This window comes from Acinetobacter sp. TUM15071, assembly GCF_008980925.1.
GTDB lineage: Bacteria > Pseudomonadota > Gammaproteobacteria > Pseudomonadales > Moraxellaceae > Acinetobacter > Acinetobacter dispersus.
This window is the reverse complement of sequence record NZ_BKGB01000009.1, coordinates 1-57,671: the sequence shown is the minus strand read 5'-3', so window position 1 is coordinate 57,671 and position 57,671 is coordinate 1. Positions and strand designations below refer to the sequence as shown.

Below are 57,671 nucleotides of genomic sequence, written 5' to 3'. Positions count from 1 at the left end.
CGGATCTTCTAAAATGCTTAAAAACCCAGCATATCCTGCTGGGTTTTTACTGTTTGATAAGGGGTTGTTAACGTTTCAACAATGTATTGCGTTATAAGCTAAAATGACATAAACAAGGAATGAAACGTAGGCAATGGCGCTCCCTTGTCAAGTTTCATAAGGCCGTTTATGGAGGTTTTAGCCATAACCCTCCGGGACAGGGGGATTTTTTGATGCTACTGCGTTAGGTCTTGCTTACTTAGAACAACTAAGTTTCTCAAAACCTGCCTTGTACCTTCTAAAAAATACCCTCTGTCGCAAGCACTTGTGAAATGTCAACAGCCCCTCAAATAAGTTTTTATTTTTACGCTTTAAAAATAAATTAAAAAAATAAAAAATGGTATGTTGCTTGCTTATCACTTGTTTTGATTTTTGAGTATAGATCAATGATGCAATTTAAAAGCCTGATGGGTATTGTCAGTGTTTGCACGGCTTTAGTTTTAAGTGGCTGTAATGGAGATAGTTCTTCAAATAGTAATAACCAAGCACAGGAAAAACCCAAATTACAACCGATTGTGATCCAAGGTGCATTGCCTGTTGAATCAGAGCGAATGGCATCAAAATTAGACAATGTTAGTGAAGAAGTGATTGGCAAGTGGAAGTTTTGGAAAGGTACCTATAAAGGTTATCCAGTGGTAATTTCCAAGACGCGTATGGGCATGAGTAATTCTGCTGCTGCCACTGCACTAGCCATTCAACATTATAAACCGATTGCGATTATCAATCAGGGAACCTCAGGTGGACATGATCCAGATCTAAAGGTGTTTGATATTGTGTTAGGCAAATACACCACCAATATTGGTGCATTTAAAACGCCAAATAAACCGATTGGTGGTGGTTCAAATGCACTTGAGTGGAATGAAGCGTTTGATGTATTACCTGATGATGAGTCTGATCCAGAACCGATTGCAATTCGTAAATTTGAAGGTGATAAGGAACTTTTAGTTGCGGCTTACAAAGCTAAAGCGCATTACAGCAAAGGACAAGTGGTCGAAGGTACTATCGGCTCAGCAGACACGTGGAATAATGAACTCGATCGTATCAAGCAGTTCCATACCGTTTACGGCACTTCGGTAGAAGAAATGGAAGCGGCATCTGTTGCACAAATTGCACATCAATTCGAAGTGCCATTCCTCGGAATTCGTATTTTATCAAATAATATTACCAATAATGGTGCCTATGATCCTGCAACAGGTGAAGCGTGTCAGGACTATGCACTTGAAGTTGCAGAACAATATATGAAGGCAAAAGCCGAAGTTAAATAATCTGTTTTTTATGCAGAAGAAATCATTTAAATGGTTTCTTCTTTTTTATTCTTATAACGATTTTTCCAACTTCTGATGACGACCCAACGCCAGAGTAGATGTGTGCTTAGATAGAAAATAACAGCAAATAAAATCGCTTCAATAACGAGTCCAGAAACCAATATCTTGGCTAAACTAAAATCAATATGACCATGCCCAAAGTTCTTAATCCAGTTTAAAATTTGATGTAGAACGCCAAGTAGCATTTCTTTATTAATCATATTGACGTGATAAATTTTTGTCCCAAACCAAAAGCCTAAATACAGAATTGGTACCACGGTAAACGGATTGGTCAACCATGCCATACAAAGGCCAATCGGTAAATTTACTTCAAAAAATAATACGGTCAGAATAATAAACAGACTATGAAAGGGGACGGGTAAAATCCCCCAAAAGGTGCCTATAAACATGGCTTTTGCAATCGAGCGACGATTCACATACCAAAGCAATGGATTTAAGGCGCGATCACCAAAAATTTTCATCAGCTTTAGGCTCGCGACTTTCTCTGATGAAGGCAGCCACTTGTGAAAGAATTGCTTAGGCATAAACGCGGAAATAGACCCAATAGGACAGATAAATAGGAAATTGTATAGAAAATAACACGATTTACTTAGTGAAAACTTAAAATAGCGTCAGACATTATTGCACTAAAAATAAGCCCAAGACGAATAGGTTACATTTATTGTATTTTAAATAGACGTCTTTTATGCGGTGACTGCTGAGTAGAGTAGGCTTGAATTTAATAAAATAAATATAAAACAGTTGCTTAAGCTACATTTAGTCATAACTGTTTACAGTTAATTTTTTGCTATGGCTTGTGAATTGGATTAATCTGAAATTATCTTCTAGTGAGGTCATTCAATGATTTCATGGTTCTTTATTGGTTTAGTCATTACCATTCTATTGACTCCAGGCCCAACCAATACCTTATTGGCATCTTCTGGTATTCAGGTTGGATTGCGCAAGTCTTTACTATTGATTCCTGCTGAGGCAGTTGGCTATATCATTGCGATTACTGCGTGGGGAATGCTAATTGGTAAAGTCTCAGCGACTTTGCCAGCTTTACCAATTTTTCTGAAATTATTAAGTGCGGGTTATATCGTCTTTCTTGCGATTAAATTATGGCGCACTGCGAACCAAGAAGTGGCTTTAAATCAACCGACCATTCGACCTAGAGAGTTGTTATGTGCGACCTTGCTTAATCCTAAAGCATTGTTATTTGCTTCAGCGATATTTCCTGTTGCAGCATGGAAAAGCCAAGAGATTTATATTGCACATATGAGCAGTTTTGTCGGCTTGATTTTGCCAATTGCATTATTCTGGATTTCAGTTGGTGCAATGTTAGCAACAAATAAAGTTGCATGGTTGTCTCAATCAAAATTACAGCGCACTGCATCTGTAGTGCTTATGGCTTTTGCCATTCCAATTAGCTATTCAGCATTGATCAATTTATAACTTTGACAGCGTTATCCACATAACAGGATAGTGCTGTTGTTTTCATTGATATCATTTTACGTTAAAGTACTCGCCAATTATTAACTTCGTCTATGGATAAAAAGTCATGGCAATAAAATCTGATCGTTGGATTCGTGAAATGAGCGAAAAACACGGCATGATTGAACCTTATGCAGAGAATCAAGTTCGTTTTGATGAAAACGGAGAAAAGTTGATTTCTTATGGGGTATCGAGCTATGGCTACGATGTCCGTTGTGCGCGCGAATTTAAGGTGTTTACCAACGTTCATTCAGCGATTGTTGACCCGAAGAATTTCGATGATAAAAGCTTTATCGATATCGAATCTGATGTGTGTATCATTCCACCCAACTCATTTGCGTTAGCGCGTACCATCGAATACTTCCGCATTCCACGTAATGTTTTAACCGTTTGCTTGGGTAAATCAACATATGCGCGTTGCGGCATCATTGTAAACGTTACGCCATTAGAGCCTGAGTGGGAAGGTCACGTGACACTTGAGTTCTCAAATACAACTAACCTACCAGCACGTATTTATGCAGGTGAAGGTGTTGCACAAATGTTGTTCTTTGAAAGCGATGAAGTATGTGAAACATCATATAAAGACCGCGGTGGTAAATACCAAGGTCAAACGGGTGTGACTTTACCGAAGACCTAATTATTAGGGCTGATTAAAAAGCTCATTCTATGAAAATAGGGTGAGCTTTTTTTATGTGATTTGTTTAAACAAATTTTATATTTATGGCCTAAATTGTTTAGTTAAATTAAACTTGTATTTAATGTTATTTAAAATATAATTAAAAAACGATTTGTTTTTATACCAACTCACAGTGTGTAAATAGATTAGAACCTCGTCTGTGGTTGATATAAGACATTATAAAAATAAACAAATATGGATGTTTTAAACACGGAGGTCGGTCATGCGACAGTTTAAATCTCGTCATTTAGCAATATTTTTGTTAGGCAGTTCATGCTTAAATTTTGCATATGCCACTACCAGTACATTAAAAAGTATGACGGATAGTGAGTTATCTGCAACGACAGGGCAGGCATTAATGAGTCTGTCTTATATTTCACCCACGGACTTGGCTAATAAAGAGGCACAGCGCCCAGGCGGGGATAATAGCATCGGTTTTTATAAGCTGGGTTTAGAGGCCGAAATGGAACTCAATGTGAATATTAAAAAGCTTCAATTGGGTTGTGGTGGTGCCAATGGAGCGGGTAGCTGTGATATTGACATTGATTATCTGAGTTTAAGTGGCTTGGGAAATTCAGCGACATCCAATACAGATAGTGCGACTGACCGCGCAGCTCGAGCTGGCTCTTCTGCGGTCTTAACCAATCCATTTATCGAGTTTGCTATCAAAGATCCAGATAAGGCATCTACACGTCAAGTTGTTGGGCTTAACCTCAGTGCAGAAAAAGCATTGGGCCTCATAACGTTTGGTTTAGAAAATGGTCCTAACAAGAGCGGGATTAATTCACTGAGCGGGTATATGGAAATTGCTGCAACTACAGGTGTTGCCAATGTCAATGGTTTTGGTTCAAGTCTAGTGTCAGGAGAGGCTAGCCGAGGTACCTTGAATCAGTCAGATGGCTATAGTCCAATAACAGGTAAGATATGTTCCACGCCTCTTCTTTGTATACCAACGATTGACTTTGAAACCACCTCGTATGCGCTTAATCTTCGGGATAAAGCCACAGGAAGTAATATTTTAAAAGGTGATTTGGCTTTAGGACAACAAGCGATTACAGGGAAACGTATTAATACTGCCAATCTAACTGCTACAGCAAAAGTGCGTGATATCGATTTGAGTGGCAATATTGAGGCAAGAGTAGAAGGAGTCTATGATTTAAATAAACAGGTGACGGGTACGATTCAGAATTTGCTGGTCGATGTAGCGATTAGTGAGAATCTCGGCTATTTTCATAAAGCAAATCTAAATGGTACTGCAGCTTCATTGTCACTACAGTCTCAAAATATTCAATGGAGCAATAACAAGTCTGTTTCTCAGAATGGTTGGTGGTTAGAGTTTAGTAATCCAGTTGACATTGGTTTTATTGAACCTACTCTGAATGTAGATATTCCTAAAGCCACGCTAAATGAAGCGTTTGCACAAGTTTCTCAGTATTTGACAGATCATCCGATTGATTGTGGTGCATTAGGTGCATTAAATTGTCTTTTAGGTGATACTGTTCCTGTGGGTACAGTTAATTTAATCAATGCACCTCGACCCCAGATGGGCTTAACCGATTTGCAGTTGGCAACCCAAAACTTTACTCCAAACTGCTATGGTACATTGAAGTTTTGCTAAGTTTTTTGATGAATCTAAAAAGCAGCTTAAGCTGCTTTTTATTTTTTAATAATTAAGTATGGATTAAAAATGACCTTGAAATATAATTTGTTAGATTATTCGGTAATGAGTATATAAAACTTTAACCGTTATTTTTTATTTTCAGCTCTACTCCGTATCATTAATCATTTTGAAGTATCTTGCTGAGTATTTCCAAAAGCAGGCCACAAACATTTATGCATTATCTTCTCAATATAAAGTATTTCTGTAATCACCTTTATTGAGTTTGGATCTAAGTGTTCGTAGCTAGATACCGCAGCTATATTTTCTATAGCGTTACGTCAAAATTTTATTTTCCTGTACGGAAAGTGATCTATTTGATATTTATTACTATTATTTTTACTGTGACATTTTTTTACCTTTATGGGCTTTTTTTGTCATATATTGTATATTATTTAACACTTTTCAGGTTTATAGTGAGGGTAGTTGTAAGAATAATTATTAGCTTACTAATTTTTTGACGACCAATAAGTTTGATACAAAAAAATTATTTAGAGCTAATATTAAGAATCAAAAAAAGGATTTTATAATGAAAAATAAAGGTTTATCTACCATATTTTTAGGGATAATTGGAGTTTTTGTTAGTCCTGCATATGCCACAACCAGCACGTTGAAAAGTATGACGGATAGTGAGCTTTCTGCAACAACGGGACAGGCATTAATGAGTTTGTCTTATATTTCACCCACGGACTTGGCCAATAAAGAGGCACAGCGTCCAGGTGGTGATAAGACCATAGGTTTCTATAAGTTGGGTTTAGAAGCTGAAATGGAACTCAATGTGAATATTAAAAAGCTTCAATTGGGTTGTGGTGGTGTCAATGGAGCGGGTGGTTGTGATATTGACATAGATTATCTGAGTCTAAGCGGCTTGGGGAATTCGGCGACATCAAATACAGATAGTGCGACTGACCGTGCAGCTCGAGCTGGTTCTTCTGCAGTCTTGACTAATCCATTTATCGAGTTTGCAATCAAGGATCCAGATAAAGCTTCTACACGTCAAGTGGTTGGGCTTAACTTAAGTGCGGAAAAGGCATTTGGCTTAATTACCTTTGGTTTGGAAAATGGTCCTAACAAGAGTGGCATTAATTCACTGAGTGGTTATATGGAAATCGCAGCAACTACAGGTCTGGCCAATGTCAATGGTTTTGGTTCAAGTCTAGTATCAGGTGAAGCTTCTAGAGGAACATTAAATCAGTCAGATGGTTATAATCCAATTACAGGTAAGGTATGTAGTTTGCCTCTTCTTTGTGTACCTACGATTGATTTTACAACGAACTCTTATGCACTTAATCTTAGAGATAAAGCAACTGGTAGTAATATTTTAAAAGGTGACTTAACTTTAGGGCAACAAGCGATTACAGGGAAGCGTATTAATACAGCAAATTTGACTGCTACAGCTAAAGTACGTGACATTGATTTGAGTGGGAATATTGTCGCAAACGCAATAGGATTAAACTTGGATAGACAGGTCACAGGTACGATCCAAAACTTGTTGGTGGATGTAGCGATTAGTGAAAATTTAGGTTATTTCCATAAAGCGGATTTAAATGGTACAGCTGCGTCATTGTCCTTACAATCTCAAAATATTCAATGGAGCAATAACAAGTCTGTTTCTCAAAATGGTTGGTGGTTGGAGTTCACTAATCCAATCGATATTGGATTTATTGAACCTACTCTGAATGTCGATATTCCTAAAGCAACACTGAATGAAGCTTTTGCACAAGTCTCTAAGTATTTGAATGATAAACCAATTAACTGTGGTACATTTGGCGTATTAAACTGTCTTTTTGGCGATACGATTCCAACAGGTACGGTCAATTTAATCAATGCAACTCGGCCACAGATGGGCTTAACAGATTTGCAGTTGGCAACTCAAAACTTTACTCCAAACTGCTATGGTACATTGAAGTTTTGCTAAGTTTTTTGATGGATCTAAAAAGCAGCTTAAGCTGCTTTTTTATTTTTTGATAAGACAAGTAGTGTTCTGATTTGACCTTTATTGAATTGAAAATTAATTTATCTAGATAGGCCTTTTTTATCGGATTTTGCTTATTATTTAACAATATTTTGGTTTATATTGAGGCGGGTTAAATATCATAAAATAAAGCTATAGTATTTAAATAAGTGAAGCTTATGGGGATAAGCATCTTATTTAAATATTAAGGGTTTAAAAGGATTTTTATAATGAAAAATAAAGGCTTATCTGTAATGTTTTTAGGAGCGATCGGAATTTTTGTTAATCCTGCATATGCCACAACCAGCACATTGAGAAGTATGACCGATAGTGAGTTGTCTGCAACGACAGGACAGGCATTGATGAGTATGTCGTATATAGCTCCGAATGATCTTGCAAATAAAGAGTCACATCGTCCAGGAGGGGATAAGACTATAGGTTTCTATAAACTTGGTTTAGAAGCCGAGATGGAACTGAATGTGAATATTAAGAAATTACAATTGGGATGTGGTGGTGTCAATGGAACGGGTGGTTGTGATATTGATATTGATTATCTGAGTTTGAGTGGCTTGGGAAATTCGGCGACATCCAATACAGATAGCGCGACTGACCGTGCAGCTCGAGCTGGCTCTTCTGCAGTCTTAACCAATCCATTTATCGAGTTTGCAATTAAAGATCCTGACAAAGCATCAACACGGCAAGTAGTTGGGCTTAACTTAAGTGCCGAAAAAGCATTAGGTTTAATTACTTTTGGTTTGGAAAATGGTCCTAATAAAAGTGGGATTAACTCACTTAGTGGTTATATGGAAATCGCAGCAACCACAGGATTGGCAAATGTTAATGGTTTTGGTTCAAGTTTGGTGGCAGGTGAAGCCTCAAGAGGAACACTAAATCAGTCAGATGGCTATAATGCAATTTCAGGTGAGGTTTGTTCTGGTCTTGGTTCTTGTACACCTAGTAATATTACCAATATTGGTTTTAATACGCAGTCTTATGCGCTTAATCTTAGAGATAAAGCGACTGGTAGTAATATTTTAAAAGGTGATTTAACTTTAGACCAACAGCCAATTTCAGGGAAACGTATTACCAGTGCAAACTTAACTGCAACAGCAAAAGTTCGTGATATTGATTTGAGTGGAAACATTATTGCAAAAGCCGCAGGAATCTTAAATTTAGATAGACAGGTTACAGGTACAATTAGCAATTTAATGGTTGATGTGGCGATCAGTGAAAGTTTAGGTTATTTCCATAAAGCGGACCTTAATGGTACTGCGGCCTCATTATCATTACAGTCTCAAAATATCCAATGGACTAATAACAAATCTGTTTCTCAAAATGGCTGGTGGTTAGAGTTTTCAAATCCAATTGATATTGGTTTTATTCAACCTACTTTGAATGTGGATATTCCTAAAGCCACGTTGAATGAGGCATTCTCACAAGTATCAAATTATTTAACCAATATTCAGCCGATTAATTGTGGTTCCTGGGGGGTTTTGAATTGTCTTTTTGGCGATACCATTCCAACAGGTCCTGTAGATTTAAAAGATGCAACACGCCCACAGATGGGCTTAACAGATTTGGAACTAGCAACCCAAAGATTTACACCAAACTGTTATGGCACGCTTAAGTTCTGCTAATTTGTTGATTAATCTACAAAGCAGCTTAGGCTGCTTTTTTATTTTTTATAAGAAAAACTGTGGTCTGATCCATCATCTACCATTAAAGCTGTTTTACCGATATAGGCCATTTTTATCGGATTATGCTTACTAATTAACAAAAAATTAGTTTATATTGATCAGAGTTAAATGGCATCAGATGAAGCCATAGCGTTTTTATAAGTCAACTTATAGGGATAAGAGTCTTATTTAAGCTTTCAGGATTTAAAAGGATTTTGAGAATGAAAAGTAGAGGTTTACCTATATTCCTTTTGGGGACTATTGGCTTGTGCTTAAATGCAGCCTACGCCGCTTCTAGTACAATGCAAAGTATGACGGATAGTGAGTTGTCTGCAACAACTGGGCAGGCTTTAATGAGCTTGTCTTATGTTTCACCAACGGATTTAGCAAATAAAGAAGCACAACGTCCAGGTGGAGATAAAAACATAGGTTTCTATAAGTTAGGTTTAGAAGCCGAAATGGAACTCAATGTAAATATAAAAAAGCTCCAGTTAGGTTGTGGTGGTGTTAATGGGCCTGGTGGCTGTGATATTGATATTGATTACCTTAGTCTCAGCGGTTTAGGAAACTCTGCGACATCTAATTCAGATAGCGCAGCAGATCGTGCAGCTCGTGCAGGTTCATCAGCAGTATTAACCAATCCATTTATTGAATTTGCAATTAAAAATCCAGATAAAGCGTCTACACGACAAGTTGTCGGTCTTAATTTAAGTGCTGAAAAAGCATTGGGCTTAATTACGTTTGGTTTAGAGAATGGGCCTAACAAAAGTGGTATCAATTCACTCAGCGGTTATATGCAGATCGCACCGACTACGGGTATTGCCAATGTAAATGGTTTTGGTACCAGTCTGGTTTCAGGTGAGGCTGGTAAAGGTACATTAAAACAATCTGATGGATATGATCCGATTTCGGGTGAGGTATGCTGTACATTATTTGGTACAGGAAATATTCCATTTACAACAACAGCTTATAACTTAAATTTGCGAGATAAAGCGAGTGGAAGTAATACGTTAAAAGGTGATTTGATTTTAGGGCAACAAGAAATAACCGGAAAGCGGATTACCAATGCACCATTGACTGCGACGGCAAAGGTCAGAGATATAGCCTTGACTGGAACAATTGATGCAACTGCTCGAGCCTTAGGTTTTATTAATGTGCCATTAACAGGTAAAAATGTGACGGGTACAATCCAGAATTTAATGGTTGATGTGGCTATTAATGAGGATTTGGGTTATTTCCATAAAGCGAATCTTAATGGTACTGCGGCTTCATTATCATTACAGTCGCAAAATATTCAATGGACTAATAATACTTCTATTTCTCAGAATGGTTGGTGGCTGGAATTTACAAATCCAATTGACATTGGATTTATTGAGCCAGCGCTCTCGGTTGATATTCCTAAAGCAACATTGAATGAGGCATTCAGACAGGTAAGTGCATTTTTAAAAACGGATGAAGGGCGGATTTTTTGTGGAAACAATCTTGCGAGTGAATGCCTATTTGGCAGTGATATTCCTGTCGGTACCGTCAATTTAATAAATGCGACACGTCCGCAAATGGGCTTAACTGATTTAGAATTAGCGACCCAGAAATTTACGCCAAACTGTTATGGCACGCTAAAGTTTTGTTAAACTTTATGCTGATCATATAAAGCAGTTTAGGCTGCTTTATATTTATGCGCTTATCGGAAAAATGTAACATTTAGCCAGTTTGTTTTGCATTTGTGTAATTATTCGGCATAATAAATTCTGTGATGAGATAGACATGATTCGTCTATATTTTGAGTGATGCTAGGAAGCAGGGTTTAAAATCGCTCAGAGGGATGAAAGAAAAAATATAATGTAGGTGCGGAGCACTAGGTAATTAGGAAGGTCAAGATGGCTATACTCCAGATGGATTCATTTCAAAAGACTGTTTTAGCGAGCCTGATAGGACTATGTGTCAGTCAGTCAGCTTTTGCATTGCAAGAAATATCAGATGAGGGTTTAAGCCAAACTATCGGTGAGGGTATCGCATTACTTCCTCAGAATACCTATATGATTTTTCAGGGCGAAAAAGCGACCACGACAGGAGCCGATTTACTCAATCGACAATTAGATACTGGTTATATTAACTATGTACCAGTAGGTCCTCTATCACTTACCGCGACGGATACCAATAAGAGTGGCGGTGTGGATGCTACAGATCGTGCTGTAGGTAAAGCAGACATATTTCTATATGGATTAGCAGTTTCTGCATCAAATTCGGCACGTACAACAAATAATAATGAGCGCGTGGGCTTAAATACTGCTGGAAATGCGATTAATGCAATTAGTAGCTGGGGAACTGCAAGTAATCCGTGGCTGTTAAAAGTTCAATCTGAATCGAACATCCCGACTTTTACACCAGATGGAAGTACGCCAAATACAGATACAGGTGTAGTTACGTATATGGCTTTGGAATCACCATTGTATGAATATTATAATGACAATACGAGTGGTACTGGTGCTCCAACGGTAATCAAAACTGGTGCTGATGCCGCGGGTGCGAACGCATATAACTTAAAATTGGGTTTATGGGCTGATGCGTTTGTACGTAACCCAAATAAAGCTGACGGTGCAGCGGATCAATTTCAGTATGGGAATAGTGTTGGCCAAATTGGTACAAATATTGATGCTAATCGTGCCAATCGTTTACGTCTACAAGGGATCTGGAATGGTTTTAGTTTAAATGGCAGTAATTTAAAAATATTTCAGACATTAAATGGTGCTGGAAATACGGGGGGATTAAGCCCTTTTTATAACAATACATTGGGCTTATCAGGTGTTTTTCGCTTCAATAGCGGTGATGGTTCTAATTTAAAAGCGGGGATGACGATAAATACCCCAACATCAACAAAAACAGATAGTTTACCAACACTGAGTGCAGGTCAGACATGTACAGCTTGTGGTTCTGGATCTGATATTTGGACACCACGTTATAGCCCAGATCAAACGAGTAATCCTGGTGCGACTGGTGTTGTTCAATATCGTATTCGTAGTCAAACTACAAAAGTAACATCAACGGGAAATTGGACAGCGCCAACAGGTCTGAATGATCGTGTACTACGTTTAAGTACCAGAGAAACAGCAGATACGAATAATTTGGCAACACCTGCTATTCAAGGTGGCAACGCACCTACTTTCGATGCAAACGAAGGCATTTTTATCTATAACTTAAATACCAACCTTGTGTTGGGTAATTTATATCAACCTGTGATTTTGGGCTCCGATGGTAAAAACTTCAGTTTAGAGGTTGCTCGGATTCCAAATAAAGAAAGTATTTATAAGAAAATTTATACCGATTATTCAGGTTTGGACCAGAGCTATAAAGGGTCAACTTGTAATGTTTATCAATGCGGTAGCAATGTTAGCCTAGGTGGAAAAACCTACCAAGGTTCCAATGCTACCCACAGCAGCATTAGTATCGGATCGGTATATAGCGCTGATGGTGGCAAAACACTCCAAGCATTTAAAGGCAATAGTACGCAGGATGCTGTTGGTATTTCTTTTGGATCTTTGAGTACGGGTAGCGTATCAAAAGATCAATATTTTTATCAGTTACAAAATCAACAACGAACAAGTGTAAGTTGTTCGGGCCTATTTTGTAGTGGTTACCGCTGGCAATATCGGACTAGTAGTGGATCAACCACAGGAAGTAATGGGGACTATGGTTTACGCTTCGACTCTACTAGTGGTGTGAATTGGGTCAATATTGATAGTACATCTTTCTATGACCCTACTACGGCTAACACTGGTTATACGCGACAAGATAATGGAAATAACAATTTAAAATTTGTTGTTCCGAGTACTACGGGTGCATTACCGAATGCTCGCTTTGAAGATGGGAAGTGGTATACAACAACACCAAATGCAGATCTCAATACATATAAGTTAAATACAGCTTCACCAATAAATAATATGGGCTCAGCTGTGATTGATGGTGTCTTGATTCAGCATCTTAAAATTACGACGACTGGTCTATAACGGGAGTAATATGATGAAAAGAATCACAACGTTACTTCTTTTATTGATGACAACTTTGACTCATGCTGAGTTGCAAGTTTTGGATAATGACGCTCTTCAGGCTGTTGAAGGACAAGCAGGAGCTGATTTATCACTCAAATTATCACTTAACCAAGTTTATAATAGTACAACTGGAAAGTATGAATTTGATAATGGTTTAGGCGGTGTTTGCGCAAATTTAGCTTTTTGTCATCTTGGAATTTCTGTGAATAAGCGTTTTGTCAGAAATGGCAATCAACCCGTAAGTGATCCGACCCAAGCAAACCCTGCAAATAAACTTTGGCTAGTATTTAAAGGAATACAGGGGACTATCGACTTGCAAAAATTAGGGTTAGATGGTTTTGACTTAATTTACAATGATGATGGTGGCGCAGCAAAAACTAAACCAGCAATGCAATTAAGTTTTGATGCAACAAAGCCAATTTTAATCCGAAACTTTGGATTTAATGCACTTGCAATCGAACAAGATGATTTTACGAGTTATTATGATAGTACTGGAAAACTAGTTGAAGGGACTAATCCCGCAGCGGCACCAACAAGTGGGTATGGTTATTTAAAAGCAACAACCTATGCTGCTGATCATCCTTCAGTTTATGATCGTAATAAAGAAACAGGATTTATGGGACTGAAAATGAATGGCAATTTAGCAATACAAGGAAATGTCATGATGTTTTCTTGTGATGCTAGTCATCCTCGTTGCTAACCATGTCTAATTTCAAAGGATTGAAGTGATGAAAAATAAAAATTTAAATCATCAAAATATAAGATTTGCGCTCAATACTTTGGCTGCAAGTATTTTTTTTATTAGCCATTCTGCATATGCATTACAGGCATTAGATGATAGTGCTATGCGCAGTGTGAATGCACAGGATGGTGTTCATATTGAAACAGTCTATGACCAGATAAATGTAGATCAGTTCTATTGGCAGGACAATGCAGGTCGAGGAAGTGCTGACGCTACTGGTAATACTTTAAAAGCTGTTGCGAATAACTTTAGAATTCAAAAAAATGCTCTAGGTAACCAGCTTGGCACTAATTACAAGTTAAATACAGGTAGCAATGGTAATAAAACAGGCCTAGATATAGAGTTATCCTCAAATCCTTCATTAATTACGATTGATTCATTTCAAATTTGTGATACCAATCGGTGTAGTAGTGATATTGGTAACTTGGCGATCCAAACAACTTCTCCTTTGGATTTGAAATTCAAAACAGCTGATGGCTTATTTAGCAAAAACAGTCAAGCCTCTTTGGAATTGGGACTTAAAAATGCGACTGTTTACTTGGGGCAGACCTCAAATAGTCAGTTAAATCAATTGATTTTAAAGAACTTTAACTTCAATTTTTTGGGTAAAGGGGTAATGTTTGTTGATGCGGCTGAAGGGATGAAGCTACAGACCAATAATGCTTTACTTACTGGAAATGCTGCTAATGCATCATTAACTCAAACTCCTAATGGGGACTATGGTTATGTCGATTTTACGCGTGTTAAAGATACAGGCGCGGTGACAGCAGGTACATATTCCGAGGGTGGTGTTGCAAGCAATTCGGGTTTAAACCTTGAGTTTATGCTAAATAAAAATGTGAACCCAAGCTCTCCTTATACGCTTGATTCGACCAATACTCCATTGAATCAACAGGCAGCACCAAATAATAAGGCACAAGGTTTAATCCGGGTGGGTGCGAATGGGCGTATGGTTAACGGTTCTCTACAAGTACGTGGTCTGAACGCAAATGCGGCTATTGATCCAACTTATGGTACAAATTATGGCAATCCTAATGGCACCAATATTCTAGGCAAGACCAGTGATGGTAAAGCGATCATGGGGGAAACGGGTGTTGCGTTCCGCATGAAGGCCGAATTTACCAAAGACGGTGATTCCATGTTGGGAAGTGATGGTAAAGCAACGACTTTAGAAATTGGTGGTGCTGGATTAAATACCTATGGTTTTGAATTTGGTAATTTAACCGGATTACAGTTAGGTACCCGAGGTTCATTTGATACGGGTAACGTTTATATCAATTTAGTTGATGCAAAATCAGTATTTTTACCTGCGAATTATATTTTTCAAACCTCTAAGTTTGGTAATGGAAGTTTTCTAACCCGAGATGCTGATTATATTCAGAACATTCATACACAAACAGGCGCAAATAACCCATTTAGTCTATTAGTGGCAATTCGTGGTGCGGAGTTCCAAGCGATTTCTAGACGAGGTCGTTTTACCAACAGTGCAACCAATAATCCTCAAAGTGGCTATGCCGCGATTACGGACCATACAGATAATAATTGGGGGCTAGCACTGCCTTTTTATAATCTCAATGCCAATATGGCGATGTATGGTACAAGAGTAAATGCGAACGAAGTTTTCTATTTTGATAAAGCTGGTGTGAAGCATAGTGTTGCAAGTAGCGGAGATACTCCTCGATTAGGCTTCTCTTTAGGGATGAGTACCACAGGGGTAGATCGCGATGCGAGTTATAATGCTTTGGGAAACAAAACCACCTCAATTTTGGTGATAGATGGTGCGAAAAACTATTATATGGGTCTTCGTAACATTGATATGTTATTGAAGGGTACAGGTAGCCTTGGTCTTGAAAATGGTAGTTTGAATGCAACATTGAAAGATATGTTAATTGTCATGGCGGCGGAAGTTGCAGCAGGATATTTACCTGGGGCAAGTTATAGTGGTGGTACTGCACCAATTAATAATTTTGCTCTGAGTAGTGATGTCTTATTTGGTCTAAAACTTCGCGTTGGAGGAGATATGAATCTTTCTCTTATTCCAAATAATGAGTATAAAACTGACGGCACGGGCAATGCCTTGAATATTGTTGGTGATCTAAAACTCAATGCTGCAAGTAATAACACCATTCAAATCAGTGATCCTGTGGATGGTTCTACTCTAGGTCTAGATAATATCCAAGGCGATCTAGCGTTTAATAACGCAATCCAAATTAACCGACATAGTTCAGGTGAAGGTGTGGCAAGCTTTAATGCCGGAATAACATTTAACCCAAATCGTACCACTGACGGTGTATTTAGAACTAGAGATATTAATCTTTATCCACCATCAGGCAGTGCGCAGCGATTGGGTGAAATGGCAATTACTGGTGGACGTTTGACGAGTCAATTTTCTATTATGCCTAGAAACTAAATCGCTTTAAACTTATAGAGACAGTCATTTTCCATCTATCTATTAATTGTGAAAATGATTGTGCTTCCAGCGCGTTATGCTAAGCTCTAGTATATATTTTAAACATTTGTCTACGGATGAGGACAATGAATAAAAACAAGAAATTAGGATGTTTGTCATTATTGTTGTTAAGTCCATTAGCAATGGCAATGCAACCAATGGATGACCAAAGTCTTTCTGCAATGACTGGGCAGAATGGTTTAACAATTGGTGTTCAGGCAAATGTTCAATTTAATCAAATGGCAATCATTGATAATGATGGCTTGTCTTATAGTGGTTATACGGCTCCGTCTTATACCAATCGAGCAGGTCTAGTGATTGCTGGTGTGGCAGGGCAAGCGACTGCAGCACCAGTGAAAGTGTCTGGTTTGAATGGTAGTTCTGAAACCACTCTAGGATTTAGAGCTGCGATTGATACCGATGCTGGAACAGCTTCGAAAGGTGGGACTTTTGCTAATATCGCATTGAGTTTTAATAATAATGTTACGGGTCTTCGGATTTCTCCCTTCTCAATTTATACTGCTACGTCAAGTTCTCTTTCTAATCTAAATAGTAGTACTTACACACGAAATACTATTTTTAATTCAGGTACTTTGCTGAAAAATGATGTAAAAGAGCTATTGCGTGTAGGGGGAATAGATATTGTTTTTGGTTCCAATAAGCCAAGCATGAATATTCAGATGGGCGCGGCTCCACAGGGGCATATGGTGATGTTTGATGGAGCGATTGAGTCAATCTGTGGCTCAGGTACGGGTTGTAATATCATGTTGGTGTCAGATTATGCTGCTGCTGGAAATTCTACTACAGCACCTGTTGGCGCAAGTTTTGACTTTAAACTAACTGGAAATAATGGTAATCCTTTCGGGCTTAAAGGTTTTTATGCGGGCATTTATGGTCCAGCAGGCGCCACGGATAAAGGTGGAGTGATTTTTGGAAATACGGGCACCAGTAGTAAGTTTGATTTACAGCTAAATAATGTATTACTTGGTACCAGTGGGTCCCAGAAGGCAGGTACTTTTAATAATTTGCCAAATGCTTCAATCGGTAATATTGGTATGTCAGGTGCTTCTGTGACAAATTTACAGATGAAAGTGAGTGGGATGTAGTTTTGCATCTCCAATTAATAATGAATTTTAAAGCGGCCTAGGCCGCTTTTTTTATAACATGAGGGGGTAGCTGTAAATTTAGCTTTGTTTTAAGTATTGGATAATTTCATCTAATTGCTTGATCTTCTTCACTTGCCCCCACAAAGCTTGCGCTTCAGGGTACGCCTTGGTCATCATACCTAGCCATTGCTTATAGCGTCCTACCATGCCAATTTCAGTTTTATATTGGCCGCTTAAGAAGCGTAATTGTAATTCAACTAAATCTTGCCAAGATAGCATGGCCTGATCCATATTTTCTCGAATACATAGGGTTAAATCTGGTGTGGTCACAGCCCCTCGACCAATCATCAAATCTTGACAATGCGATTGCTCTAAGCAGGCTTTTGCACCGGCATTGTTCCAGATCTCACCGTTGGCAATCACATTAATTTTCAATGCTTCGGTAATCGGTTGGATTTTTTCCCAATAGGCAGGTGGGGTATAACCATCTGCTTTAGTACGTGCATGTACGGTGAGCCAGCTCGCACCTGCATCTTCAATCGCATGGGCATTATCTAAGGTATGGTTTTCATCAAGATAGCCCAAGCGCATTTTGGCTGAAACAGGAATGTGTGCAGGCACTGCATCACGAACGGCTTTCACCAACAGATGTACGGTTTCAGGTTCGTCCAGTAAAACAGAACCACCACGATGACGATTCACAGTTTTCGCTGGACAACCAAAATTTAGATCGATCGCAGGTGCACCCAGTTGCACGACTTTTGCTGCATTGGCTGCTAACATCTCTGGGTTATTGCCAAGGAATTGTACATGTACAGGCGTGCCTGCTGCGGTTTTGCCGTCATTTTTGAGTTCAGGACAAAAATTATCGTAGATATGATCTGGCAGAATGCTATCGGTAATACGGATAAACTCAGTCACGCACCAATCAAAACTGCCAACATGGGTGAGCACGTCACGCATGATCGGATCAGTCAGACCTTCCATTGGAGCGAGTACAAGTTTCACGATTTTTTACCTAGATAAGCGAAAACAGCGTTATACGCATTTTCAGATAGGCTGTCTAGTTTTTATTAAAATGCGAAAAATCTAGCGACCTAAAATCATTTCTAATACAAATTTGCTGCCCATAAAGCCAATGGCGAGTAGGACAAAACCAGTAATAGTAAAGCGAATCGCTTTACGGCCGCGCCAGCCAAATTTGTAATGCCCAATCAATAGTGCGCCATATAAGAACCATGAAATAATACTAAACGCGGTTTTATGTGCCAGATGCTGCGCAAAGAAGTTATCAATGGTAAAGAAACCAAATAACAATGCTGCGGTCAATAAACCGAAACCAGTAATAATCAGGTCAAATAACAGGGATTCCATGACTTGGAAAGGGGGTAATAAATTGACCCAGATCCGTCGTTTTTGCTTCTTTTTCAGTTCCCGATCTTGGAACCAAAGCAATACTGCATGAATGGTTGCCATTAACAAAACTGCATAGGCCGATAATGACAGAATAATATGTAAATCTAAGCCTAAGCTATGTTGTTCAATAATTTGATTCGGTTGGCTAAAGGCAAAGCCTAGAATTAAACCGAAGGCTGCAACAGGCGTCCCAATCAGATTCAACGGGAGGATGGGGCGGATCAGGCTCAGGATTAAACTGAGTGCCAGCATTAGCCCTGAAGTAAATGACATCAGATTAAAGACATCATAATTCACCCCAATCGGTGTCATCATGTCTTGGTAGAGCACAGTACTATGCAGTACTAACCCTAATCCAACCATAAGACCATAACACCAAAGATTTGGACTACGTTTTGACATCAATCGTATAAACAAATACCAAAAAGAACTGGTATAGGCGATGAGTGCCAAAATTGTGTAAACCAAGGGGAGACTGATCATGTCAAACCTTTTGTAGGAGGATGAATAATATTCACCATATAAGATATAAATTCACTTCGAACTACAGTATCCTATAGCATCTTACGCATAAATTTTCTATTTTAAGAAAGATTTTTTTGCAACTAGCCATTTTAAGCGGATTTCGCAATGTTTGATACCTTAACAGAACGACTCACACAGAGTTTAAGAAATGTTACTGGCTCAGGGCAGCTGACCGAAGACAATATTAAAGATACCCTACGTGAAGTACGTATGGCACTTCTTGAAGCCGATGTGGCGTTACCTGTAACTCGTGAATTTATCGCGAAGGTTAAGGACGAAGCGCTTGGACAGGAAGTGATGACTCAGCTTTCTCCTGGTCAGGCATTTGTAAAGATTGTCTATGATGAACTCACCAAGATGATGGGTGAGGCAAATGAGAGTTTAGATTTAAGCGCAAAACCGCCTGTAGTTGTCTTACTCGCTGGTTTACAAGGTGCGGGTAAAACCACAACTGCGGCAAAATTAGCGCGTTTCTTGAAAGAACGTCAAAAGAAAAAAGTCATGACCGTTTCTGCTGACGTTTATCGTCCAGCAGCAATCAAGCAGCTAGAAACCGTATCCAATGAAGTTGGTGTAGGTTTCATTCCATCTGAAGCATCTGAAAAGCCAATTGATATTGTTAATCGTGCGATTGAGCAAGCGAAAATTCAGTTTGCAGATGTCTTGATTGTCGATACTGCAGGTCGTCTACATGTCGATGAAGACATGATGGATGAGATTAAAGAATTACATGCTGCGGTGAAACCAACCGAGACTTTATTCGTTGTGGATGCGATGACAGGTCAGGATGCTGCCAATACAGCAAAAGCGTTTAATGATGCTTTGGCTTTGACAGGTGTGATTCTGACGAAGACTGATGGTGATGCACGCGGTGGTGCAGCACTTTCTGTTCGTGCCATCACAGGCAAGCCAATCAAATTCTTGGGGATTGGTGAAAAACTCGATGCACTTGAACCATTCCATCCAGATCGTGTTGCACAACGTATCTTGGGTATGGGTGACGTCCTTTCTTTGGTCGAAGAAGTTGAACGCAAGATCGACAAAGAAAAAGCCGAAAAAATGGCGAAAAAATTGCAGAAAGGCGGAACCTTCAACTTTGAAGATATGCTGATGCAGTTTGAGCAAATGAGCAAAATGGGCGGCATGATGGGCTTCTTAGATAAGTTGCCTGGTATGAGCAATGCGGGCATTCAGGACGCGATTGAAAAAGCCAATCCTGAAAAGCAAGTTAAGCGTATGGAAGCCATTATCCAGTCGATGACGATCAAAGAGCGTCGTAACCCTGACTTGATGAATCCAAGCCGTAAAAAGCGTATTGCTGCAGGTTGTGGTATGGATGTGGCTGAAGTCAATAAGCTGATCAAGCAACAGGCGCAAATGGCGAAGATGATGAAGAAATTTGCTAATCCATCGGGTATGAGCAAAATGCTGAAATCATTAGGCAATATGCAAAAACAATTTGGTGGTGGTGGCGGTAATATGGGACCTTTATTTGGTAATAATGACCAAAAAAAGTAAGCAATTACTGAACATTAAAAAAGGCGCCTCTGGTGCCTTTTTTAATGTTTTGATCTTGTGCTGTTGTATAAATTTAATACAAAACATCAACACTCAATAGGATTTAAAAATAAGAAAATTAAAACTAAACCTATGTTTTATATTGAAAAGTAGTGTTAACTATGTCACATAATTCAAAAAATAATGTATTTATTCTGCATTGCGAGAATGCTGATCCAGAACAGCATTGGTATCTCTGGCTAGAACAGCAGTTAAAAAGTGAAACAGTTGGGGTTGAACGTATTTTTCTAGCTGATGCAAATCATCCGGAAGCTGAGATTTGGCAGACATGTTTGGAAGCACAGTTAAAAGGCTTGAATGAGCACAGCATTGTAGTCGCACATGGTTTGTCCTGTGTGGCTGTGGCTCGGTTTTTAGCAAAGAAGTTGAAGCAAACGACATTGAAAGCAGGGATTTTTATTGCGGGTTTTAGTGATGCAATATCGAATCATCCTGAATTTAATGCCTTAATTGAGCATTCATATTTTGAAAGTGGCATCTTACGAGCTAACATCAAACGACGTCTGGTTTTCTTTTCTAGCAATAATCCAATCGTGCCTGTACCTTTAACTTTTAAATTTTCCAATTTACTCAATGCCCAGTTGATTGAGGTGGCTCAAGCCGGGCATTTCCGTCGTGAAGATGGTGTTAATGAGTTTCCGCAGTTATTACAGGCAATTCAAACTTTAGTAAAAGCGGAATTGAGTTGAACATAATGCCTTAAGCCTTTAAGTAATAAATCTGATTCGACTTGAGGCTGATAATGACTGAGGAATTTGGCAAATAAACTGGCATCACCACCAGTTAAAATCAGCTTTTTAGGCGATTGCTGCATAATTTGATCAATCGTACTGATCAGACCAAGCAAGATACCGTGATGTACTGCATCTACCGTATTATGGCCAGGTTTTAAATTGTCAAAGGCAGAATCTGGAATCTTGATGCCTTTGGTATTTTGAATCAGTGAGTCTCGTTGCAGATATAAATTTGGCAGAATATAACCACCCAAATGTTGCAATCCTTCGACTAAATCAATGGTTAGGGCAGTGCCACAGCCAATCACACAAAAGTTCTCATCTGACTTTGCCATAGCTAACACTTGTAGCCAACGGTCAATCCCGAGTTGACTTGGAACATCATAGCCACAGTGCAGACCAGCATATTCAGCATGGACTTTGGCAAAAATAATCGGAATATCCAGAATGTCGAGAATCATGTGAATACGTTGATTATTTTCTGAATCTAGAACGGAAGAGATTCCGACACGACTTAAATTCTGATGGCGAAAGTGTTGAATCAAACCGAGCAATAGGTCAGCAGGTGATTGCAGGTGTAATTCAGCAGCATGTTCGATTACTTGGTCATGTGCCGTGATCCAGTATTTTAAGCGGGTATTACCAATGTCCAGCCATAAACTTTTCATAGAATCATCATTTCCTCAAATCGAAGCGAGACGCAAACGGCCTTGATAGAATTGTTGAGTCTGATCGGTTTTGATCAGTACCGCACCATCATTGTTGATCCCTTGAAACAGCCCTTGAATTTTACCTTGTGTATATTCAAATTCAACGTTTTGATTGAGCCAAATCGCGTGATGGTTAAAGCGTTCTGCTAAATTATAGCTACCATGTTCAAACCATTGTGCTGCTTGTTGAATTGCCGTGTAGAGTTCAGCAATCAGGGCTAAACGATCAATTTGAGCTAAACCAAGCATCGCTAAAGAAGTAATCGGTTGATCTGCATTTTCCACAGGGGGCGTGTTTAAATTAATTCCTACACCGACAATCGCTTGGTTTGGTGAAAGTGGTTCAACCAAAATTCCCCCCCATTTGCCTTGTGGACTATATAAGTCATTTGGCCATTTGACTTGTAAGTTTAAACCACGCAAGCTCGGCACCTGTAGAATGTTCAGCGAAACCTCAAGCGCAAGACGACCATCCAGTGCTGTCTTGGTTTGAATCAGTGTGCTTAAATAAATATTTCCTTCAGGTGAGGCCCATTGTCGCTGGTGTTGACCACGACCCTGAGTCTGTTGTGCACTGCATACCAATCCTGTTGTAATGCCTTTTTGTGCAATTTCACGTATATCATCATTGGTCGAGGTTGTGGTTGTTTTGAGTAGCACCACTTCTGGAAATTGATTTTTTGCGTTCAATAATTGCTGAAGCTGGCGGGTTGCGAAATCATCCATCATTTTTACAAGTAGAGTGGTCATGTGTTTATGGAGTTAATCATATATTTGCTGATTGGCGCAATTGCTGGATTTGCTGCGGGGCTATTTGGTGTTGGCGGTGGCCTAATTATTGTGCCAATTTTATATATTGTCTTTACTCAAATGAATTATGACCCGAATGTCATTATGCATATTGCAGTTGGAACATCGTTAGCAACCATTATTGTGACTTCGATTAGTTCGGTGATGGCACATCATAAAAAAGGGGCGGTTCTTTGGTCGGTATTCCGTAATTTGGCACCAGGCTTAGTGCTCGGTTCATTCCTTGGTGCCGGTGTTGCTGATTTGATGTCAGGACAGCACTTACAGTTAGTGATTGGTGTCTTTGCTGTATGGATGGCTTACAAGATGTTTAGAGGTGCAAATGCGGTGGTTGATCCAAATCGTCATTTACCGTCAGCGCCTTTACAACTTGCCGCAGGTGGTGGCATTGGGGTGGCATCCGCGATTTTTGGGATTGGTGGCGGTAGCCTTACAGTACCTTATCTCAATCGACATGGTGTCGTGATGCAAAAAGCTGTTGCGACTTCAGCAGCCTGTGGTTTGCCAATTGCAGTGGCAGGTGCACTGGGCTTTATGTGGTTTGGGGCCAAAGAACAGATTGAAGTGCCGAATACCATTGGCTATGTGCATATCTATGCTTTCTTGGGGATCAGTGTGATGAGTTTTATCACCGCAAAATTTGGTGCCAAAGTTGCACATCGTTTATCGCCAGCCATGCTGAAAAAATGTTTTGCTGGTCTATTAGTGGTCGTCGGTAGCTACTTTATTTATAAAGGGCTGATTTAAGCATGTGTTAGTTGGTGAGCCCATAATGTACTTCAATGGTGGCAATCAAGGTTTCGACCAGAAGAAGTACATCATCTTGCTGACGTGCGTCGATAAAGAACATTGGGTAATTCAGTTCTTTGGCTTTCAGCCAGTCACGATAAATCGATAAAGTTCGTTCTGGCATACGGTCGATATGGGTAATTGCAATCACAATATTATTGCCAAACGGTTGGAAAGCCTGAATGTATTGCTCTAAATCTAGTAGCGGATTTTCAGCAGCATGGTCAATCATGACAATGGTGCCAATAGCGCCTTTACAGATCACGGCCCAAATAAAATCAAAGCGGTCTTGTCCAGGCGTGCCGTATAAACCGACTTTAACTCCATCATCCAAAGTCAATTCACCATAATCTATTCCAACGGTGGTAAGTAACTTTTCATGTGACTCGGTATCGGTATTGAGTGCTTCAGTACTCAGCACTTCAATTTCAGACAAGGCTTTGATCGCCGTGGATTTACCTGAACCCATGGTGCCACCGAAGACAATTTTATATTGATGTAAAATCATAGAAGCATCCTCGATTAAAAGCCTAAACGATGTCGTAAGCGACCAAATAGTTTTTTCATAAAATGCTGTTCTGTTTCACTTTGCTGAGTTTGCGGTCGATATTTTGCCTGTTGATCTTTAATCAGCGTTCCACACTGTGCTCCCAAGCATGCTGCAACAAAGTGTCTGACTTTCTGTTCGGGTAGATTCAATTGACTGGCAACAGTCGTGATTTGTGCGCCTTGGGCAAAGCACGCTGACATACGCAAGATATCTTGACGATCAATTTTATTTTTGGGCTGTGGCCACATTTCTAGATAAAAACTGGAAGCAGATGGTGGGCATAGCTCCTCAAAGTCCATTGATGTCCAAAGTAAATGCCATAACCATTGTTTTAAATCTTGTTGAGCCGCATCTGCAATCCAATGCTGATCATTTTGCGTGGCATAGGTGTAATTCAAGCTCGGATCAGTTTGAAAAGACTGAAATTCTGGATTTTGCCATAGCCATTGATTACGCGGATCGGCAATGGCGAGTAGTCCTTGGTTATCAAACAACTGAAGCTTGCCATTTTTAGGATTTTGGATTTCTTGCAACACGTCTTTAATTTGTTTGCGATGAAAGGTTGGCACATCTTCATTTTCAATATGTTCTGATGTTTGATTTAAGTGTTCATTCAGATGAAGGCTCAGCCAATGATGTAAAGAATGAAGATGATTAAGTGGCAGAAATAGGGTGTCATCTTCGATGGCACTATGTTTATCTTTATCATTGGCAATCTTGAGTACATTGATCTTATTATTTTGCAGTAGGCTTTTGATATTGGGTGAATCAAAAAACATATGATTGATCATGAGGATATCAAGCTGAGGCTCTGCAATATTGCTCCAATTGATTTGGACATGATGAGGCACAGCGGTTTGAACCTGCTGTTTTAACTCATTCAAGGTTCTGAGACTGAGTCCAAAAATGGCAATATTAATGGCTTGATGAACACCCATGTTATGACTCATCTATATGTGTACTGTGTAATTCGAAGGGAAGCTTGAAATGCGATATCTTTAATGAAAATATTATTTTTTGTGAATTGCATCAATAAAAATGCGATGAAAGAAAATTTTTCAGATATGCGGTTAAATAAGAATAAAAAGGTTAAATATTTGATATTAAATACAGAAAAACTGACTTTTTAGTACATATTGAGAATTATTATTTGGTTTTTTAGCACGATTGGCTTAAAAAGCAATAAAATTGTCAGACAATGATATAGAATTTATGCGGTGAGATCAGTTAAAACAAAAAAGCGCAAATAGCATTGGATCAATGCGTATAACAAAGATAGCGAGGGGCTCATGAATCTCGAAGAGGCTGATAGTCTTTCTGAACAGATTGCAAAATATATTAGTGAACAAATTATTAGTGGTGAGCTGGTTGAAGGCGAACGTATTCAAGAGCTACGCATTGCGAAAGAATTAGACGTCAGTCGTGGTTCGGTTCGTGAAGCATTGCTGTTACTTGAACGTACTTATTTAATTGAAATTTTCCCGCGTCGTGGTGCAATTGTTTCAGAAATGTCGGCTCAACAAGTCAAAGCATTATTCGATACCAATGTGATGGTGCTTGGACATATTGTGCAGCGCATTAGTGAAACTTGGCGAGTCAATGAAGCGGAGCAATTACAAGCTTTATTGGATCAATTGGTCGAGTTTGTCCGCGCGGGCGATATCGAAAAATTTTACGATGCGATCTTTAAATATCTGGCTGAACAGCATGATATGGTAGCGAATCCCTATCTGATGCAATTCTATAAAGAACTCCTACCATCATTACGCCGTAGCTATTTTTTGACCTTAAATACTTCACGTCGAGAGTTACAAGAATCGTTTACCCTGTTTAAGTTGGTGATTGATGCTATTTTGATCCGAAAATCACAACAAGCTGCTTTATTTATGGAAGATTTTTGTCGACACTTGCGCAACCTTGTGTTGGAATCTCTGACACGTATGAAACAGATTGAATTGGCTTGGGCTAGACGCTCACGCCGCTAGTTAGGGCAATATGCGTTTAAGCAGTTTAAAACTTTCAGGCTTTAAATCTTTCGCCGATAGTACAACATTACATTTTAAGGCCAATCGTACTGCGGTGGTTGGGCCGAACGGTTGTGGTAAATCAAATGTCATTGATGCGATTCGCTGGGTTATGGGCGAGTCCAACGCACGTCAATTGCGTGGCGGTAGCATGCAGGATGTCATCTTTACCGGGACAGCCAAGCGTAAACCTGTTGGTGTCGCCAGTGTAGAACTTCGTTTTGACAATACTTATGGAAAATTAGGCGGCGCTTATAATGCTTATAGCGAGCTGGCCGTCCGTCGCCAAGTCACCCGTGAAGGTAAATCTGAATACTTCCTGAATGGCACGCGTTGCCGTCGTCGTGATATCACCGATATTTTCTTGGGTACAGGTTTAGGGCCGCGTTCTTATGCGGTGATTGAGCAGGGCATGATTAACCGTTTGGTCGATGCCAAGCCTGAAGAAATGCGTGTGTTTATTGAAGAAGCGGCAGGGGTATCACGTTATCAGGCACGTCGTCGTGAAACCTTGCAGCACTTAGAGCATACTGAACAGAATCTGGCACGTTTAGACGATATTGCCGCTGAACTAAAATCCCAACTTAGAAGCTTAAAGCGTCAATCTGAAGCTGCGATTCAATACAAAACCTTGGAAGGTCAGATCCGTACTTTAAAAATCGAGATTCTTTCATTTCAAGCCAATCAAAGTCAAAAGTTACAACAAGAATATACTGTTGAAATGACGGCGCTGGGTGAAAACTTTAAGTTGGTCCGTTCAGAATCACAGACCATTGAACATGACCTTGAAGCCACCAGTGCTTTATTCCAACGCTTAATTCAGCAATCTTCGCCTTTGCAGCATGAATGGCAACAGGCCGAGAAAAAGCTGTCTGAATTAAAAATGACCTTGGAACAAAAACAGAGTTTATTCCAGCAAAACAGCAGTAGCTTGCTACAACTTGAGCAGCAGAAAGTACAAACCAAAGAGCGTTTGCAACTCTCTGAATTACAAGTTGAAACTCTAAGCACCCAATTTGATGAGCAAAATGAAAGTTTGCTTGCCTTAGAGCAGCATACACAAACGGCTGAGCAAAATTTTACAGATGTTCAAGTACAACACAAGCAAGCACAACAGCAATTTGAACAACTGAAAACCCAAGTCGATCAGCAACAACAAAAAAAGTTGCAGATGGCAGCGCAAATTGAACAGTTGGGTAAGAATGTTCTGCGCATTGAGCAGCAAAAGCAGACCTTGCAAACGCAAACAACTCAGATCCGTGCTCAGGTTCAGGATGATGAACAGGCGCAGTTAGAACAATTACAGCAGCAACTGCAACAGGAAATAATTGCGTTAGAAACCGCGATTGAGCAATTACAACAGGATGTTCAGACACAGCAAGATCAACAACAGTTGCAGAAGGCTGATGTGCAGAGTTTGAAAACTGAGATTCAGGTTTTATTGGCTGAGCAAAAGAACTTAAATCAGCTCGTCGCAAAGCAAAGCCCGAAGCATGATCAAAACGCAGTTCGATTGATGCAAAGCCTACGGTTGAGCACTCAAGCTAAAGCGCATGCAAACATTATTGAGAAGTTCTTGGCCAAGTGGCTGCAAGCGCATGTACTGGATGGTGAACAATCATTTCAGGAAGGTGTGGCGCGTCAGTTAAAAAATCCCTCTTGCGGAACTACAACTGTTCCTCATCCCTTTGATAAAGGACTTGCGAAGCAAGGCTTCTCATCCCCTCTTTCTCAAAGAGGGGTTAGGGGAGATTTAAAATATCTATCAGACTGGATCGAAGCCCCCCAATCTTCACTCTGGGCCAATGTAGCAGTAGCAGAGAATTTAGCGCTTGCATTGGAACATCAAGGGGATCTCCAGCAAGCACAATCTATTCTGACGCTTGATGGTTATCATGTGGGTGCCGATTGGGTGATTGCGCTGCACTATGATGAAGACAGTCAAACTGCGCAGGGCATGCTCAGTCATCAAGTGCGCTTAGAGGAAATTGAACAGCAACTGGCACAGAAACAACCACAGTTGCTTGATCTAGAAAGTCAATTTTCTCAACAATTACAGGCTTTGCAACAGCAGCAACATCGTTTGCAGCAACAACAGCAAAGTCTGAAGCAAAAGCAAAAAGAGTTACAACAGTTCGACGTGCAAATTGCCAAATTGCAAAGTACAGCGCAGGCTTTTGTATTGCAGCAACAGCAATTGGCCGATCAGTTGAAACAACTTGATGCGCAGCTTGAAGAAGATGCGATGCAGCGTGATGATCTGGAAATTGATCTGCATGCATTAGCAATCAAATTAGAAGCTGTATTGCCGAATTATAAAACTTTGCAATTTCAGGTGGAAAACTTGAATGAGCAGTTGGATGAGCAGCAACAACAGTTGACTCAACAGCAGCAGCAACGTGAAGCTTTACGTCGTCAAACCTCGCAAGCCAATCAGCAAATTGAGTTATTGGAAAAAGATATCTCGTTCCTGAAAACACAATATCGTCAAATCATTGAACAAATTGAGCAGGCCAAGAAGTTTGTTGACCCAATTCAGCTTGAACTACCCAATTTAGAGTCGCAATTCCACGAGCAATTTCAGCAAACCGAAAAGCTGCAAAAAACGTGGAATGAGTGGCAACTTGAATTGAATCAAGTGCAAGAGAAACAGCAGCAACTGACTGAACAACGCCATCTAGCTCAACAGAAAGACGAGCAGGTGCGTGAGCAGTTGGAACAAAAACGCTTGGCTTGGCAGGCGGCGAAATCAGATCGTGAACATTATCTGGAACAGCTGAAAGAACTCAATGCGGAGGCTTTATCTGATGTGTCGATTGAAATTAAAGATCATCAGCAGAAACTGGAAAAAGCACAGCAGCAATTTGAGAAAATTGGTGCGGTGAATTTGGCAGCGTCGCTAGAATATGAGGAAGTGTCGCAACGTTTTGATGAACTGAGTCACCAGATGCAGGATCTACAAAATACGGTTGATCAGCTCAAAGACGCGATGAAAAGCATTGATCAGGAAACCCGTAAACTGTTTATGACTACTTTTGATCAGGTCAATCAAGAGTTACAACTGCTATTTCCAAAGGTATTTGGTGGTGGTGAAGCGGCTTTAAGCCTTGAAGATGATTGGCAGTCTGGGGTCAAACTGATGGCGCGCCCACCTGGCAAGCGTAACAGTTCCTTGGCCTTGCTTTCAGGTGGTGAAAAGACCCTAACGGCTTTGGCTTTGGTGTTTGCAATCTTTAGATTGAACCCTGCACCGTTCTGCGTATTGGACGAAGTTGATGCGCCGCTTGATGATGCCAATGTACAACGGTATTGTAATTTGGTAAAAGAGCTTTCTGAACAAGTGCAATTCATTTACATTACACATAATAAATTGGCGATGACAATGGCAACTGATTTACTTGGAGTCACCATGCCAGAGCCAGGTACATCAAAATTAGTGACTGTCGATTTAGAACAGGCAAAAGAATACGGGTTAGTTGCGGAGTCTTAGTATGGAAATGAATACAATAATAGGCATTGTTGCCGCCGTTGCGATTATGCTCGTTGGTTTAATCATGATTTTAAGAAAACCAAAACCAGTTGAGCCGTCATTAGAAGCAGATTTATATATTAATCCTGAGAGTCAGCAGCCTGTGATTCCACGTCACGTACGTGACCAGCTTTTACAAAATGAAGTAGTGGCCACAACTGAGCGTGTTGAGCCAAGTTTAAATACTGAAGCAATTGTATCGGAGCCTGTGGCAGAGCAAACAGTTGAAGCGGCTGGTGTTGAAACAAAAACGACGGAAATCGAACAAACTGCTAAAGCAGATGAGGTGGTTGAAGCTGTAGCAGAGGTCGAAGCGGCTCAAAAAGATGAGATAGTCGCAGCTGAAGCAGAAACAACAGTGGCCTCTGAAAATGTAGAAGCTACAGAGAAAGCAGAGGAAAGCAAAGCGGAAACTGAGCTCAGCCTAAATCCAAATATTGAAACCGTCGCGATTGAAGAGTTTGATGGCGAAAGTAATATTCTGGATGTACATTTACATGAACAGCAACGCTATGATGATGAAAGTGCTTTAGCAACCGCAGAGCAAATCATTGCCCTGAATGTTTATCCGAATCCACGTCGTGCCTTATCAGGTGATAAAGCACTGAAAGTATTATTGAAATACGGTTTACGTTTCGGTGAAATGTCATGTTTCCATCGTTATGAAAATACCGATGAGCCAAGTGCCTTGATGTTCTCGGTATTGCGTATGACGGATAATGGTCCTGCAGGTTTTGATTTGGAAACTTTATCGGGAGAGCAGGTACAAGGTCTTGCATTCTTCTTGGCTTTACCAAACAGCAAAGCAGTTACGGGTTATGACATGATGACTAGTATTGCAGGCTTAATTGCGCGTGAAGTCGATGGTAAAGTCTATGATGAAAACAATTTAGAGTTTACGCCGCAGTTGAAGGAACATTGGCGTCATCATGTGATTGATTATCGTCCAAATCAAGCAACCGTCTAATGAATCTTTTATAATAAATTTAGTAAAAATTATAGGGCGGTTTTTCCGCCCTTTTATATGGTGAAATTTAAATGGAACACAACTCAGTCATTGAGCAAATGCGTCAGTTGATTCAACTGATTGCAAAACACAATCATGCTTACTATGTGATGGATCAACCCTCCATTTCTGATAGTGAATATGACCATTTATTTCATCAACTGAAAGTCTTAGAACAACAATATCCAGAATGTATTCAGGCGGATACCCCAACCAATAAAGTCGGTGGTCAAGCGCTGTCAAAATTTGAAAGTGTGACTCATGCGGTGCCGATGCTGTCATTAGGCAATGTCTTTAATCAGGAAGACCTGTTTGCCTTTGCGCGTCGTATTGATGAGCGTTTACCGAATCAAAAAGTCCAGTATGACGTTGAACTTAAACTTGATGGTTTAGCGATTTCACTGTGGTATGAAAATGGTGTCTTGGTTCGTGGTGTGACCCGTGGCGATGGCGAGACTGGTGAAGACATTACCCAGAATGTTAAAACCATTCGAAATTTGCCGAAAGTATTATCCAGTCAGTATCAAGCTATTCCAGAGTTTCTTGAGGTTCGTGGTGAAGTGTTGATGCCAAAGCAAGGCTTTGAAAAGCTCAATGCTGATCAAGAAGCCAAAGGAGATAAGACCTTTGCCAATCCACGTAATGCCGCAGCAGGAAGCCTGCGTCAGCTAGACCCAAATATCGCAGCTTCACGTCCATTGGCGTTCTATGCCTATGGGATTGCGCAATGTCAGCCCAATCATGGCCTTGAAACCATGCATGACAGCCTGCACTGGTTAACCCGATTTGGTTTTGAAATTGCAGAACGTCAATTTTTGTGTGCTTCGATTGAAGAAGTACAACAACGCTATGAACAGATTCAACAAGAGCGTCCAGACCTCAAAGTTGAAATTGACGGCATGGTCATCAAGGTGGATAGCCTTAAACAGCAACAACAATTGGGTTTCTTGAGTCGTGAACCCCGTTGGGCAACGGCTTATAAATTCCCTGCGCAGGCAGCACTGACCAAAGTTGAAAATATTGATTGGCAAGTAGGTCGTACTGGAACACTAACCCCTGTTGCACGTTTAGCACCCGTCTTTGTTGGTGGGGTAACGGTGTCTAATGTGACCTTGCATAATATTGGCGAAATCCATCGTTTAGATGTGCGTGTTGGCGATACTGTCAGTGTCTACCGTACTGGTGATGTGATTCCAAAAGTTGAGAAAGTTTGGGCTGAGTTCCGACCTGCCGATGCAGAGATGGTTCATCTTCCGACCAATTGTCCAGTCTGTGATTCACCTGTAGTGATGCCAGAAGGTGAGGCCTTGGCACGTTGTTCAGGTGGCCTGTATTGTGCAGCACAACGGATTGAAGCCATTCGTCACTTTGTTTCACGTAAAGCACTGGATATTGAGGGCTTGGGCGATCGTTGGGTCGAGTCACTGTTACACCTCGATCTACTCAAAGATGTGGCTGATATTTATCATTTGCATGAGCATCGCGACACCTTATTGACCATCGAAAAAATGGGTGAGAAATCCGTTCAGAACTTGATTGATGCGATTGAAGCGAGCAAGAAAACCACTTTGGCGCGTTTTATCTATGCCTTGGGAATTCGCGGTGTCGGTGAAACCACAGCACGTATGCTCGCCAATACTTTCCAGACGCTTGAAGCGTTGAAAGCTGCGGATATTGAAGCACTGAAGAAAACCCCTGATGTCGGTGATATTACCGCAGAATGGATTGCCGACTTTTTCCAAGCACCACATAACGTCGAAGTGTTAGATCGTTTAATGGCAGCAGGCATTCATTGGGATGCTCCGACTGCACCAACGCGTCAGCCTTTGAATGGTGAGAGTTGGGTGGTCACAGGTACATTAGAAAGCATGGGCCGTGATGAAGCAACGCAGAAACTTCAAGCCTTGGGTGCGCGTGTTAGTGGTAGTGTTTCCAGTAAAACCAAATGTGTAGTTGCTGGTGAGAAAGCGGGTAGTAAGCTGGATAAAGCACAGAAGTTAGACATTCGAGTCTTGAATGAGCAAGAGTTCTTAGAGTTTTTGCAGCAGTATGAAGCCTGATTCTTTATTTAAATGATAAAAAAGGCGGCATTTATGCCGCCTTTTTTCTGATATTAAATATATTTTTTCACAATACCATCATCCAGCAATTGCTGAAAATGTTCACAGACACTCTCACGCACATCGCGATATTCAATGCCGAGTTCTTTGACGCTACGTTGCGCATTAAAATAAATTGGATAGCCCATATTCAATTTTACAAACTCACGTGAATGACCGAGAACAGGTGCTACAAAAGCAAAAGCAGTCTTTGGCACAGTAAAGTGTGGGAATGGGAATTTATAACCAAACTTTTGTGTGAGTGCTTTGCCCATATCTAGCAAACTGAGTGTGCCACCACAAATGATATAACGGCCTTGTGCCTGTGGATTTAATGCTGCAGCGACATGCGCATCGGCAACATCACGTACATCGACAATACCATTCCACATCGGCGGCACACCAAACAAGGTGGTGCCATTACCAAACTGTTGTAATACTTCAATACTACCAGACTGACTCGCATCGGTGAGGGAAGGTCCCATCACTAAGGCGGGGTTAATACAGACTAAATCCCAGCGGTTCTGTTGTTCAGCCATTTCCCATGCTTTGCGCTCAGCAGCAACTTTTGAATAGGGGTAGGGTTGATGGGTTTCGCTGCTGGTATTGTTCCAGTGGCTTTCATCAAACTCATTGTTGGCGGTATTTTGAATCTCAACTGCATCGCCATAGGTTGAAGCAATGCTTGACGTTAGCACCACACGTTTGACCGATTCAGTGCGATTAACGCTATTTAATACGTTTTCTGTGCCTTTCACCGCAGGCTCAATAATGTCTTTGACTGCATCTTTATAATTGGTCACCACAAATGGAGATGCGGTATGAATCACGATTTCACAATCTTGCATTGCATCATCAAATGAACGCGGTTCAAGCAAATCTGCTTTAAAAAATTCAATCTTCCCAGAAGATTGATCTGCCAGATCGTACAAATGTTGAATCTTATTTTTCTTTGATGGGTCACGCACTGTGGCATGAACTGTATAGCCTTGATTCAACAGACGTTCAATAATCCAGCCTGCAATATAACCCGTCGCGCCAGTGACCAAAATTGGTTTGCTTTTATCCATTGTGGTTTCCACATTATGTTTTTGTGATTGCTGTTATTTACCGAATTTTGCTTAAACAAACAACAGCTGAGCAGTCATTTTTTATGATTTTTTGATCAAAACATCAGCGGAATAAGAAGCATTGCTAATGGTTACAAAAAATCAAACAAATGATTTTCAATAGGATTATCTCTTTTTAAAGTGATAAATGATATGCAAAGGCTTATTTTATTTAGATAAATTGAGCTAATTAGAACTGTAAATGCGTATGTTTCTCATTTTAATTTTATAAAAATCATAAGCTTACACACTTTTGTTTTTGCAATTCTATTGTAACTTGGCCATAATATTGTCATTCGATAGGAGTAAGTATTATGCGTGGCAATCCAGAAGTCATCGACTATTTAAATATGCTCATTGGCGGTGAATTGGCTGCTCGTGATCAATATTTAATTCATTCAAGAATGTATGAAGATTGGGGTTTGAGCAAAATCTACGAGCGTATTGATCATGAAATGCAAGAAGAAGCATCTCATGCGGATTCAATCATTCGTCGTGTGTTGTTCTTAGGTGCTCAACCAAATATGAACCGTGAAGACATCAACGTCGGTAACGATGTTGTCAGTTGCTTAAAAGCGGATTTAGCACTTGAATACCATGTGCGTGAAAAATTGGCTGTGGGTATTAAGCTGTGTGAAGAAAAAGGCGATTTTATTAGCCGTGATATGTTGCGTCAGCAGCTTTCTGATACAGAAGAAGATCATACTTATTGGTTAGAAAAGCAATTACGTTTAATTGAATTGATTGGTTTGCAGAATTATATTCAATCACAAATTTAATCGATCTGATTGAACTTGTGATGCATAAAAAGAGAACTTCAAATGAAGTTCTCTTTTTATTTTAGGGGGACAAATTGTTTACTTAACTGTTCGACTTAGATTTAGAATTTTTTACTATAGTTCACGAATAAACGGTCTTCACCAAAGTCATTGCCGTGTTTCACATCATAGTCAATGCGGATGTATTGCAGCGCAAAGCCTTTGAGATAAGGTTGTTGAAAAGCATAGTTCACAATAATATTGGACTCGGTTTCATGATTTTTCTCACCATTGGCAGCTTTAAAATCATGACCATAGACATATTTCACCATCGCATTCAGCCCAGGCACATAGTCCTTAAAATCATAGCCATACATCAGGTGATAAGACTTTTCATTCTTTTTAAAGAAGCCTGTGGCATTCCAGTTGATAAAATAGGTTTCAGGCAGGAAACCATCAGGTAATGGATAAGCAGACTCCCCGATAATCTGTTGATAGCCCAAACCAAAGGACTGATTCTTCACTTTCAGCATTTCCAAGATTCCAATATTTTGGGCATCAATATCAAAGTTACTGCCATCATTTTTGGCATTGAAATATTTAAACTTAGAATTCAGGGTGAAGATGGCTTGTTTCCACGTATGGTCTAACCCCAAGTAATGTTTATTATAGAGGTCTTCTAAATTGCCAAAGTAGTATTCGGCTTTTAACGATGGCGTGAGTTGATAGCGTAGATCCAGATAATTCAAACCATCAGAATATTCAGTTTTGCCATTGGCAGTAAAAGAAAATTTCTTAAAATCTTCTTCATTACGCGGTGACACTTTGGTGACTCGGCCTATTTCTGCATAGAGTTGATCAGAAAGTTGTGACTTTAAATTGGTCCCCCAATATGATGCCAACAACTGGCGACTGGCATCTACCGCCGTCACAGGAAGATCCAGCCAGAGTTCACCGACACTGAGCAGTGTTTTGTCATAGCCCAGTTTGAGGGTCGCACCATATTTTAAATAATCAGAGGCTTGTGATTGGGTTTGGGGATCAAAGGGCAACACCGTATCCGCCACATGCTTATCCTTGCTTAAACGTACCGCATATTGCACCGAAGCATCTGCCCCGATGGTGATTGGTTTATCCGCGATTTGTAGGGGGGTATCCTGCATATTTGACTTGTAAAATAAAGACGCCGCTTGTGACCAACTGCCTGTATCTTTCAGGCTCGGATTGTCATAGTCACGATTAATATAGGCATTTTTAAGCGTGAATTTCCATTGATCTTGAGTTGGCTGAGCTGTCTCCGCAGCCAAAGCAACCGAGCTAGACCAACTGCCCATTGCCAGTAAGGTTGCAACCGTTAAACGCGTAGGGGAAAAGCGCTGTAATAATTTCATAATCCATATCCGAAGTTAGTGCGCCAGTCCTCGGCGCACATGGTTTTATTGCTGAGTCAGTGAAGATTGTGGGTTAAAGCTCTTCGCAGGTTGAGCCGCAACCGAGACTTTTAAATTCACCAAGAAGATGGCGAGAGCCGCAATAATGCCGGGAATCGCGATGGCGAGAAAATTCATTTGATGAGGCAATTCAAAGGTCAGCAGAGCACCAGTGAGCACAGGGCCGATGATGGCACCGATTCGGCCAATACCCGAAGCCCATCCCATCCCAGTTGAACGTACTGCGGTTGGGTAGAATTGCGCCACAAAGGTATAGAGCAGAATCTGTGAGCCAATGGTGGCTGCGCCTGCGATTGCAATCAGGCTGTATAAAATAAATTGTGGGCTATTAAAACCCAGTAAGATTAGGGCAGCAGCACCAATCACAAACATGCTGGTAATGACGGGTTTTAAGTGGAATTTATCCGCTAATGCACCACCGCCAATCGCGCCAACCATACCTCCAATATTCAGTGCAAACAGGAACAGCATACTGGCACCTAAAGAATAACCCGCCTGTAGCATCAGTTTTGGTAACCAACTACCTAGTGCATAAACCATCAATAAGCACATAAAGAAGGCTACCCAAAACATAAAGGTGCTGAAACTACGACCTTGTTGGAAGAGGGCGCGAACGGGCGCATCAGTCGTGGTACTTTCATTTAGAACCAATTCTGAATGATTGCTTAATTCAGTTTCAGGTGCGATTTTACTGACAATCATTTTGGCTTGATCGTGATGATTCGATTTCACTAAGAAAGCCAATGATTCAGGCAGAAATTTCCAGATCACAGGCAGTAGTAACAGCGGAATACCTGCAATTAAAAACATGATTTGCCAGCCCATATCTTTGACTAACCATGCACCCAGTAAGGCAGAGCTCATCCCGCCAATGGCATAGCCACTAAACATCAGTGCGACTAAGGTACTGCGGATTTTTTTCGGTGCATATTCGGTCATCAGTGCGACAACGTTTGGCATCACACCACCAATGCCAAGCCCTGCGATAAAACGTAAAATGGCAAATTCAGTGGGGCTTTTTGCAAAAGCACCTAAGAAGGTAAAGCCACTGAATAAAGTGACACAGATCAGAATGGTTTTTTTACGCCCCAGTTTGTCTGAGAGCGTGCCAAAAATCATGGCACCAAACATCATCCCGAACAAAGCTGCACTGGCAAGCAATCCAGCTTGCACGGCAGTCAGTGACCATTGCTGCATCAGCAAAGGTAAGGCGACCCCATAAATAACCAGATCGTAACCGTCAAAAATAATAATAATGAGACACCAGATTAATACTTTCCAGTGAAATGCCGTAAAACGGGCTTTATCAATAATGTCATTAATATTGACCTTATGTGTATCCATTGCTTCACCTCCAATTTGTGAAGTACCGAGTTATTTTTTATTAAGCTATTTTGTTATTGGGTGAGAGTCAAAAACCTAATTGATATATCTTTATGTCTTTAAGGTATTGTGATTTTATTTACTTAATACATTGAAATTTATGTGTTTATTATTTTTGATTTAATTTCTTTTTAAATATGGTTGAAATATTAAATGGTGAGAATTTTAGCTATTTTATGGTGTTTAAATCTTATTTTTTATAATTGAAAAATCACTAAATAAACTTATGGTGTGATTAAAATAAGTCAGATTATTTTATTTTACCTATTGGTTAAAATAATGAGGAGCATTTAATTAAGTTGAATGAGGGTGAGATTTTAAAGTGAGGTTTAAAAAATTGCCTTACTGAATTTTGATTGCTCAGCGTTAGTGGGCAAAGTTGTCTGTTATTCGAAAGTAAGGCGGAGAGTCGAGGGAGTTGTTCTCTTTTTTCTTAAGCGGATTGTGTTGTAACACGTTGAGTGAGAATGAAATGAGCAATTACCCCAATGCAAATACCCCAAAACACAGAGCTTAATCCTAAAAAATGCATGCCTGAAGCTGTGGCCAGAAAGGTAATCAGTGCGGCATCGCGCTGTTGGTCATTTTTCATAGCAACGGCAATATTGGTGGAAATTGCACCCAGCAAAGCCAAGCCTGCTAACGCAGCAACCAATTCTTTCGGCAGTAAACTAAACAGCATCACAATACTGCCCGCAAACAGTCCGCCCAGAATATAAAAAATTCCATTGGCAATCCCTGCGATATAGCGTTTTTCTTTCAGTTCATGTGCATCTTTGCCCATACATAACGCTGCTGTAATGGATGCGAGGACGATAGTAATACCGCCAACACAAGCCACGGCTAAAGAGGCAATACTGGTTGCACTGATAATAGGTTTGGCTGGTGTGTCATAACCACTCAGTTTCATAATTGCCATACCAGGTAAAAATTGACCAGTTAGACTCACGAGAATCAAGGGCAGTGCTAGATTCAAGGTCGAGTTCCATGTCCATTCAGGGCTGATCCATTGTGGAATAGCAAGGTTAAAACTGATATCAACAGGATTCATTTTACCCAGAATCAAGCTTAATAAAATTCCAGCAGCCAATACCCAAATCATGGTGTAGCGCGGCATCAGCCGTTTAGCGACCAGAAACACAATTAACATGCTAAACACAATCAGTGGCATGCTATCTGTGGCTGTAAACAGATTAATGCCAAATTGGAACAAGATGCCTGCCATCATGCCTGCGGCAACATCTTGAGGAATCCATTTCAGTAGTTTGTCAAAACAGCCTGTAATCCCAATCAGAAAAATTACAATGGCAGAAGTGATATAGGCGGCAACCGCTTCATTCAGTGAGATGTTGGGGAAGAGTGTGACCAATAATGCCGTTCCGGGTGCAGACCACGCGGTAATCACGGGGGTTTTATATTTAATGGAGAGATAAATCCCAGCAACTGCCGCACCGATGGAAATGCCCCAAATCCATGACACCATCATCTCTGTCGAGACATGGGCACGTTGCGCTGCCTGAAAGAAAATAATCAGTGGCCCAGAATAGGAAATCAGCACTGCAAGAAAACCCGCAACCGTGGCTGAAATGGACCAATCTTGTTTTAATGTTTTGAATAGTGTCGACATTCGTTGATGGCCTCCATGCACATCCTGTACTTTATCTGAAATGCAAAAGATCAGGCTTAACCCTGATCTCCACCTCCCACTGGGATGACGCTGCCTGTGATATAGGAGGCATCATCGGATGCAATAAAGACAATCGCTTTGACTTGTTCCTCAATATTGCCATAGCGTCCCATAAAGGTACGGTCTATGGTTTGATCCACCACTTGTTGCATCCAGTCTTTTTCATTTTGACTGAGTGGGTTGTTATTGCGTGGTACTTTACGAGGTGGTGCTTCGGTTCCACCTGTGGCAATGGCATTGACCCGAATTCCATCTTTGGCATGTTCAAAGGCCAGCGACGCTGTCAGCGCATTGACTCCACCTTTGGCTGCCGAGTAGGGAATCCGGTTAATCCCGCGAGTCGCAATCGATGAAACATTGACGATAACACCTGCCTGTTGCTGAATCATTGCAGGCAAGATCGCTCGGCAGCACCATAAAGTCGGAAACAACGAGCGATTCACTTCCTTGATAATTTCCTCTTCAGAAAACTCCTGAAAAGGTTTCATCCAGATTGCACCACCAACATTGTTGATCAGCACATCGACCCGGCCAAAATGTTCAATGGCTCTGCTAACGACGCTTTGTGCACCTGCAAAGCTTTCCAGATCGGCTTGAATGGTCATGGCATCAGCCCCTAAGGCTTTGACTTCGGCTAGTACCTCTTGCACATAATCGGAAAGATCAGCCAGAACCAGTTGGGCACCTTCTGCCGCCAGTTGTAGTGCAACACCACGACCAATGCCCTGAGCACTGCCTGTGACAATTACCACTTTATGCTTAAATCTTTGAGTTTGAGACATGGCTTGGTTTTCCTGTAGCTATTAATTCGCAGAGAACTTTTCGAACAGGAAATTGGCTGGTTTGATCTGTTCAGCATCTAACCAGCCACGAACGGCTTCGACCATCGGTACAGGACCACACAGATAAACATCAACATCGCCACTGTTTAGCCATTCAGATTCGATATGTCCTGTGACATAACCTTTACGCGCATGTTGACTGTCAGGATGTGCAACGACTGTTCGATATTCAAACCAAGGGAATTTCGCCTGTAATTCGGCTAATTTTTCCAAAGCCACCAGATCAAAATCGTTGGTCACGCCAAAGACTAAGCGCACAGGCTGTTCTGAACCTTTTTCTTCCAGCACCTGTAGCATCGACATAAAAGGGGCAATGCCTGTACCACCTGCCAGCATCAACACAGGACGAGTGACATTACGTAGATAGAAACTGCCAAATGGCCCTGTAAAACTCATCTTGTCGCCTGCTTGCGCAGCCTTGCTTAAGAAATCGCTCATTTTTCCGTTTGGGACATTACGCACTACAAAGCCAGTTAAACGGTTGCCCGGCTTTGAGCTAAATGAATATGAACGGGTTTCACCTGTTTCAGGAATAGCGACATTCACATACTGTCCTGCAAGGAAGTGAATATCGGGCTGACCTTCATCCAGTTGAATATCGAAGCTAATGGTTGAGTCGGAAAGATTTTCTACCCGAGCCAATGTGCCTTGGAAAGAATGAATTTCGGTTTTACATACATCAGATGAGGCCTGAATTTGGAATACAGCATCTGAGTTTGGACGGCATTGGCATGCCAAAATATAACCTTGTTCTGCTTCTTCTGGGGTAAGGGCGTCTTCGATATAGCTTTCTTCTGGCATGTCATAACTGCCAGATTCGCAGAATGCACGGCAAGTACCACAGGCACCGTCACGGCAGTCTAAGGGGATATTAATTTTTTGACGATAGGCTGCATCAGACAGGGTTTCACCTTGAGCAACACTGATAAAACGTGTCACACCATCTTCAAATTGAAGTGCTACATTGTGGTTTGACATGAGACGTATCCTACAAAAATAATTTAAATTTGGGACCTCAGCCAACAGTCCGTTTGACTGAGGAGACTTATTCTTTTAGAGGTGATAGATATCAATCACTTGATTGATATAGTCATTTTTAAGCACCACATATTTGCTTAGGATTTTTAGTTCATCACCATAACAATCAATCACATAGCGTGACATGCCAAAGTAGCTATAGGTGGTTTTATAGCGGAAGCTCAAGGTGTTCCAGTTAAAGCGAACCGTGAGTTTATCTCCGTCGTGCTCTACAACTTCAACGTTGGCAATATTGTGGCAAGTACGGGTATCAGGCATGGTGGCAGAGGAGCGTTCAGTTTTGATACGGAATACGCGGTCTTCCAAACCTTGACGATCTGGATAATAAATCAGTGAGATTTCTGACTGCGGATCCTCAGTGAGTTGATCATTGTCATCCCACGCTGGCATCCAGAAACTGGCTTCTGGCGCATAGCAATTAATCCAGTCATCCCATTGTTCATCATCTAAAAAACGTGCTTCGCGGTAGAGAAACTGAGCAATATTTTCCAAGCTGGTTTTGTCTTGATTGCTCATGCGTTTTCTCCTTGAGCTGCGATTTCCTTCTCTGCGACAATGGCGTGTTTCATGGTATGCAACCAGTATTGATGTTGCGCCAGATAGAGACCTTCATCTTCGGTTTTAATGCCGCTGAGCATCGGTTTAAGGCCAATTTCATTGGCTGCATCATCGGGGCCATAAATCCAGTGTTTTGAACCACGACACATATCATTCCATTCCAGTGCGATGCCTGCATAACCAGCCTGACAGGCACGGAATTCTTCTAGATCATCGGGTGTGGCCATACCAGAGGCATTAAAGAAATCTTCGTATTGACGAATACGACGCGCACGTGCCTCTGGGGCTTCACCTTTCGGCGCAATACAGTAAATCGTGACTTCAGTGCGATCGACTGAAATAGGACGTAATACACGAATTTGCGAACCGAATTGATCCATCAAATACACGTTTGGATAAAGACATAAGTTGCGTGAACGTTCGATCATCCATTTCGACATCGCTGCGCCGTATTTCTTGGTATATTCGTCTGCCTTCGGAAAGTTTGGACGATCTTCTGGATTGGCCCATTGCGTCCATAGCAACATATGACCATTTTCAAAACCATAAGAACCGCCGCCTTGTTTACCCCAAGACCCAGCACTCATGGCACGAATATTATCAGCAGCTTGAGTCTCTTTGCGGTGTTGTGTGGTTGCGGCATAGTTCCAGTGCACCGCTGAAACGTGATAACCATCGGCACCATTTTCAGCAGTCAGTTTCCAGTTCCCTTCATAGGTATAAGAGGAGGTACCGCGCAGAACTTCTAAACCATGTTCGGATTGATCGACAATCATGTCGATGATTTTGCTGGTTTCACCTAAGAATTCTTCAAGCGAAGGCACATCTGGATTGAGACTGCCAAACAAGAAACCTTTGTAGTTTTCAAAACGAGCGACTTTTTTCAGGTCATGTGAACCGTCTTGGTTAAAGCAATCTGAATAACCTGCTTCACTTGGGTCTTTAACTTTGAGGAGTTTGCCTGAGTTGTTAAAGGTCCAACCGTGGAAAGGGCAAGTGTAAGTGGCCTTATTACCGCGTTTATGACGGCAAAGTTGCGCACCACGATGCGAACAGGCATTGATCATGGCATTCAGTTCACCGTTACGGTTGCGGGCGATAATGACAGGTTGACGACCAATATGGGTGGTGTAGAAATCGTTGTTATTGGGGATTTGGCTTTCATGTGCAAGATAAACCCAATTGCCTTCAAAAATGTATTTCATTTCAAGGTCAAATAAGGCTTGATCGGTAAATACTGAGCGATGAAGTTTAAATTCACCCGTGTCGATATTATCGACCAGTAATTCATCAATGCGGTCAAGATGGCTGGTATTGATTACAGGAATACGTGGCATTTCCGTTCTCCGACTTTCCAAAAATGTGGAAGTCATCGAGTTGCGCTTAAAGCGTCTCGATATCCTAATAAGTTGAATGTGGCGAGTGTTGTGGCTTTAACCGATAAGGATGAATGTGGGCAGCTGGAATCTAGCGGAAGCGATTCATAACTTCATCGGTTTATCTCTTGTCTATACCTTAAAAGAATGAGTAAACTCTGTCTAAGACCGAATTTATATTTATATATATCTTAAAGGTATGGAAACCTCATGGAATTACGTCATTTACGGTATTTTGTTGCTGTTGTTGAAGAACAGAGCTTCACCAAGGCCGCAGAAAAACTATTTATTGCTCAACCCCCTTTGAGTCGGCAGATTCAAAATTTGGAAAGTGAGTTGGGTATTCAACTATTTGAACGGGGGAGCCGACCTCTACAAACCACACCTGCTGGGCATTTCTTTTATCAGCACGCGATTAAACTTTTGTCTAATGCTGAAGAAATTAAAAGTATGGCGAAGCGTATTGGACTGATTGAACGCAGTGTCACCATAGGTTTTGTTGGGTCGCTGCTTTATGGTCTATTGCCACGGATCATTTATTTATTTAGGCAGCAGCAGCCACATCTCAATATTCAACTGGTTGAAATGAGCACCACAGAACAACTGCAAGCCTTAAAAGAAGGACGCATTGATGTGGGCTTTGGACGTTTGCGGATTAGTGATCCTGCGGTCAGACGGATTTTATTGCGGAAGGAGCGATTGGTTGTAGCGGCGCATACCAGCCATCCCATTGCACAGCGAACGGAAGGGGTCTATCTGGCAGATCTGATTGACGAAAAGATGTTTATGTATCCCACTTCGCCGAAACCGAATTTTTCGACTCAACTGCTGAATATCTTTGCCGAGCATAGTCTCGTGCCGAAAAATATGCATCAAGTGCGTGAAATCCAGCTGGCTTTAGGACTGGTGGCCGCAGGTGAAGGTTTATGCGTGATTCCTGCCAGTGCCGATACCATTCGTTTTCCACATCTCAATTACATTCCAATTCTGGATAATGGTGCGGTTAGCCCAATTTTTCTGACGGCACGGGCAATGGATCGTAGTGAAGACTTGCAGCTATTATTTGATTGTGTTTATCAGGTCTATGATCTGGAAGGTATTCCGTATCAACGGACTGTGTTTACACTGGATCAGAATCCAATTGATGATTCCAATGGCATTGATTTTTAAACGCGTATAAAAATGCCTAGACTTCAAACAGCTAGGCATATTATTACTCGATAAGCTGACTCAGAATCTTGAATGTGATTATTTGCTTTGTAAGGTTTTTAAATCCTTCAATACCTGATCGGCATGAGTTTGAGTATTCACGCTGGTGTAGTGATACATCACCGCGCCTTGAGGATTAATCAAAAAACTCTCACGTTTGGCAATTTTAGTAATACCCAAGTTTCGTACGATGCCAAATTTAGTGGCTAGTTCACCCTGATCATCTGCAAGAATTGGGAAGGGCAGACCGAGCTTTTCTGAGAATTTCTGATGCGATGCGACATCATCTAGACTGACACCCAGAACCACAGCATTTGATTTGGTAAATTGTGGATACAGTGATTTAAATTGATTGGCTTCTTGGGTGCAACCTGCAGTGTTGTCTTTAGGGTAGAAATATAGCACCACCCATTTGCCTTTATATTGATTTAAGGTGTGCCATTTGCCAGTTTGATCTTGCAGTTTAAAGTCTGGTGCAGACTGTCCAACCCATTCTTTTTGTGCAGTATCTTGCTTAGAAAATAAGGTAGTTTGTGCGCTACTGAGCGTTGGTGCACTGAGTAAAAAAAGTGAACTACATAAAACGAGAACTTTGGACTTTATCGTATTCATCATGTTGATCTCAAAGTGTAATAGCATCTACTTTAGCAAATTTAGAGATTGGATGTAGTAGAAAATTCTTTACAGGTTTTGATTGACTCTAATGGAATGGTGAATTTAAAAGAAGTAGAAATAGATGAAAAGTTGGCACAGTTTTTTCATTAAATACGCAGCAACAAAAAAGGAGTAATTCTTTTAACTTAGTCAATTAGATTGAGTGGTGAAAAATAAATATGAATGATTATTTGAAAATGATGAGATTGTAATGAATAAAATAAACACTTTTTTATTAAGTGCCGATGATGCAGATAAAACTTTTTTATCTCTGCAAAATGATGAATTATATTTATATATTCCAGATGTTAAATATAAAGATATACAAGCGTTGAAAGATCGGTATCAATTTTTAATAGATGGATCTAAAAGTGAAAATGAAGTGTGGTTAAACTGGATCATTTATCACGACTTAGAGAAGAAAGAGCCCATAGGAACTCTTCAGGCAACAATTTTTAAGGATGAGCAAAAGGCTTACATTGGCTACGTTATTTATAGAAAATTTTGGAATCAAGGTTATGGAACTTTGGCCTTAAATTGGCTTGAAAATTGTCTAGAGGAAAATGAAGATGTTAAAATTTTAGAGGCTTATGTCGATTATCGGAATATCTTTTCGAAAAAAATTCTTGAGAAACTGGGGTTTGAAAAAATCCATGAAGAAAATAATGATTATGTATATCAAAAGCGAATTAAATAATCTTCCTCATAATTTATAAGTAGTAAATAAGTTATATTTTTATTGGTGGTTCATTTGCTAGATATATTTAAATTGAATAGCGATTTAGAAAAAGAAAAGGAAAATCAATGGATGTTGGTGCGGTTCTGATTAAATTAAAAGCAAATAGGCAGGCTGAGGTCGAGGCTTGGCAGCAAGAAATTCAACAACGCAAAGCAGAAGCCATTCAAACACTTCAAGCTGAAGGGGTAACAATTGAATCTTGGTTTCAACTTGAATTGAATGGCGATCATTATTTACTTGCCTATACGCGAGCTAAAGATATTGCACATGCACAACAGGTAGCAAGAAATAGTAGCTTTGAGATTGATCAAGTTCATCGACAGTTCAAGCAACATTGGGAGCAAGTGATTTCAGCGCAGCTTTTGGTAGATTTGGAAAATAATGAGCAGTGTTAATCAGGGTATACTGCATTGAAGTTTTTGGAAATGAGCAAGCACGTGACCTATAAGATTCTACTCATCACGGGATGGGGCGGTGGTTCCGAATTATTAAAACCCTTACATGAGGCTTTGGAACAAAAGGGACATAGCGTTGAGCGGCTTAATATTTTTAATGCTCTCGATAATGACATTTTGCAACAGCATGTCGATCTTGCAGCGAAGTTTGATGTGATTGTCGGATGGTCGCTTGGCGGACAACTGGCAACTTTATTGGTCAATCAAATCCAACAACAATATGCTGAGCAAAAAGTTTTAATCACTTTAGCGTCAAATCCATGTTTTGTGGCTCAAGCAGATTGGACGACTGCAATGCCTGTTGAAACCTTTATGCAATTTAAACAGTCATTTGAACAGGATGCCATTACCACGCTAAAACGGTTTGGCTTATTGGTCTGTCAAGGTGCAAGTTCGGCAAAGAAAGATTTCGTAGCTATGCAGAAATTGATTCGTCCACAACCGATTGCATTGCTTAGAGATGGGTTAGAATTGCTGGAGCAATTAAACTTGGTTGAGTTGTATAAAAATTATCAAGGTAGGCAGTTGCATGTCTTTGCCGAGTATGATGCTTTAGTTCCTTACCAAATTGTGCGAAAAACTGAAGATTTAGCTGCAAAGAGTTTGTCTGTGGTTTCTGTGGAAGGGGCTTCACACGGTTTTCCGTGCTTTATGGTTGAGCAGACTGTGCAAATAATTGAAGATTTTATTCAACAGACGGTTTAATCTTGCTTGAATTGAAAATTCTCGCAATATATTTTAGATTTTGACAAGTTTAAGATAAAGTTTATTTTATAGGCCTAACGGAATCGTGCCGAGTGCTCATCCATTTTTAGGATATGCCTTCGGCGACTTACTTTTCTTTCGGGAAAAGTAGGCAAAACCATTTGTCATCTGCAAAACCTGTTCACTTCTTCCACTTTTTCTTTTGATCTAGTGTACTAAGCCTTGTATCTTGTTTATATCACGCAGGTTGCAGATGACATTTCCGAGTATCTAAAAGCGTGATTAGGCTGATGGAAAATTTTGAAGAAATAGCAGCAAATGAGGTAGAGGATGACCGATTTATTTGATTTAGAACATATATGGCATCCCTATACTTCGATGTTAAATCCACTGCCAACTTTTAAAGTCAAACGTGCTTACGGTGCGACGATTGAACTAGAAGATGGTCGAACTTTGGTTGATGGCATGTCGTCATGGTGGTGTGCGATTCATGGTTATAACCATCCTGAACTCAACCAAGCAGTTACAGATCAATTGCAGAACATGGCGCATATCATGTTTGGCGGTCTGACCCATGAACCTGCAATTGAGTTAGGCAAATTATTATTAAAAATTACGCCGCCGAGTTTAGATAAGATTTTCTACGCAGACTCAGGTTCGGTTGCCGTAGAAGTAGCGTTAAAAATGGCAGTTCAATATTGGGCTGCATTAAACAAACCAGAAAAAACCAATTTTATTACCACCCGTTCTGGCTATCATGGCGATACCTGGAATGCGATGTCTGTCTGTGACCCAGTCACAGGAATGCATCAGATTTTTGGTACAAGTTTACCGAATCGAATTTTTGTACCCGCGCCACAAAGTCGCTTCGATGGAGAATGGAATCCGCAAGATATTCAGGAACTCAAACAGCAGATTGAACAGCATCATCACAGCATTGCTGCACTGATTATTGAGCCGATTGTACAGGGTGCAGGCGGCATGCGTTTTTATCATCCTGAATATTTACGTCAAGCCAAAGCATTGTGTGAGCAATACAATTTATTGCTGATCTTTGATGAGATTGCCACGGGTTTTGGACGTACAGGCAAAATGTTTGCATGGGAACACGCGCAGGTCGAACCCGATATCATGTGTATTGGTAAGGGCTTAACGGGCGGTTATATGACACTGTCTGCGACCTTAACCACCAAGCAGGTGGCTGAAAGCATTAGTCGTGGTGAAGCGGGTGTATTTATGCATGGCCCGACCTTTATGGCGAATCCACTGGCGTGTGCAGTTGCATTAAGAAGTACTCAACTGCTGGTGGAACAGGATTGGCAAGCCAATATTCAACGGATTGAAAAAATTCTTACCGAACAGTTAAAGGATTTAGCCCAGCTCGATCATGTTGCTGATGTACGGGTTTTAGGGGCGATTGGTGTGGTTGAATTAACTACCAATGTTGATATGAAAACCTTACAGCAACAGTTTGTGGAACGGGGTATTTGGGTACGACCATTTGGAAAATTGGTCTATGTAATGCCGCCGTATGTGATTAGCGATGATGAACTCCATTATTTATTAGCACAGATGAGTGAGGTGGTAAAAAATATGCAAGGAGTAAATGCCAATGTCCTTGCTTGATCATTATGCCGAGCAGCTTGAGCAACTTAAGCAACAGGGCAATTTCCGCCAATTCACTTCAAATCAACAATCTGGACGATGGATCACGATTCAAGATCGAACCATGTTGAATCTCGCATCCAACGACTATTTAGGTTTGGCCGCTGATTTGCTTTTAAGAGAAGAATTTCTTGATACGCTGAAAATCGAACGAGCACTCTTTAGTTCATCTTCTTCACGCTTGCTCACGGGTAATTTTGCAGAATATGAACAATTTGAAAATAGCCTAAGCAAAGCCTTTGGTCGTGCTGCCTTACTCTTTAATAGTGGCTACCACATGAATATCGGTATTTTGCCTGCTTTATGTGATAGCAAAACCGTGATTCTGGCCGATAAATTGGTACATGCCAGTATGATTGATGGCATTCGACTTTCGACTGCTCAATATGTACGTTATCGCCATAATGATTTGCAACATCTGGAACAGTTATTGCAAAAGTATCATCAAGATGAGCAAATTGAACGCATTATTGTGGTGACTGAAAGTATTTTTAGTATGGATGGCGATGAGACAGATTTAGCTGCATTGGCGCAGTTAAAACAGCGTTATGTCAAAACCATGTTGTATGTCGATGAAGCACATGCGATTGGCGTCAGGGGTGAGCAAGGTCTGGGTTGTGCTGAACATTATGGCGTATTGGATCAGATTGACTTTTTGGTTGGAACCTTTGGCAAAGCAATTGCTTCGGTAGGCGGCTATATCATTTGTGATTCAATCATTCGTGATTATCTGATCAATAAAATGCGCCCATTGATTTTTAGTACAGCTTTACCTCCAATCTCGATAGCATGGTCAGATTTTATTTTTAATAAAGTGCTGAGCATGCGGCAACATCGTCAGCACTTGGCTGAGATCAGTCAGTATTTACAGCAAGCGGTGATTGCAAAAGGTTTCTCGAGCCCATCCAGCAGTCATATCATTCCAATTATCTTGGGTGAAAGCCAAGCTGCGATTGAAAAAGCACGCTATGTACAACAACAAGGTTTTTATGCCATGCCGGTACGCCCACCAACAGTGCCACAGAATAGTTCACGCCTACGAATTTCTTTAACCTCTTTGGTGCAAAAAAACGAATTGGAGCAATTGGTGGAGTGTTTGTGAGCATCAATAAAGCACTGGTTGCGCAACGTTTTGCCAAAGCAGGGCAAAGCTATGTCGAGCATGCTGTGGTACAGAAACAGATTAGTGCGCAATTATTTGAATATCTGAAAGCATATTATCCACACAACTTGGACTCAGTTCTTGAGATTGGTTGTGGTTCGGGTAATCTCACTCATTTGTTTCAGCCCTATTTTCAGGTTGAACAGCTGTTTTTAAACGATTTATATGACGATGTAGAGCAGCATTTTTCAAGCGTCGATAAGATCAATTGGTTGATCGGTGATATTGAGCAACTGGTGTTACCGCAATGTTTGGATGCAGTGATTTCCAGTTCTGCTTTGCAATGGATGATGGATCTGCCCGCGTTATTACAACGGATTCAAGTGGCGTTAAACCCTCATGGATATTTCGGCTTTTCTACCTTTGGTCCTGATAATCTCACTGAAATTAAGCAACTGACAGGACAGGGTTTAAATTATATCGATTGTGATGTGCTACAACAGCAGTTGCAACAGCAAGGCTTTGAAATTCTATTAATACAGCAAGATCATAAGCAGGTTTATTTTGATCATCCAAAATCGGTATTGCAGCATTTAAAAGCCACAGGCGTGACAGCAACAGCTCAATCGCATCGCTGGACTAAGCAATCTTTACAGCAATTTTATTCAGATTATCAACAGTTTTATGATGAGCCGGGTTTTCGTCTGACTTATCATCCGATTTATGTGATTGCGCGGAGAACAGCATGAGTGCAGCAATTTATTTTGTCAGCGGTATAGATACTGAAATTGGTAAAACTTATGCCACTGGTTATCTCGCCAAGCTTTGGACCGAACAGGGACAGCGTGTCATTACCCAAAAATTAGTACAAACGGGAAATGTAGATATCTCCGAAGATATCGAAAAACATCGTGAAATTATGGGCAGTGGTTGGTTTCAGGAAGACCATGAAAAGCTGACCATGCCTGAGATTTTTACCTATCCAGCGTCACCGCATTTAGCCACACGTTTGGATGGGCGTGATCTGGATTTTGCCAAGATCGAAGCTGCGACTAAAGAATTGGCTCAGCGTTTTGAGGTGGTGTTGTTAGAAGGTGCTGGTGGTTTAATGGTACCTTTAACCACAGAATTGTTGACGATTGATTATATCGTTCAGCATCAATTTCCTGTGATTTTAGTGACTTCTGGGCGTTTGGGTAGTATTAATCATACTTTATTGAGTTTAGAGGCTTTAAAGCAGCGTGGTTTGAGTTTACATGCTTTGGTGTATAACTTAAAGGATGAGTCGAAAGATCCACTTATTTCGAAAGATACCGCCGATTATTTAAAAGCTTATTTGGCGAAGCATTTTCCTGATGCGCAATGGATTGAATTGGAAAAGTTTAACTCATTCTAGGTATTTATTGTCTAGTAAATATCTGTGATCGTGGAGGGCGGCAAGGATGCCGCCAAGTTAGACTGCGGTAGCAAGGACGTACCGTCAGTCTAACAAAAGATTTTTGTTACTTTTCATCTTTGAAAAGTAAGAGGGTTTCCCTATGATTGGATGAGTGCTTGGAGAGACTCCGTCAAGATCGCTTTCAGATTTAATCTCTAAAGAGAAATCATAATGAATAAAAAGAAATTTATTTTTATAACACTTTGTCTATCAAGTCTAATCTCGACTACTCACGCTGCTGTACCTAGCGATAAGGCCATTATTAGTTGGATCACCAACTTACAAGATTCAAATGCCAATCCACCCCAAGCGATTCAGATTGATTCTACTGAAGCAGTAAAACTGATCTCAGGAGAAGAAGCTTATTTATCGGGCGTAAGTTTTGAAAATGCAGGACGTAATTTTTGGGCTGGCTATGTATTAACCCGTCCAAAATTAAAACAGGCTCGAATCTTAAAAGAGTTTGGTGGCCAATCGAATAGCTTTAAAGTGCATCCAACCGTTTATAAAGGTAAACCGATTCAACTGATCGAAATTGAAAGTGCAGGCTCAGGACAAGGTACTGTTGAATCGAGTAAAAGTTTGGTTTATTTAAATCAATGGACAAGCAAGCTGATTGCAGAGGTCGAAGAGTCTTCATATGACGGACGCTATGATGAAAAACTGGGCGCAGAAGATTGCCGTACAGGCCGAGATAATTCAGGCTATTTAAATGTGATGCCTTATTCACCTTATGTGATTCGAACCACCGTGACAGGGGATGCCTGTAATAATAAACCACAAGGCTATAAGGTGAGTAGTAAACTTATTCCTGTTGTCATCAATGAAATAAAATAAAAAAGGCTAACAAGCGAACTTGTTAGCGTAGGAGTAAAATTGTAGTTATCTGATTAATTTTTTGTTTTTATTATTTAGTTATTACTGACGATACCGATTTTGGTGACATTACTCTGTTGAGCGAGTGCCATCACCATCGCGATATTCTTGTATTCAGCCTGTGCATCAGGCTTAAACTTAATCTGATCCTGATCAGCTTTTTGAGCAACCGAATCAAACAGGGCTTTTAAGGCTGAACGATCAGCAACCGTTTGATCATTCCAAAAAATATGCCCTTGCGCATCAACCCGTAAATTAATGGTTTCGGGTGGCTTCTGATCTGTTGGCGGTGGTGGTGTGCCATTTGGCAAATTAATGTTAATGGCGTTGTTTGGAATTGGGATGGTGATAATGAACATAATCAGCAGCACCAACATGACATCAATCAGCGGTGTCATGTTGACGTCGAGCATCACATCTTCTTCATCATTTTTTGAACCCACATTCATACCCATGTGTGATTCTCCTATTATGGTGTAGAAGCAGGGGGAGTCGTAACAAAAGCGATTTTCCCAATCCCTGCTTGCTGTGTTGTGCTGATCACCTGATCTATCGCTTCATAATGTGTCTGTTGATCGCCACGAATATGAACCTCAGGCTGTGGACGTTTTTGCGCTTCAGCTTGTAAACGGGCAAGTAACGTTTCTTTATTTGCAACGTGCTGTTCATTCCAGAAAATATCCCCCGTTTTATTGACGGAAAGCTGGATATTTTGTGGTGTGGTGGCATAAGGTGTATTTTTTTCTTCAGGTAGTTTTACCGGAACAGTGTGTGTGACCACTGGAACTGTGATTAAAAAGATAATCAGCAGTACCAGCATGATGTCGACCAGCGGAGTCGTGTTAATCGTCCCGATGACATCATCGTCACTTTGATCTGAATTAATCATCATGCCCATAATGGTGTTCCTTATTTAGAATCACGGTTTGGATGATTACTGTTTAAGTCACCACTAAGTAATACGGCATGTAGGTCTGAGCCAAATGAGCGAACATTGTCCATCACCGCTTTATTACGACGGGTTAACCAGTTATAACCAAGTACGGCAGGAACAGCCACAGCAAGACCAATTGCGGTCATAATCAGTGCTTCACCGACAGGTCCAGCAACTTTATCAATTGATGCTTGGCCTGAAATACCGATTGCAGTAAGCGCGTGATAAATCCCCCAAACTGTTCCAAATAAGCCGACAAATGGTGCGGTTGAACCCACAGTGGCAAGGAAGGCTAGGCCATTGCTTAAGTGACTTTGTACTTTTTCGATTGCACGTTGAATTGAGATTGTTACCCATGTGTTGAAATCAATACGTTCTAATAAGGTGCCATCGTGATGTTTGGTTGAGCGAATGCCTTTTTCAGCAATATAACGGTAGCTACTATTGCTATTTAAACTTTCTGCAGCACTATTTAAAGACTCTGCTTCCCAAAAATGACGTTCAGCTTCTGTGCCATGGCGTTTAATTTTACTTTGTTGGAACACTTTCGACAGAATGATGTACCACGTTCCAATCGACATTAATACCAAGATAAATAGTGTTGATTTTGCGACTAAGTCACCTTCGCGCCATAGGGCTTCTAAACCATAAGGGTTATGTACTTTTTCAACAGTTGCAGGTAACGGAGGCGGGGTTGGTGCTGCTTGTGCTGCGGCATCAGTCGCTACTGTCGTTACGGCTGTGGTTTGCGTGGTTTCATCCGCCCACACGCTTGCAACTGGAAGTAAGGTCGTACCTGCGATGAGGCCAATTGCTGCGATTCGAGAAATACGTTTTGCTGTGTTTGTCATCTTTAAATTCTCCAAAAATTTGTTTGTTCAATGCATTTAATTAGGAAATCGTGAATGGATATTCGATTTCGTACCATTCTTGTTGTGGTACACCGTCTTTCATCGCTGCTTTAAAAGTACACAGGCTATACGCTTTAATAGCCGCCTTATCTAAGCTTTTACTGCCACTTGATTTCTTGACTTTTGAGTCAATGACTTTGCCTGAACCATCAACCAGTACACGAATACGCACCGTACCTTCTTCTTCATTCATCAAGGCTTCACGTGGATATTCAGGTTTTTGGCAGCCCGCTTCGCCTTCAGAAACGCCGCGTGAAATTCCTGCGGGTTTAGCTGGAGCCGCAGGTGCGGCAGGCGCTGTTGGAGCAGCAACAGGACTCGGACTTGCTGCAGTAGGCGTAGGTGTTGGTGTAGCAACAGCCGTTTTGGTAGGTTGAGCTGGGGCTGGTTTTTGCACAGGTGTGACTTTCTCCACCTGTTTAGGTGGGTCAGGCATCTTGGCCACTTTTTCGACCATTTTCGGTGGCTCGGGTGGCTTTTCTTTAGGTTTTGGTTCCTCTGGTTTTGGAGGCGGTGGTGGTTTGATGTCCTGAATAATCTGTAGTTCTACAGGCTTATCGACAGGCTTGCTAAAGTCGGTCGCTAAACTTGTCATCAGAATATAGGCGATAATGAGATGTAGAAATAACACCAGACCAATACCGACAAGGCGTTTGGCAGGTTGATTTTCATTCTCAGAAAAGGGGATGCCCATAATTACTCCTGAAATTGTAATCATGGATTCATCGTCGTTTGGAGGAAGGGATCAATTAAAAATTGATACTAACCGCTTTAATTTTTGATGAATCAGAGGATTACGGTAAACCACTACAACAGAAGGAACATCATGTCGTAGTGGCGAAACACATTAAAATTTATAAGTACCGCGGGCGAAGTAAGTTCGGCCTGTTACATCACCAAAACGTGGGTCATAGCCATACTGGAAATTCTCCAAGGTGTTAGATGCTGCTGGTTCTTCATCAAAGATATTTTTAATACCGAGCGTTAAATCCAGATTTTTGAAACCACGGTACGTGCCCGAAACGTTATAAAGGGTATAGTCACTGACACGATGATTCTTATAACCGTCATCAAGATTTTCTGAGTTTTGATCTTTATAGCCGCGTGTGAATTGCTGTTGGAAATTTAGTGACCAGTCTTCATAGCTCCAGTTAAGATTTGCGACATGTTTCCAACGAATGGTTGGTCCATCATCCTTGTAAACACCTAAACTACTGATCCACTCACCATCTTTTTCATTTTGATATTCGTATTTGGTGACATAGGTTCCATCAATTCCAAAGCCAAAACGACCAGTTGATGTGACAGGAGTTAAATAGTTCAGGCTGACATCAAAACCTTGAGTTTTTAAATTGCCCATGTTCTGCATAGTTGTAATGATATAGTCGATTGAACCATCTGCTTTACGAACAAATTTGTCTTTATATTTATCTGGGCTTTCAAAAATGGTCGATGCTTCAAGTGCCGAGATTTGATTTTTAACTTCGACATTGTAGTAATCTAGAGAGAACACAAGGTTTTTGATTGGTTCAAGTACAAAACCCGCTGTGATCGACGTCGATTTTTCAGGCTCTAACTCTTTGTTACCGCCCTGCATACGATCAAACTGCTGATCACAGTCACGAGCCTGACTACCATCAGGGGTAGCTTTGCCCCCTGGGCATAAAATCGGGTCACTGTTACTTGGTGATAACGTTCGACTATTGGTTTTATTGATTTCATATAAGGTTGGTGCGCGGAAGCCTGTACTATATGAAGTACGGAACATTAGTTGTTTAAGTGGTTCCCAACGTAAAGCAATTTTTGGATTAAAGGTATCACCGACATCACTATAATTGTCGTAGCGCGCTGCAATTTGTGCTTCTAACGTTTTATGTAATGGGATTTGTAGTTCGGTAAATACCGATGAAATATCGCGCTTGCCTTCCTGATGTGGATTGTTTGGATCAGTCCCAAGGCTTGGTAAACGAGCAGCGAGATCTGAATTTACAGTAGAATCCCACTTATCATGGCGGAAACTGCCGCCAAATGCGAAACCTACATCACCAGCAGGTAAGGTATAAATTGGTCGGCTTGCAGTAAAATCGACTGTACTCGATTCTAATTTTGCTTTGTTGTAATCTCCAGAAAGTGAGAGTTTGTTCCAAAGATTCGGATCATCTCCAGCTGCCTGTGGACCAAATGGATTAAGTTGGCCAGCATCTAAAGCGGATTGCACGGCAGCCTTATCTAAATATCCACTGCTTGCTGTCTCGGTGACGGCACTGCGTGCATAGCTGACACCTGTATTGATATCCCAACCATATGCTTCACCTTCAAGGCCAGCAAAAACTCGGTGAGATTCATTCTCGGTATCACTGATGCGATTGCCGGCTTGTGAGCGGAGTGAGAGTAGAAGTGGTTCACCACTGAGGCCCGCAACAGTCGGTACTAAACCATTGCCTGGATAATACTTACTATTCTTACTAATTGAGACTTTATTATTGCCGTTATAGACATCTGGTGCGACTGAGGTTGAGACCTTGTTATTGGCATAAACATATTCACCAATAGCGTTGAAGCTATCATTTAGCTTCAGTGTTAAACGACCCATTGCCGAAATATCTTCTGTTTTCGGTACGATTCCAATCAGGTTTTGAGTGTTTAACAGGCAAATTTTATCAAGCGCTTCAGTACCTGCATAACCTCCACAGCCCGTTGCTGCATAAGGATTTCCACTGGCTCCATTTTTAGAATCAACGAAATTGGCAGGAAAAGAGGCTGAACTTCGTGCATCAAGACCAAGTTCGGGAATCAGGCTGCCTTTTGCACTAACCTTTCTATCTTTAGCCATGATGTCATTGCCATGGCGATAATCAACTACACCAAATACATTAAAACCATTATCTTCAAGGTCGCCATAACCACCAAAAATACTGAAGTCTTGGGTATCACCACCTTTGTGTTCAGGTTGAGTAAGACCACCACTGATATTTAGTCCAGTGAATTGTTTTTTGGTGATGAAGTTAATAACCCCACCAATTGCATCCGTACCATAAATTGCAGAAGCACCATCACGGACGATTTCGATACGTTCTAGCATAGCGAGGGGAATGATATTTAAATTGGTCACACCACTATCAAATGCACTAGCAGCCAAACGGCGACCATTGAGTAAAATCAAAGTTTTATTTTCGCCAACGCCTCGTAAATTGGCTGTTGCTCCTGCTGTGCCAGAACGCCCGACATTTTGTGAAGTCACAAAACCAGCTTGGTTGGCAGTAATTTTGGTCAGTGCTTCTTCTGTCGTAGTCACCCCTTGTTTCAGAATCTCGTCTACTTTGACAATGGTAATGGGTGATGCGCTTTGCGCTGCAACGCCTTTAATTGATGAACCTGTAACCGCGACTTTTACAACTTTGGTTGGCTTTTCCTCTGATGATGACTCAGCTTCGGCAGCATGAGCCATGGTTAAACACAGCATACTTAAACTGAGCGTACTGAGTTTAAGTATGGTTTTGCTCGCTTTTGGCAGAGCAGTTGGTTGAGCGAAGTTGGCTTTTTTCATTGATTATTTAACCCCTAAATGGATTGCCACTCTAAAAATTCAATAAATCCGTTTTAGCAAGAGCTGTGCCAAACCCTATTTTTAGATTTCGCTTAATGTAGAATAAAATGTGTAAAAGTGTTTTAGTTTTTATATATAAGCTTTTCATATTTTTACTAAATATTAAAAATATTGAAATAATTTTAAATGCTCATTAGTTGCCATAAAGTTCCAAATAATGTGTTGTTTTGCAGTGCATTAAAATGAATCATAAAGTTTTATTTTTGCTTTTTTGTGGTGCGTAATGGCTTTTATTGCTATAAAACATTAGGTTTGTTATTT

Annotated in this window: 50 protein-coding genes (1 of these 50 running past the window's edge); 29 read left to right on the top strand and 21 right to left on the bottom strand. The window is 40.7% G+C overall.

Annotated elements, in window-relative coordinates; genetic code table 11:
- Nucleotides 1-12, top strand: the final stretch of a protein-coding gene (gene apbC, locus GBI66_RS10310) for an iron-sulfur cluster carrier protein ApbC (RefSeq protein ID WP_151716022.1). The gene continues 1,218 nt to the left of window position 1, outside the view; the window shows 12 of its 1,230 coding nt (coding positions 1,219-1,230); its start codon lies beyond the left edge, outside the window; the stop codon is at nt 10-12.
- Nucleotides 13-425: 413 nt separating this feature from the next.
- A complete protein-coding gene (locus GBI66_RS10305) occupies nt 426-1,304 on the top strand; it encodes a 5'-methylthioadenosine/S-adenosylhomocysteine nucleosidase (RefSeq protein ID WP_151716021.1) in 879 nt (292 codons plus the stop codon).
- Between the two features lie 26 nt (nt 1,305-1,330).
- On the opposite strand, the gene GBI66_RS10300 is transcribed toward GBI66_RS10305, so the two are convergent.
- Nucleotides 1,331-1,888 (bottom strand): DUF2062 domain-containing protein, encoded by a 558-nt coding sequence (locus GBI66_RS10300; RefSeq protein ID WP_005210795.1) that lies wholly within the window; start codon nt 1,886-1,888, stop codon nt 1,331-1,333.
- Nucleotides 1,889-2,204: 316 nt separating this feature from the next.
- Between GBI66_RS10300 and GBI66_RS10295 the strand changes: the two genes are divergently transcribed.
- The 10 genes from GBI66_RS10295 (at nt 2,205) to GBI66_RS10250 (ending at nt 17,143) form a co-directional block, all read left to right on the top strand.
- Nucleotides 2,205-2,798 (top strand): LysE family translocator, encoded by a 594-nt coding sequence (locus tag GBI66_RS10295; protein ID WP_151716020.1) that lies wholly within the window; start codon nt 2,205-2,207, stop codon nt 2,796-2,798.
- Nucleotides 2,799-2,904: 106 nt separating this feature from the next.
- Nucleotides 2,905-3,474 (top strand): dCTP deaminase, encoded by a 570-nt coding sequence (gene dcd, locus GBI66_RS10290; protein ID WP_003653416.1) that lies wholly within the window; start codon nt 2,905-2,907, stop codon nt 3,472-3,474.
- A 262-nt stretch (nt 3,475-3,736) separates the two neighbouring features.
- Nucleotides 3,737-5,131, top strand: coding sequence for a hypothetical protein (locus tag GBI66_RS10285; protein WP_151716019.1), 1,395 nt, complete (start codon nt 3,737-3,739; stop codon nt 5,129-5,131).
- 568 nt (nt 5,132-5,699) lie between these two features.
- A complete protein-coding gene (locus GBI66_RS10280; protein WP_151716018.1) occupies nt 5,700-7,088 on the top strand; it encodes a hypothetical protein in 1,389 nt (462 codons plus the stop codon).
- A gap of 266 nt (nt 7,089-7,354) precedes the next feature.
- On the top strand, nt 7,355-8,761 hold the full coding sequence (locus GBI66_RS10275) for a hypothetical protein (protein WP_151716017.1): 1,407 nt from the start codon (nt 7,355-7,357) through the stop codon (nt 8,759-8,761).
- A 260-nt stretch (nt 8,762-9,021) separates the two neighbouring features.
- The gene (locus GBI66_RS10270; protein WP_151716016.1) at nt 9,022-10,431 is read left to right on the top strand and encodes a hypothetical protein; all 1,410 of its coding nucleotides are present in this window, start codon (nt 9,022-9,024) and stop codon (nt 10,429-10,431) included.
- Between the two features lie 246 nt (nt 10,432-10,677).
- A complete protein-coding gene (locus GBI66_RS10265; RefSeq protein ID WP_151716015.1) occupies nt 10,678-12,804 on the top strand; it encodes a hypothetical protein in 2,127 nt (708 codons plus the stop codon).
- Nucleotides 12,805-12,817: 13 nt separating this feature from the next.
- On the top strand, nt 12,818-13,546 hold the full coding sequence (locus GBI66_RS10260; protein WP_151716014.1) for a DUF6160 family protein: 729 nt from the start codon (nt 12,818-12,820) through the stop codon (nt 13,544-13,546).
- Nucleotides 13,547-13,574: 28 nt separating this feature from the next.
- Nucleotides 13,575-15,998, top strand: a complete 2,424-nt coding sequence (locus tag GBI66_RS10255) for a DUF6160 family protein (protein WP_151716013.1) — start codon at nt 13,575-13,577, stop codon at nt 15,996-15,998.
- A 125-nt stretch (nt 15,999-16,123) separates the two neighbouring features.
- The gene (locus GBI66_RS10250; RefSeq protein WP_151716012.1) at nt 16,124-17,143 is read left to right on the top strand and encodes a DUF6160 family protein; all 1,020 of its coding nucleotides are present in this window, start codon (nt 16,124-16,126) and stop codon (nt 17,141-17,143) included.
- Between the two features lie 78 nt (nt 17,144-17,221).
- Here the strand turns inward: GBI66_RS10250 and GBI66_RS10245 are convergent, their stop codons facing one another.
- Both GBI66_RS10245 and GBI66_RS10240 read right to left on the bottom strand, forming a co-directional pair.
- Nucleotides 17,222-18,151 carry a tRNA-dihydrouridine synthase gene (locus tag GBI66_RS10245; RefSeq protein ID WP_151716011.1) on the bottom strand — a complete coding sequence of 310 codons (930 nt, stop codon included), beginning with the start codon at nt 18,149-18,151 and terminating at the stop codon, nt 17,222-17,224.
- A gap of 81 nt (nt 18,152-18,232) precedes the next feature.
- Nucleotides 18,233-19,042 carry an inner membrane protein YpjD gene (locus tag GBI66_RS10240; RefSeq protein WP_005205568.1) on the bottom strand — a complete coding sequence of 270 codons (810 nt, stop codon included), beginning with the start codon at nt 19,040-19,042 and terminating at the stop codon, nt 18,233-18,235.
- A gap of 147 nt (nt 19,043-19,189) precedes the next feature.
- Between GBI66_RS10240 and ffh the strand changes: the two genes are divergently transcribed.
- Nucleotides 19,190-20,602, top strand: coding sequence for a signal recognition particle protein (gene ffh, locus GBI66_RS10235; protein ID WP_005151147.1), 1,413 nt, complete (start codon nt 19,190-19,192; stop codon nt 20,600-20,602).
- A 161-nt stretch (nt 20,603-20,763) separates the two neighbouring features.
- Nucleotides 20,764-21,351 carry an alpha/beta hydrolase gene (locus GBI66_RS10230; protein ID WP_005191169.1) on the top strand — a complete coding sequence of 196 codons (588 nt, stop codon included), beginning with the start codon at nt 20,764-20,766 and terminating at the stop codon, nt 21,349-21,351.
- On the opposite strand, the gene GBI66_RS10225 is transcribed toward GBI66_RS10230, so the two are convergent.
- Both GBI66_RS10225 and GBI66_RS10220 read right to left on the bottom strand, forming a co-directional pair.
- Nucleotides 21,321-22,064: a pantothenate kinase gene (locus GBI66_RS10225; protein ID WP_005191166.1), complete on the bottom strand. Its 744-nt coding sequence runs from the start codon at nt 22,062-22,064 to the stop codon at nt 21,321-21,323. The genes GBI66_RS10230 and GBI66_RS10225 overlap by 31 nt on opposite strands.
- A 15-nt stretch (nt 22,065-22,079) precedes the next feature.
- Nucleotides 22,080-22,856 (bottom strand): biotin--[acetyl-CoA-carboxylase] ligase, encoded by a 777-nt coding sequence (locus tag GBI66_RS10220; RefSeq protein ID WP_151716010.1) that lies wholly within the window; start codon nt 22,854-22,856, stop codon nt 22,080-22,082.
- Nucleotides 22,857-22,862: 6 nt separating this feature from the next.
- Here GBI66_RS10220 and GBI66_RS10215 point away from each other — a divergent pair, with 6 nt between their 5' ends.
- Nucleotides 22,863-23,663 carry a sulfite exporter TauE/SafE family protein gene (locus GBI66_RS10215; protein WP_151716009.1) on the top strand — a complete coding sequence of 267 codons (801 nt, stop codon included), beginning with the start codon at nt 22,863-22,865 and terminating at the stop codon, nt 23,661-23,663.
- A gap of 7 nt (nt 23,664-23,670) precedes the next feature.
- On the opposite strand, the gene GBI66_RS10210 is transcribed toward GBI66_RS10215, so the two are convergent.
- The gene (locus GBI66_RS10210) at nt 23,671-24,213 is read right to left on the bottom strand and encodes an ATP/GTP-binding protein (RefSeq protein WP_151716008.1); all 543 of its coding nucleotides are present in this window, start codon (nt 24,211-24,213) and stop codon (nt 23,671-23,673) included.
- A 14-nt stretch (nt 24,214-24,227) separates the two neighbouring features.
- Nucleotides 24,228-25,193, bottom strand: a complete 966-nt coding sequence (locus GBI66_RS10205) for a hypothetical protein (protein WP_151716007.1) — start codon at nt 25,191-25,193, stop codon at nt 24,228-24,230.
- Nucleotides 25,194-25,544: 351 nt separating this feature from the next.
- Between GBI66_RS10205 and GBI66_RS10200 the strand changes: the two genes are divergently transcribed.
- The 4 genes from GBI66_RS10200 (at nt 25,545) to ligA (ending at nt 32,874) form a co-directional block, all read left to right on the top strand.
- Nucleotides 25,545-26,240, top strand: a complete 696-nt coding sequence (locus GBI66_RS10200) for a GntR family transcriptional regulator (RefSeq protein ID WP_005151133.1) — start codon at nt 25,545-25,547, stop codon at nt 26,238-26,240.
- Nucleotides 26,241-26,250: 10 nt separating this feature from the next.
- On the top strand, nt 26,251-29,769 hold the full coding sequence (gene smc, locus GBI66_RS10195) for a chromosome segregation protein SMC (protein ID WP_151716006.1): 3,519 nt from the start codon (nt 26,251-26,253) through the stop codon (nt 29,767-29,769).
- A 1-nt stretch (nt 29,770) separates the two neighbouring features.
- Nucleotides 29,771-30,775: a cell division protein ZipA C-terminal FtsZ-binding domain-containing protein gene (locus tag GBI66_RS10190; protein ID WP_151716005.1), complete on the top strand. Its 1,005-nt coding sequence runs from the start codon at nt 29,771-29,773 to the stop codon at nt 30,773-30,775.
- 71 nt (nt 30,776-30,846) lie between these two features.
- Nucleotides 30,847-32,874, top strand: a complete 2,028-nt coding sequence (gene ligA, locus GBI66_RS10185) for an NAD-dependent DNA ligase LigA (protein WP_151716004.1) — start codon at nt 30,847-30,849, stop codon at nt 32,872-32,874.
- 53 nt (nt 32,875-32,927) lie between these two features.
- Here ligA and GBI66_RS10180 read toward each other — a convergent pair whose 3' ends face one another.
- Nucleotides 32,928-33,983: an aldehyde reductase gene (locus GBI66_RS10180; RefSeq protein ID WP_151716003.1), complete on the bottom strand. Its 1,056-nt coding sequence runs from the start codon at nt 33,981-33,983 to the stop codon at nt 32,928-32,930.
- 353 nt (nt 33,984-34,336) lie between these two features.
- On the opposite strand from GBI66_RS10180, the gene bfr reads away from it, so the two are divergent.
- Nucleotides 34,337-34,801, top strand: coding sequence for a bacterioferritin (bfr, locus tag GBI66_RS10175; RefSeq protein ID WP_005191131.1), 465 nt, complete (start codon nt 34,337-34,339; stop codon nt 34,799-34,801).
- 101 nt (nt 34,802-34,902) lie between these two features.
- Here the strand turns inward: bfr and GBI66_RS10170 are convergent, their stop codons facing one another.
- The 7 genes from GBI66_RS10170 to benA form a co-directional block, all read right to left on the bottom strand.
- Nucleotides 34,903-36,171 (bottom strand): OprD family outer membrane porin, encoded by a 1,269-nt coding sequence (locus GBI66_RS10170; RefSeq protein ID WP_151716002.1) that lies wholly within the window; start codon nt 36,169-36,171, stop codon nt 34,903-34,905.
- A gap of 45 nt (nt 36,172-36,216) precedes the next feature.
- Entirely contained in the window at nt 36,217-37,575 is a 1,359-nt protein-coding gene (locus GBI66_RS10165; protein WP_151716001.1) for an MFS transporter, read from the bottom strand.
- A gap of 472 nt (nt 37,576-38,047) precedes the next feature.
- Nucleotides 38,048-39,241, bottom strand: coding sequence for a benzoate/H(+) symporter BenE (gene benE, locus GBI66_RS10160; RefSeq protein ID WP_151716000.1), 1,194 nt, complete (start codon nt 39,239-39,241; stop codon nt 38,048-38,050).
- Nucleotides 39,242-39,297: 56 nt separating this feature from the next.
- Nucleotides 39,298-40,083, bottom strand: coding sequence for a benzoate diol dehydrogenase BenD (gene benD / locus GBI66_RS10155; RefSeq protein ID WP_151715999.1), 786 nt, complete (start codon nt 40,081-40,083; stop codon nt 39,298-39,300).
- A 21-nt stretch (nt 40,084-40,104) separates the two neighbouring features.
- Complete coding sequence (benC, locus tag GBI66_RS10150; protein ID WP_151715998.1) at nt 40,105-41,121, bottom strand: benzoate 1,2-dioxygenase electron transfer component BenC; 1,017 nt, start codon at nt 41,119-41,121, stop codon at nt 40,105-40,107.
- Between the two features lie 75 nt (nt 41,122-41,196).
- The gene (gene benB / locus GBI66_RS10145; protein ID WP_151715997.1) at nt 41,197-41,697 is read right to left on the bottom strand and encodes a benzoate 1,2-dioxygenase small subunit; all 501 of its coding nucleotides are present in this window, start codon (nt 41,695-41,697) and stop codon (nt 41,197-41,199) included.
- Nucleotides 41,694-43,076, bottom strand: coding sequence for a benzoate 1,2-dioxygenase large subunit (gene benA / locus GBI66_RS10140; RefSeq protein ID WP_151715996.1), 1,383 nt, complete (start codon nt 43,074-43,076; stop codon nt 41,694-41,696). The genes benB and benA overlap by 4 nt, the downstream gene beginning before the upstream one ends.
- Nucleotides 43,077-43,325: 249 nt before the next feature.
- On the opposite strand from benA, the gene GBI66_RS10135 reads away from it, so the two are divergent.
- Nucleotides 43,326-44,285 carry a LysR family transcriptional regulator gene (locus GBI66_RS10135; RefSeq protein WP_151715995.1) on the top strand — a complete coding sequence of 320 codons (960 nt, stop codon included), beginning with the start codon at nt 43,326-43,328 and terminating at the stop codon, nt 44,283-44,285.
- A 78-nt stretch (nt 44,286-44,363) separates the two neighbouring features.
- Here the strand turns inward: GBI66_RS10135 and GBI66_RS10130 are convergent, their stop codons facing one another.
- On the bottom strand, nt 44,364-44,939 hold the full coding sequence (locus GBI66_RS10130) for a peroxiredoxin (RefSeq protein ID WP_005191107.1): 576 nt from the start codon (nt 44,937-44,939) through the stop codon (nt 44,364-44,366).
- 250 nt (nt 44,940-45,189) lie between these two features.
- Here GBI66_RS10130 and GBI66_RS10125 point away from each other — a divergent pair, with 250 nt between their 5' ends.
- From GBI66_RS10125 to GBI66_RS10090, 8 genes are all read left to right on the top strand, one after another.
- Entirely contained in the window at nt 45,190-45,675 is a 486-nt protein-coding gene (locus GBI66_RS10125) for a GNAT family N-acetyltransferase (RefSeq protein WP_151715994.1), read from the top strand.
- Between the two features lie 107 nt (nt 45,676-45,782).
- Entirely contained in the window at nt 45,783-46,112 is a 330-nt protein-coding gene (locus GBI66_RS10120; RefSeq protein WP_151715993.1) for a DUF6176 family protein, read from the top strand.
- Nucleotides 46,113-46,154: 42 nt separating this feature from the next.
- Nucleotides 46,155-46,877, top strand: a complete 723-nt coding sequence (locus tag GBI66_RS10115; RefSeq protein ID WP_151715992.1) for an alpha/beta fold hydrolase — start codon at nt 46,155-46,157, stop codon at nt 46,875-46,877.
- Between the two features lie 330 nt (nt 46,878-47,207).
- Nucleotides 47,208-48,503 (top strand): adenosylmethionine--8-amino-7-oxononanoate transaminase, encoded by a 1,296-nt coding sequence (bioA, locus tag GBI66_RS10110; protein WP_151715991.1) that lies wholly within the window; start codon nt 47,208-47,210, stop codon nt 48,501-48,503.
- Nucleotides 48,490-49,644, top strand: coding sequence for an 8-amino-7-oxononanoate synthase (locus GBI66_RS10105; protein ID WP_151715990.1), 1,155 nt, complete (start codon nt 48,490-48,492; stop codon nt 49,642-49,644). Before bioA ends, GBI66_RS10105 begins: the two co-directional genes overlap by 14 nt.
- Nucleotides 49,641-50,393, top strand: coding sequence for a malonyl-ACP O-methyltransferase BioC (bioC, locus tag GBI66_RS10100; RefSeq protein WP_151715989.1), 753 nt, complete (start codon nt 49,641-49,643; stop codon nt 50,391-50,393). The genes GBI66_RS10105 and bioC overlap by 4 nt, the downstream gene beginning before the upstream one ends.
- Nucleotides 50,390-51,040: a dethiobiotin synthase gene (bioD, locus tag GBI66_RS10095; protein ID WP_151715988.1), complete on the top strand. Its 651-nt coding sequence runs from the start codon at nt 50,390-50,392 to the stop codon at nt 51,038-51,040. Before bioC ends, bioD begins: the two co-directional genes overlap by 4 nt.
- A gap of 213 nt (nt 51,041-51,253) precedes the next feature.
- Nucleotides 51,254-51,919 carry a hypothetical protein gene (locus GBI66_RS10090; protein ID WP_151715987.1) on the top strand — a complete coding sequence of 222 codons (666 nt, stop codon included), beginning with the start codon at nt 51,254-51,256 and terminating at the stop codon, nt 51,917-51,919.
- Between the two features lie 74 nt (nt 51,920-51,993).
- Here the strand turns inward: GBI66_RS10090 and GBI66_RS10085 are convergent, their stop codons facing one another.
- From GBI66_RS10085 to GBI66_RS10065, 5 genes are all read right to left on the bottom strand, one after another.
- Complete coding sequence (locus tag GBI66_RS10085; protein ID WP_005210876.1) at nt 51,994-52,413, bottom strand: biopolymer transporter ExbD; 420 nt, start codon at nt 52,411-52,413, stop codon at nt 51,994-51,996.
- 14 nt (nt 52,414-52,427) lie between these two features.
- The gene (locus GBI66_RS10080; RefSeq protein ID WP_004804911.1) at nt 52,428-52,856 is read right to left on the bottom strand and encodes a biopolymer transporter ExbD; all 429 of its coding nucleotides are present in this window, start codon (nt 52,854-52,856) and stop codon (nt 52,428-52,430) included.
- An 11-nt stretch (nt 52,857-52,867) separates the two neighbouring features.
- Complete coding sequence (locus GBI66_RS10075; RefSeq protein WP_151715986.1) at nt 52,868-53,743, bottom strand: MotA/TolQ/ExbB proton channel family protein; 876 nt, start codon at nt 53,741-53,743, stop codon at nt 52,868-52,870.
- Nucleotides 53,744-53,783: 40 nt separating this feature from the next.
- Nucleotides 53,784-54,497 (bottom strand): TonB family protein, encoded by a 714-nt coding sequence (locus tag GBI66_RS10070; RefSeq protein ID WP_151715985.1) that lies wholly within the window; start codon nt 54,495-54,497, stop codon nt 53,784-53,786.
- 153 nt (nt 54,498-54,650) lie between these two features.
- Nucleotides 54,651-57,350 (bottom strand): TonB-dependent receptor, encoded by a 2,700-nt coding sequence (locus tag GBI66_RS10065; protein WP_151715984.1) that lies wholly within the window; start codon nt 57,348-57,350, stop codon nt 54,651-54,653.
- Nucleotides 57,351-57,671 lie beyond the last annotated feature (321 nt).

Excerpts from the sequence above, each read along its gene's own strand:
- GBI66_RS10250 (WP_151716012.1), top strand. The coding sequence starts at position 16,124 with ATGAATAAAAACAAGAAATTAGGATGTTTGTCATTATTGTTGTTAAGT.
- GBI66_RS10135 (WP_151715995.1), top strand. The coding sequence starts at position 43,326 with ATGGAATTACGTCATTTACGGTATTTTGTTGCTGTTGTTGAAGAACAG.
- GBI66_RS10285 (WP_151716019.1), top strand. The coding sequence starts at position 3,737 with ATGCGACAGTTTAAATCTCGTCATTTAGCAATATTTTTGTTAGGCAGT.
- GBI66_RS10300 (WP_005210795.1), bottom strand. The coding sequence starts at position 1,888 with ATGCCTAAGCAATTCTTTCACAAGTGGCTGCCTTCATCAGAGAAAGTC.
- GBI66_RS10105 (WP_151715990.1), top strand. The coding sequence starts at position 48,490 with ATGTCCTTGCTTGATCATTATGCCGAGCAGCTTGAGCAACTTAAGCAA.
- GBI66_RS10125 (WP_151715994.1), top strand. The coding sequence starts at position 45,190 with ATGAATAAAATAAACACTTTTTTATTAAGTGCCGATGATGCAGATAAA.
- GBI66_RS10255 (WP_151716013.1), top strand. The coding sequence starts at position 13,575 with ATGAAAAATAAAAATTTAAATCATCAAAATATAAGATTTGCGCTCAAT.
- GBI66_RS10070 (WP_151715985.1), bottom strand. The coding sequence starts at position 54,497 with ATGGGCATCCCCTTTTCTGAGAATGAAAATCAACCTGCCAAACGCCTT.
- benD (WP_151715999.1), bottom strand. The coding sequence starts at position 40,083 with ATGTCTCAAACTCAAAGATTTAAGCATAAAGTGGTAATTGTCACAGGC.
- GBI66_RS10295 (WP_151716020.1), top strand. The coding sequence starts at position 2,205 with ATGATTTCATGGTTCTTTATTGGTTTAGTCATTACCATTCTATTGACT.
- benC (WP_151715998.1), bottom strand. The coding sequence starts at position 41,121 with ATGTCAAACCACAATGTAGCACTTCAATTTGAAGATGGTGTGACACGT.
- GBI66_RS10275 (WP_151716017.1), top strand. The coding sequence starts at position 7,355 with ATGAAAAATAAAGGCTTATCTGTAATGTTTTTAGGAGCGATCGGAATT.
- bioA (WP_151715991.1), top strand. The coding sequence starts at position 47,208 with ATGACCGATTTATTTGATTTAGAACATATATGGCATCCCTATACTTCG.
- GBI66_RS10085 (WP_005210876.1), bottom strand. The coding sequence starts at position 52,413 with ATGGGTATGAATGTGGGTTCAAAAAATGATGAAGAAGATGTGATGCTC.
- dcd (WP_003653416.1), top strand. The coding sequence starts at position 2,905 with ATGGCAATAAAATCTGATCGTTGGATTCGTGAAATGAGCGAAAAACAC.
- GBI66_RS10065 (WP_151715984.1), bottom strand. The coding sequence starts at position 57,350 with ATGAAAAAAGCCAACTTCGCTCAACCAACTGCTCTGCCAAAAGCGAGC.
- GBI66_RS10220 (WP_151716010.1), bottom strand. The coding sequence starts at position 22,856 with ATGACCACTCTACTTGTAAAAATGATGGATGATTTCGCAACCCGCCAG.
- benA (WP_151715996.1), bottom strand. The coding sequence starts at position 43,076 with ATGCCACGTATTCCTGTAATCAATACCAGCCATCTTGACCGCATTGAT.
- bfr (WP_005191131.1), top strand. The coding sequence starts at position 34,337 with ATGCGTGGCAATCCAGAAGTCATCGACTATTTAAATATGCTCATTGGC.
- GBI66_RS10165 (WP_151716001.1), bottom strand. The coding sequence starts at position 37,575 with ATGGATACACATAAGGTCAATATTAATGACATTATTGATAAAGCCCGT.
- GBI66_RS10190 (WP_151716005.1), top strand. The coding sequence starts at position 29,771 with ATGGAAATGAATACAATAATAGGCATTGTTGCCGCCGTTGCGATTATG.
- GBI66_RS10305 (WP_151716021.1), top strand. The coding sequence starts at position 426 with ATGATGCAATTTAAAAGCCTGATGGGTATTGTCAGTGTTTGCACGGCT.
- GBI66_RS10210 (WP_151716008.1), bottom strand. The coding sequence starts at position 24,213 with ATGATTTTACATCAATATAAAATTGTCTTCGGTGGCACCATGGGTTCA.
- GBI66_RS10205 (WP_151716007.1), bottom strand. The coding sequence starts at position 25,193 with ATGGGTGTTCATCAAGCCATTAATATTGCCATTTTTGGACTCAGTCTC.
- GBI66_RS10180 (WP_151716003.1), bottom strand. The coding sequence starts at position 33,983 with ATGGATAAAAGCAAACCAATTTTGGTCACTGGCGCGACGGGTTATATT.
- GBI66_RS10080 (WP_004804911.1), bottom strand. The coding sequence starts at position 52,856 with ATGGGCATGATGATTAATTCAGATCAAAGTGACGATGATGTCATCGGG.
- GBI66_RS10260 (WP_151716014.1), top strand. The coding sequence starts at position 12,818 with ATGAAAAGAATCACAACGTTACTTCTTTTATTGATGACAACTTTGACT.
- GBI66_RS10170 (WP_151716002.1), bottom strand. The coding sequence starts at position 36,171 with ATGAAATTATTACAGCGCTTTTCCCCTACGCGTTTAACGGTTGCAACC.
- GBI66_RS10130 (WP_005191107.1), bottom strand. The coding sequence starts at position 44,939 with ATGATGAATACGATAAAGTCCAAAGTTCTCGTTTTATGTAGTTCACTT.
- benB (WP_151715997.1), bottom strand. The coding sequence starts at position 41,697 with ATGAGCAATCAAGACAAAACCAGCTTGGAAAATATTGCTCAGTTTCTC.
- ligA (WP_151716004.1), top strand. The coding sequence starts at position 30,847 with ATGGAACACAACTCAGTCATTGAGCAAATGCGTCAGTTGATTCAACTG.
- GBI66_RS10225 (WP_005191166.1), bottom strand. The coding sequence starts at position 22,064 with ATGAAAAGTTTATGGCTGGACATTGGTAATACCCGCTTAAAATACTGG.
- GBI66_RS10090 (WP_151715987.1), top strand. The coding sequence starts at position 51,254 with ATGAATAAAAAGAAATTTATTTTTATAACACTTTGTCTATCAAGTCTA.
- GBI66_RS10230 (WP_005191169.1), top strand. The coding sequence starts at position 20,764 with ATGTCACATAATTCAAAAAATAATGTATTTATTCTGCATTGCGAGAAT.
- ffh (WP_005151147.1), top strand. The coding sequence starts at position 19,190 with ATGTTTGATACCTTAACAGAACGACTCACACAGAGTTTAAGAAATGTT.
- GBI66_RS10200 (WP_005151133.1), top strand. The coding sequence starts at position 25,545 with ATGAATCTCGAAGAGGCTGATAGTCTTTCTGAACAGATTGCAAAATAT.
- smc (WP_151716006.1), top strand. The coding sequence starts at position 26,251 with ATGCGTTTAAGCAGTTTAAAACTTTCAGGCTTTAAATCTTTCGCCGAT.
- GBI66_RS10075 (WP_151715986.1), bottom strand. The coding sequence starts at position 53,743 with ATGACAAACACAGCAAAACGTATTTCTCGAATCGCAGCAATTGGCCTC.
- bioD (WP_151715988.1), top strand. The coding sequence starts at position 50,390 with ATGAGTGCAGCAATTTATTTTGTCAGCGGTATAGATACTGAAATTGGT.
- GBI66_RS10265 (WP_151716015.1), top strand. The coding sequence starts at position 10,678 with ATGGCTATACTCCAGATGGATTCATTTCAAAAGACTGTTTTAGCGAGC.
- GBI66_RS10280 (WP_151716018.1), top strand. The coding sequence starts at position 5,700 with ATGAAAAATAAAGGTTTATCTACCATATTTTTAGGGATAATTGGAGTT.
- GBI66_RS10270 (WP_151716016.1), top strand. The coding sequence starts at position 9,022 with ATGAAAAGTAGAGGTTTACCTATATTCCTTTTGGGGACTATTGGCTTG.
- benE (WP_151716000.1), bottom strand. The coding sequence starts at position 39,241 with ATGTCGACACTATTCAAAACATTAAAACAAGATTGGTCCATTTCAGCC.
- GBI66_RS10240 (WP_005205568.1), bottom strand. The coding sequence starts at position 19,042 with ATGATCAGTCTCCCCTTGGTTTACACAATTTTGGCACTCATCGCCTAT.
- GBI66_RS10120 (WP_151715993.1), top strand. The coding sequence starts at position 45,783 with ATGGATGTTGGTGCGGTTCTGATTAAATTAAAAGCAAATAGGCAGGCT.
- GBI66_RS10215 (WP_151716009.1), top strand. The coding sequence starts at position 22,863 with ATGGAGTTAATCATATATTTGCTGATTGGCGCAATTGCTGGATTTGCT.